This is a genomic window from Nitrospira sp. Vd2 (assembly GCF_979581665.1).
The window spans coordinates 171,742-226,332 of sequence record NZ_CEFZSK010000033.1 but is presented as its reverse complement, the minus strand read 5'-3'; the positions used below and the strand labels follow the sequence as shown (position 1 = coordinate 226,332).

General features: G+C 61.0%; 53 protein-coding genes and 4 pseudogenes (1 of these 57 only partly in view). 37 read left to right on the top strand and 20 right to left on the bottom strand.

Annotated features, from left to right (window positions below; all coding sequences use genetic code 11):
* The coding region (locus AC1U7K_RS13280; protein ID WP_480251885.1) for a DUF4410 domain-containing protein at nt 1-397 on the top strand (397 nt) is incomplete at its 5' end.
* Between the two features lie 18 nt (nt 398-415).
* Here the strand turns inward: AC1U7K_RS13280 and AC1U7K_RS13275 are convergent.
* Entirely contained in the window at nt 416-1,018 is a 603-nt protein-coding gene (locus tag AC1U7K_RS13275; protein WP_480251884.1) for a lipid-binding SYLF domain-containing protein, read from the bottom strand.
* A 179-nt stretch (nt 1,019-1,197) separates the two neighbouring features.
* Here AC1U7K_RS13275 and AC1U7K_RS13270 point away from each other — a divergent pair.
* From AC1U7K_RS13270 to AC1U7K_RS13225, 10 genes and pseudogenes are all read left to right on the top strand, one after another.
* Nucleotides 1,198-2,073: pseudogene (locus tag AC1U7K_RS13270) on the top strand (phosphohexomutase domain-containing protein); the annotation flags it as partial.
* A gap of 44 nt (nt 2,074-2,117) precedes the next feature.
* Nucleotides 2,118-3,179 carry a class I fructose-bisphosphate aldolase gene (locus AC1U7K_RS13265; protein ID WP_480251882.1) on the top strand — a complete coding sequence of 354 codons (1,062 nt, stop codon included), beginning with the start codon at nt 2,118-2,120 and terminating at the stop codon, nt 3,177-3,179.
* 110 nt (nt 3,180-3,289) lie between these two features.
* On the top strand, nt 3,290-4,642 hold the full coding sequence (locus AC1U7K_RS13260) for a cytochrome ubiquinol oxidase subunit I (protein WP_480251881.1): 1,353 nt from the start codon (nt 3,290-3,292) through the stop codon (nt 4,640-4,642).
* A gap of 261 nt (nt 4,643-4,903) precedes the next feature.
* Nucleotides 4,904-5,862 (top strand): annotated as a pseudogene (gene cydB, locus AC1U7K_RS13255) (cytochrome d ubiquinol oxidase subunit II).
* A complete protein-coding gene (gnd, locus tag AC1U7K_RS13250) occupies nt 5,822-6,925 on the top strand; it encodes a phosphogluconate dehydrogenase (NAD(+)-dependent, decarboxylating) (RefSeq protein ID WP_480251880.1) in 1,104 nt (367 codons plus the stop codon). Before cydB ends, gnd begins: the two are co-directional and overlap by 41 nt.
* Before the next feature lie 9 nt (nt 6,926-6,934).
* Nucleotides 6,935-8,308: a glucose-6-phosphate dehydrogenase gene (gene zwf, locus AC1U7K_RS13245; RefSeq protein WP_480251879.1), complete on the top strand. Its 1,374-nt coding sequence runs from the start codon at nt 6,935-6,937 to the stop codon at nt 8,306-8,308.
* A gap of 177 nt (nt 8,309-8,485) precedes the next feature.
* Nucleotides 8,486-9,790, top strand: a complete 1,305-nt coding sequence (locus tag AC1U7K_RS13240) for a carbohydrate porin (protein ID WP_480251878.1) — start codon at nt 8,486-8,488, stop codon at nt 9,788-9,790.
* 203 nt (nt 9,791-9,993) lie between these two features.
* A complete protein-coding gene (locus tag AC1U7K_RS13235) occupies nt 9,994-10,503 on the top strand; it encodes a hypothetical protein (protein ID WP_480251877.1) in 510 nt (169 codons plus the stop codon).
* Between the two features lie 133 nt (nt 10,504-10,636).
* Nucleotides 10,637-10,903 (top strand): hypothetical protein, encoded by a 267-nt coding sequence (locus AC1U7K_RS13230; RefSeq protein ID WP_480251875.1) that lies wholly within the window; start codon nt 10,637-10,639, stop codon nt 10,901-10,903.
* Between the two features lie 600 nt (nt 10,904-11,503).
* Nucleotides 11,504-12,211, top strand: a complete 708-nt coding sequence (locus AC1U7K_RS13225) for an acyloxyacyl hydrolase (RefSeq protein ID WP_480251874.1) — start codon at nt 11,504-11,506, stop codon at nt 12,209-12,211.
* Between the two features lie 171 nt (nt 12,212-12,382).
* On the opposite strand, the gene AC1U7K_RS13220 is transcribed toward AC1U7K_RS13225, so the two are convergent.
* Nucleotides 12,383-12,889, bottom strand: coding sequence for a hypothetical protein (locus AC1U7K_RS13220; RefSeq protein WP_480251873.1), 507 nt, complete (start codon nt 12,887-12,889; stop codon nt 12,383-12,385).
* A gap of 469 nt (nt 12,890-13,358) precedes the next feature.
* Between AC1U7K_RS13220 and AC1U7K_RS13215 the strand changes: the two genes are divergently transcribed.
* Both AC1U7K_RS13215 and AC1U7K_RS13210 read left to right on the top strand, forming a co-directional pair.
* Nucleotides 13,359-14,141, top strand: a complete 783-nt coding sequence (locus AC1U7K_RS13215) for a S16 family serine protease (RefSeq protein ID WP_480251872.1) — start codon at nt 13,359-13,361, stop codon at nt 14,139-14,141.
* A 90-nt stretch (nt 14,142-14,231) separates the two neighbouring features.
* Nucleotides 14,232-14,561: a hypothetical protein gene (locus tag AC1U7K_RS13210; protein WP_480251871.1), complete on the top strand. Its 330-nt coding sequence runs from the start codon at nt 14,232-14,234 to the stop codon at nt 14,559-14,561.
* Nucleotides 14,562-14,668: 107 nt separating this feature from the next.
* Here the strand turns inward: AC1U7K_RS13210 and AC1U7K_RS13205 are convergent, their stop codons facing one another.
* Nucleotides 14,669-14,974, bottom strand: a complete 306-nt coding sequence (locus AC1U7K_RS13205) for a tetratricopeptide repeat protein (RefSeq protein ID WP_480251870.1) — start codon at nt 14,972-14,974, stop codon at nt 14,669-14,671.
* Nucleotides 14,975-15,124: 150 nt separating this feature from the next.
* Between AC1U7K_RS13205 and AC1U7K_RS13200 the strand changes: the two genes are divergently transcribed.
* Complete coding sequence (locus AC1U7K_RS13200) at nt 15,125-16,396, top strand: NAD(P)/FAD-dependent oxidoreductase (RefSeq protein ID WP_480251869.1); 1,272 nt, start codon at nt 15,125-15,127, stop codon at nt 16,394-16,396.
* Nucleotides 16,397-16,448: 52 nt separating this feature from the next.
* Here AC1U7K_RS13200 and AC1U7K_RS13195 read toward each other — a convergent pair whose 3' ends face one another.
* A complete protein-coding gene (locus AC1U7K_RS13195; protein ID WP_480251868.1) occupies nt 16,449-16,616 on the bottom strand; it encodes a hypothetical protein in 168 nt (55 codons plus the stop codon).
* 215 nt (nt 16,617-16,831) lie between these two features.
* Between AC1U7K_RS13195 and AC1U7K_RS13190 the strand changes: the two genes are divergently transcribed.
* Both AC1U7K_RS13190 and AC1U7K_RS13185 read left to right on the top strand, forming a co-directional pair.
* Nucleotides 16,832-17,200 carry a cupredoxin domain-containing protein gene (locus AC1U7K_RS13190; protein WP_480251867.1) on the top strand — a complete coding sequence of 123 codons (369 nt, stop codon included), beginning with the start codon at nt 16,832-16,834 and terminating at the stop codon, nt 17,198-17,200.
* A 123-nt stretch (nt 17,201-17,323) separates the two neighbouring features.
* A pseudogene (locus AC1U7K_RS13185) lies at nt 17,324-18,301 on the top strand (glycosyltransferase).
* A gap of 48 nt (nt 18,302-18,349) precedes the next feature.
* Here the strand turns inward: AC1U7K_RS13185 and AC1U7K_RS13180 are convergent.
* The 12 genes from AC1U7K_RS13180 to AC1U7K_RS13125 form a co-directional block, all read right to left on the bottom strand.
* Nucleotides 18,350-18,796, bottom strand: a complete 447-nt coding sequence (locus AC1U7K_RS13180; RefSeq protein ID WP_480251866.1) for a TOBE domain-containing protein — start codon at nt 18,794-18,796, stop codon at nt 18,350-18,352.
* Nucleotides 18,797-18,926: 130 nt separating this feature from the next.
* Nucleotides 18,927-19,895, bottom strand: coding sequence for a ribokinase (locus AC1U7K_RS13175; protein ID WP_480251893.1), 969 nt, complete (start codon nt 19,893-19,895; stop codon nt 18,927-18,929).
* 370 nt (nt 19,896-20,265) lie between these two features.
* Nucleotides 20,266-21,300 carry a tetratricopeptide repeat protein gene (locus AC1U7K_RS13170; RefSeq protein WP_480251864.1) on the bottom strand — a complete coding sequence of 345 codons (1,035 nt, stop codon included), beginning with the start codon at nt 21,298-21,300 and terminating at the stop codon, nt 20,266-20,268.
* A 154-nt stretch (nt 21,301-21,454) separates the two neighbouring features.
* Complete coding sequence (locus tag AC1U7K_RS13165; protein ID WP_480251863.1) at nt 21,455-23,761, bottom strand: TonB-dependent receptor family protein; 2,307 nt, start codon at nt 23,759-23,761, stop codon at nt 21,455-21,457.
* A gap of 91 nt (nt 23,762-23,852) precedes the next feature.
* Nucleotides 23,853-24,164, bottom strand: coding sequence for a hypothetical protein (locus tag AC1U7K_RS13160; RefSeq protein WP_480251862.1), 312 nt, complete (start codon nt 24,162-24,164; stop codon nt 23,853-23,855).
* A complete protein-coding gene (locus tag AC1U7K_RS13155; RefSeq protein WP_480251861.1) occupies nt 24,161-24,703 on the bottom strand; it encodes a TlpA family protein disulfide reductase in 543 nt (180 codons plus the stop codon). Before AC1U7K_RS13155 ends, AC1U7K_RS13160 begins: the two co-directional genes overlap by 4 nt.
* Nucleotides 24,700-25,986, bottom strand: coding sequence for a sialidase family protein (locus tag AC1U7K_RS13150; RefSeq protein WP_480251859.1), 1,287 nt, complete (start codon nt 25,984-25,986; stop codon nt 24,700-24,702). The genes AC1U7K_RS13155 and AC1U7K_RS13150 overlap by 4 nt, the downstream gene beginning before the upstream one ends.
* Before the next feature lie 10 nt (nt 25,987-25,996).
* On the bottom strand, nt 25,997-27,067 hold the full coding sequence (locus AC1U7K_RS13145) for an energy transducer TonB (protein WP_480251857.1): 1,071 nt from the start codon (nt 27,065-27,067) through the stop codon (nt 25,997-25,999).
* 131 nt (nt 27,068-27,198) lie between these two features.
* Complete coding sequence (locus AC1U7K_RS13140) at nt 27,199-28,305, bottom strand: transporter family protein (protein WP_480251856.1); 1,107 nt, start codon at nt 28,303-28,305, stop codon at nt 27,199-27,201.
* Between the two features lie 104 nt (nt 28,306-28,409).
* Nucleotides 28,410-28,709 carry a hypothetical protein gene (locus tag AC1U7K_RS13135; protein WP_480251854.1) on the bottom strand — a complete coding sequence of 100 codons (300 nt, stop codon included), beginning with the start codon at nt 28,707-28,709 and terminating at the stop codon, nt 28,410-28,412.
* Between the two features lies 1 nt (nt 28,710).
* Nucleotides 28,711-29,256, bottom strand: a complete 546-nt coding sequence (locus AC1U7K_RS13130) for a peroxiredoxin family protein (protein WP_480251853.1) — start codon at nt 29,254-29,256, stop codon at nt 28,711-28,713.
* A 76-nt stretch (nt 29,257-29,332) separates the two neighbouring features.
* Nucleotides 29,333-29,638: a hypothetical protein gene (locus tag AC1U7K_RS13125; protein WP_480251852.1), complete on the bottom strand. Its 306-nt coding sequence runs from the start codon at nt 29,636-29,638 to the stop codon at nt 29,333-29,335.
* A 157-nt stretch (nt 29,639-29,795) separates the two neighbouring features.
* Between AC1U7K_RS13125 and secA the strand changes: the two genes are divergently transcribed.
* From secA to AC1U7K_RS13100, 5 genes are all read left to right on the top strand, one after another.
* Complete coding sequence (gene secA, locus AC1U7K_RS13120; RefSeq protein WP_480251850.1) at nt 29,796-32,504, top strand: preprotein translocase subunit SecA; 2,709 nt, start codon at nt 29,796-29,798, stop codon at nt 32,502-32,504.
* 143 nt (nt 32,505-32,647) lie between these two features.
* Nucleotides 32,648-33,661, top strand: a complete 1,014-nt coding sequence (locus AC1U7K_RS13115; RefSeq protein WP_480251849.1) for a methyltransferase — start codon at nt 32,648-32,650, stop codon at nt 33,659-33,661.
* Nucleotides 33,662-33,772: 111 nt separating this feature from the next.
* Nucleotides 33,773-34,642 carry an MOSC domain-containing protein gene (locus AC1U7K_RS13110; protein ID WP_480251847.1) on the top strand — a complete coding sequence of 290 codons (870 nt, stop codon included), beginning with the start codon at nt 33,773-33,775 and terminating at the stop codon, nt 34,640-34,642.
* 99 nt (nt 34,643-34,741) lie between these two features.
* A complete protein-coding gene (locus AC1U7K_RS13105) occupies nt 34,742-35,524 on the top strand; it encodes a carbon-nitrogen hydrolase family protein (protein WP_480251845.1) in 783 nt (260 codons plus the stop codon).
* An 84-nt stretch (nt 35,525-35,608) separates the two neighbouring features.
* Nucleotides 35,609-36,010, top strand: a complete 402-nt coding sequence (locus AC1U7K_RS13100; RefSeq protein ID WP_480251844.1) for a hypothetical protein — start codon at nt 35,609-35,611, stop codon at nt 36,008-36,010.
* Between the two features lie 68 nt (nt 36,011-36,078).
* Here the strand turns inward: AC1U7K_RS13100 and AC1U7K_RS13095 are convergent, their stop codons facing one another.
* Complete coding sequence (locus AC1U7K_RS13095; RefSeq protein ID WP_480251843.1) at nt 36,079-36,810, bottom strand: DUF3313 domain-containing protein; 732 nt, start codon at nt 36,808-36,810, stop codon at nt 36,079-36,081.
* A 214-nt stretch (nt 36,811-37,024) separates the two neighbouring features.
* Between AC1U7K_RS13095 and AC1U7K_RS13090 the strand changes: the two genes are divergently transcribed.
* The 5 genes from AC1U7K_RS13090 (at nt 37,025) to AC1U7K_RS13070 (ending at nt 40,648) form a co-directional block, all read left to right on the top strand.
* Nucleotides 37,025-37,510, top strand: a complete 486-nt coding sequence (locus AC1U7K_RS13090) for an ArsI/CadI family heavy metal resistance metalloenzyme (protein WP_480251842.1) — start codon at nt 37,025-37,027, stop codon at nt 37,508-37,510.
* Nucleotides 37,507-38,124 (top strand): RNA polymerase sigma factor SigZ, encoded by a 618-nt coding sequence (gene sigZ, locus AC1U7K_RS13085; RefSeq protein ID WP_480251841.1) that lies wholly within the window; start codon nt 37,507-37,509, stop codon nt 38,122-38,124. Before AC1U7K_RS13090 ends, sigZ begins: the two co-directional genes overlap by 4 nt.
* On the top strand, nt 38,115-38,954 hold the full coding sequence (locus tag AC1U7K_RS13080; protein WP_480251840.1) for an aldo/keto reductase family protein: 840 nt from the start codon (nt 38,115-38,117) through the stop codon (nt 38,952-38,954). The genes sigZ and AC1U7K_RS13080 overlap by 10 nt, the downstream gene beginning before the upstream one ends.
* Before the next feature lie 216 nt (nt 38,955-39,170).
* Entirely contained in the window at nt 39,171-39,797 is a 627-nt protein-coding gene (locus AC1U7K_RS13075; RefSeq protein ID WP_480251839.1) for a hypothetical protein, read from the top strand.
* 515 nt (nt 39,798-40,312) lie between these two features.
* Nucleotides 40,313-40,648 carry a PilZ domain-containing protein gene (locus AC1U7K_RS13070; RefSeq protein ID WP_480251838.1) on the top strand — a complete coding sequence of 112 codons (336 nt, stop codon included), beginning with the start codon at nt 40,313-40,315 and terminating at the stop codon, nt 40,646-40,648.
* A 225-nt stretch (nt 40,649-40,873) separates the two neighbouring features.
* Here AC1U7K_RS13070 and AC1U7K_RS13065 read toward each other — a convergent pair whose 3' ends face one another.
* Nucleotides 40,874-41,410 carry a DUF4142 domain-containing protein gene (locus AC1U7K_RS13065; RefSeq protein WP_480251836.1) on the bottom strand — a complete coding sequence of 179 codons (537 nt, stop codon included), beginning with the start codon at nt 41,408-41,410 and terminating at the stop codon, nt 40,874-40,876.
* A gap of 235 nt (nt 41,411-41,645) precedes the next feature.
* On the opposite strand from AC1U7K_RS13065, the gene AC1U7K_RS13060 reads away from it, so the two are divergent.
* On the top strand, nt 41,646-43,961 hold the full coding sequence (locus AC1U7K_RS13060) for an amylo-alpha-1,6-glucosidase (protein WP_480251835.1): 2,316 nt from the start codon (nt 41,646-41,648) through the stop codon (nt 43,959-43,961).
* A 44-nt stretch (nt 43,962-44,005) separates the two neighbouring features.
* On the opposite strand, the gene AC1U7K_RS13055 is transcribed toward AC1U7K_RS13060, so the two are convergent.
* Nucleotides 44,006-44,260, bottom strand: coding sequence for a SemiSWEET transporter (locus AC1U7K_RS13055; RefSeq protein ID WP_480251834.1), 255 nt, complete (start codon nt 44,258-44,260; stop codon nt 44,006-44,008).
* Between the two features lie 9 nt (nt 44,261-44,269).
* On the bottom strand, nt 44,270-45,322 hold the full coding sequence (locus AC1U7K_RS13050) for a glycosyltransferase family 4 protein (RefSeq protein ID WP_480251833.1): 1,053 nt from the start codon (nt 45,320-45,322) through the stop codon (nt 44,270-44,272).
* 141 nt (nt 45,323-45,463) lie between these two features.
* Between AC1U7K_RS13050 and AC1U7K_RS13045 the strand changes: the two genes are divergently transcribed.
* The 10 genes and pseudogenes from AC1U7K_RS13045 to nuoF all read left to right on the top strand — a co-directional run.
* Complete coding sequence (locus tag AC1U7K_RS13045; protein ID WP_480251831.1) at nt 45,464-46,141, top strand: CHAP domain-containing protein; 678 nt, start codon at nt 45,464-45,466, stop codon at nt 46,139-46,141.
* Between the two features lie 120 nt (nt 46,142-46,261).
* Nucleotides 46,262-46,603: a hypothetical protein gene (locus tag AC1U7K_RS13040; protein WP_480251829.1), complete on the top strand. Its 342-nt coding sequence runs from the start codon at nt 46,262-46,264 to the stop codon at nt 46,601-46,603.
* A gap of 179 nt (nt 46,604-46,782) precedes the next feature.
* Nucleotides 46,783-49,308, top strand: a complete 2,526-nt coding sequence (gene hrpB / locus AC1U7K_RS13035; RefSeq protein ID WP_480251828.1) for an ATP-dependent helicase HrpB — start codon at nt 46,783-46,785, stop codon at nt 49,306-49,308.
* 228 nt (nt 49,309-49,536) lie between these two features.
* On the top strand, nt 49,537-50,793 hold the full coding sequence (locus AC1U7K_RS13030; protein WP_480251827.1) for a class I SAM-dependent methyltransferase: 1,257 nt from the start codon (nt 49,537-49,539) through the stop codon (nt 50,791-50,793).
* A complete protein-coding gene (locus AC1U7K_RS13025; protein WP_480251825.1) occupies nt 50,783-51,154 on the top strand; it encodes an NADH-quinone oxidoreductase subunit A in 372 nt (123 codons plus the stop codon). Before AC1U7K_RS13030 ends, AC1U7K_RS13025 begins: the two co-directional genes overlap by 11 nt.
* Before the next feature lie 139 nt (nt 51,155-51,293).
* Nucleotides 51,294-51,773, top strand: a complete 480-nt coding sequence (locus tag AC1U7K_RS13020; RefSeq protein WP_480251824.1) for an NADH-quinone oxidoreductase subunit B — start codon at nt 51,294-51,296, stop codon at nt 51,771-51,773.
* An 18-nt stretch (nt 51,774-51,791) separates the two neighbouring features.
* Nucleotides 51,792-52,235: pseudogene (locus tag AC1U7K_RS13015) on the top strand (NADH-quinone oxidoreductase subunit C); the annotation flags it as partial.
* Between the two features lie 156 nt (nt 52,236-52,391).
* A complete protein-coding gene (gene nuoD / locus AC1U7K_RS13010; RefSeq protein ID WP_480251891.1) occupies nt 52,392-53,546 on the top strand; it encodes an NADH dehydrogenase (quinone) subunit D in 1,155 nt (384 codons plus the stop codon).
* Between the two features lie 119 nt (nt 53,547-53,665).
* On the top strand, nt 53,666-54,199 hold the full coding sequence (locus AC1U7K_RS13005; protein ID WP_480251823.1) for an NADH-quinone oxidoreductase subunit NuoE family protein: 534 nt from the start codon (nt 53,666-53,668) through the stop codon (nt 54,197-54,199).
* Between the two features lie 36 nt (nt 54,200-54,235).
* A protein-coding gene (nuoF, locus tag AC1U7K_RS13000) for an NADH-quinone oxidoreductase subunit NuoF (RefSeq protein WP_480251821.1) crosses the window boundary here: on the top strand, nt 54,236-54,591 show its beginning. The gene runs 958 nt beyond the window's last position; the window shows 356 of its 1,314 coding nt (coding positions 1-356); its start codon is at nt 54,236-54,238; its stop codon lies beyond the right edge, outside the window.

Below are 54,591 nucleotides of genomic sequence, written 5' to 3'. Positions count from 1 at the left end.
ACACCACCAATGCACAACTTATTCCACGTACTTCAGAGACAGGACACTAGTGTCCATTGATGAAGGCAGCGCGACCAAACGCGTCACGATCGGGTTCGGCTCGGGAGCCTCTCATTTGACGACCACGGTTGAAGGCTTTCAGGTGACGAATCAAGGGCTCCGCAAACTGGGATCGGGCACTCTTGAGTCCGGTGGAGGCAAGACGCCGGGCGGGGCCGTCGGGGTGGCGGGACTTATTATCACCGGCAATCCCGTCGGCCTGGTCGTGAGCGGCGGGATGAAAGCCTACGGGGAGCTGAGCGGGAGCGCCAAGCTCGAGGGGCGGGCCAAGGCCACGGCGAAAGAGATTGCGGACCAGATCAAACCCAAATTTCAGCAGCAGGGATGGATCCCGTGATCGAACGGACCTGGAGTGTTACCGGTCAATCTGCGTGATCTTCGACCCTTGTAGGCCCAGCCCAGCCATGAGGCCTTTCTGATTAAAGATGAACGCGTAAATTTCGTCGCGGGCGGTCGTAGTCGTGAACGTCCCGGCTTTGCCCGCATCCACGACGACAATGCTCGGGCCCACCCCGAGCTCCCACCCGTTGCTGCGCTCGAGATACGACAGGGCGGACTCACTCATGAACAGGAGCGCGTAGCCGTAGACCTGCGCGCCGGCTTGCAGGCCATAAGAGGCGGCCGTCGAGGTGTAGTAGCCGACCGTGTGCCCGTTCACGCGCAACGCCCCTTCACCGTATTGCGCTCCCACGAGGAAGCCGGCTTTGACGATGTTGGGGAACACGAGCATGGCCTTGGCATGCTGCATGAGCCACCGAGACTCCGGTGTCTTGTTCCACAGTTTACTGATCGTCTCGTCCACGTCCCGATCGATCTCCTCGGCGGACGCGCCGAACGCGATCGCGGGATGGGAATGCGGAAGCACGGTCCCGGCAACCGCGAGCGTCAAAGGAAGCAAGGCGACGGCGCAGCATCTCCGTGACAGCGATATCCAATACATTGGCTTGTTACCGTACATGAACGTTCCCCTTCTGCTCTTGAGTCCTTGTAACCGTCCTACGTTCCGTCACCATTGATGGACGATGATTGTGGAAGGCGGAACACATTCTTGACCCCCACTCGCTCAGAGCACAGCTGTCAGTTTTGACAGTTCCTATTGGAGGTAAGGAGATCTCATGATAGCGGCGTGGGTCGGCCGTCGATCCGACGTTCCGCTTCATGACGCTGGATCACGACGGCAAAATCCGCATGGATTGCTCGAGTCCCTACGCCATGGCCGGCTTGGTGACGCTGAAAGATCGGTTCGATATCGCGTTTGGGAACGATGCCGACTCGGACCGCCACGGGATCGTGACGCGATCACTGGGGTTGATGAACCCGAACCAGTACCTCGCCGTCGCGATTCGGTATCTGCTCGGACATCGCCCGGCGTGGCCCCGCACGGCCTGGGTGGGCAAAACGGTTGTGAGCAGCAGCCTGATCGATCGCGTCGTCGAGGGATTGGGTCGCCGGCTACGCGAGGTCCCCGTCGGGTTCAAGTGGTTCGCGCCCGGTCTCCTCGACGGCTCGTGCTGCTTCGGCGGTGAAGAGAGCGCGGGGGCGAGTTTCTTGCGCCGCGATGGGACGGTCTGGACGACCGACAAGGACGGCCTGCTGCTCGGGCTGCTCGCCGCGGGGATCACGGCGCGGACTGGCAAAGATCCTGGTGAACACTATCGCGAGCTTCAAGCGCAGTTCGGGACGCCGTACTACCGGCGCATTGATGCGCCGGCCACGCCGGAGCAGAAGCAAGGATTGGCGAAGCTGTCACCTGACGACGTGACCGCGACGTCGCTGGCCGGGTACCCGATCGTTAGCCGGCTGACCCACGCGAGCGGTGCCCCGATCGGTGGGCTCAAGATCGTGACGGCGAAAGGCTGGTGTGCGGCGCGACCGTCCGGCACGGAGAACATTTACAAGCTCTATGCCGAGAGCTTCCTGAGTGACTCGCACCTCGCGGCGATCATCGAGGAGGCGCAACAGATCATCAATCATGCATTACGCGAGAGTGAGTCCACGGCCCGACCAGCGTAACTCCGGTACCGTCCTGACTGAACGATGCCACCAGCGAGGAGATCATGATCGCAACTATCGAGAAGCATCTGGGCGAGAAAACCGAATATCTTTTGAATTTCAAATCGCCGAAGATCCCGCAGGAGCAGCTTCACCTTCCGGGGCCTGATTTCGTCGATCGCATCTTCACGCCGACCAATCGGAACAACCGCGTCCTGGGAAGCCTCCAGCGACTGTTCCGGCATGGCGCCCTGTGCGATACCGGTTATCTGTCGATCCTGCCGGTTGATCAAGGGATCGAACATTCCACGGGCGGGAGCTTCGCCAAAAATCCGTCGTACTTCGATCCCGAGTCCATCGTTCGACTGGCCCTCGAGGGCGGTTGCAATGCGGTCGCGTCGACGTTCGGCGTGCTCGGCATGACCTCCCGAAAGTACGCGCACAAGATTCCGTTCATCGTGAAGGTGAACCACAACGAGCTCCTGACCTATCCGAACAAGTTCGATCAAGTCCTCTTCGGTACGGTGAAACAGGCCGTCGACATGGGGGCCGCTGCGGTCGGGGCGACGATTTATTTTGGCGCGCCGGAGAGCACGCGGCAGATCACCGACATCAGCGAGATGTTCGCGCAAGCGCACGATGCCGGGCTGGCGACGGTACTTTGGTGCTATCTGCGCAATCCCGCCTTCAAAAAGGACGTGGACTACCATGTTGCCGCTGATCTCACAGGACAAGCCAATCATCTCGGTGCGACGATCGAGGCCGACATCATCAAGCAAAAGCTTCCCGAAACGAACGGCGGGTATCGCGCGCTGAACATCGGCAGCTCCGCCTACGGCAAGTTCGACGAGAGCATCTATACCGATCTCGCCTCCGAGCACCCGATCGATCTGTGTCGGTATCAAGTGGCCAACTGCTACATGGGCCGCGCGGGGCTGATCAATAGTGGCGGCGCCGCCGGCAAGAACGATTTTCACGATGCGGTCGTCACGGCGGTCATCAATAAGCGGGCGGGCGGGATGGGCCTCATTTCCGGGCGCAAGGCCTTCCAGCGTCCGATGAAAGAGGGGATCGCCCTACTGAACGCGGTGCAGGACGTCTATCTCTCGAAGGAGACGGTGGCGTGACGCTGACGACGGCGAGAAAACGCGTCTCGTGATTCAGAACCGTCGGGCGGAAAGCTCTACACGATCTGGCGCCGTTCAGTCGTAGCAGGAATCGATCTGAAACGAAAGCTATGGAAAGCGCGGTCCTGTACGATCGCCTGCAATTTGCCCTCACGGCCACGTTCCACTATCTCTTTCCCCAACTGACCATGGGCCTCGCCTTGCTGCTCCTCTACCTTCGGACACGAGCGCTCGTGACCGGCGATGCCCATTACCATGAGGTGGCGACATTCTGGACGAAGATCTTTGCGGTCAGTTTCGCGTTCGGCGTCGTGACCGGCATCCCGTTGGAATTTCAGTTCGGGACGAATTGGGCGCAATTCTCCAACTTTGCCGGCGGTGTCATCGGGCAGACGCTCGCGATGGAGGGCATCTTCGCCTTCTTCCTCGAGTCATCGTTCCTGGGCATTCTGTTGTACGGAGCGGAGCGCTTCAGCGCGTTCGTTCAGTGGACGGCCACGTTGATGCTGTTTCTCGGCTCCTGGCTGTCCGGCTATTTCATTCTGGCGACGAATGCATGGATGCAGCATCCAGTCGCCTATTCCGTGGCCGAAGACGGTCGCCTGTTCGTGAACAGTTTGGACGGCCTGCTGACGAATCCGTGGCTGGTCTGGCAATACACGCATACCATGACTGCGGCGATCGTCACCGCATCATGCGTCATGGCCGCGCTCGGCGCCTTCTATTTGCTGTCCGGCCAGTGGACGGCTCATGCCAAGACCTTTCTCCGGACCGGAGTCGTAGCCGGGGCGATCGGCTGCATGCTCCTCATTTTTCCGACGGGCGACGGCAACGCCAAGCAAGTGTTCGAGTATCAGCCGGTGAAGGGCGCCGCCTTTGAAGGATTGTTCCGCACGGAACGGAGAGCGGGCCTCTTGCTCATCGGGCAGCCGAACATGGAAACGATGACCATTGATAACCCGTTGGTGCTGCCCGGCATCCTCAGTCTTCTGGTGTATGAAGAACTGTACGCACAGGTGAAAGGCCTTGATGCCTTCCCGCGCGAGAGCTGGCCGGACAACGTTCCGTTGCTCTACTACGCTTACCATGTCATGGCCGGGCTGGGAACGATGTTGGCGGCCGTGACGGGCCTGTCCCTCGTGCTGCTCTGGCGCGGTCGGCTGTTCACGATGCCCTGGATGCTGTGGACCATCATGCTGAGCGCTCCCTTCCCGTATATTGCGACGACGGCGGGGTGGATGACGGCGGAGCTTGGACGCCAACCCTGGCTGGTCTACGGCTTGATGCGTACCACGGAAGGCGCATCGCCGCTCGTGCACTCCGGCAACGCGCTGTTCACTCTGCTTGGCTTTCTTTCGCTGTATCTGTTGCTCGGGGTGTTGTTCGTGTTCCTGGTCTTCCAAACAATCGCGCACGGCCCGAGGCCGACCGACCACCGGGCGGCATTCCGGCTGGCCGCCTAGGCAGGATGTTGAAAAAGGCCGCCAGCTTCGTTCTCGCGTCACTCGGAGGCTCAACGTACAGAAAGAGTACGCTTCGCCTCCTCCTTTGCTGCGGCCTTGCTGGACGGCCTTTTTGAACATCCTGCATGGTTGTCTCTACTCATGTTGCATCTTGAAGCATTGTTGCCTCTGAACTCCTGGAAATCGTTTTTCAAAATCCTGGTAGTCCATTAAGAGAAAGCCGTTGCCGTGGAGACTTTCTGGTACACCGTGGTCACCGTGATGCTGGCGACCTACGTAGTACTCGATGGCTTCGACTTCGGTGTCGGCATCATCTATCCGTTCGTGGCGCGAACCGAGCAGGAACGACGAGCCGTGTTAGCCGCGATCGGTCCCCTTGGAACGGCAATGAAGTCTGGCTGCTGGCGAGCGGCGGGGTCCTGTTCTTTGCGTTTCCCAAAGCCTATGCGGCGGGGTTCAGTGGGTTCTACCTGCCGCTGATGATCGTGCTGTGGCTCTTGATGTTCCGAGGGCTCGCGTTGGAGCTTCGAGCTCATGTGGAACATCATCTCTGGCGGCAGTGGTGGGACGCGGCCTTTTTCGGCGCAAGTCTCGTGCTGGCCATTGTCTTCGGTGCCGCACTGGGGAATCTGATCCGCGGCGTGCCGCTGAATCCCTCCGGCTATTTTTTCGTTCCACTGTGGACGGACTTTTCAACCGGCCCGATCCCGGGCGTCCTCGATTGGTACACGATCGTGACAGGCGTCGCGAGCGCGGCGATCTTGGCCTTACATGGCGCAAACTATCTCGCCGTGAAAACGGACGGCAAACTCTACGAGCGGGCCGTCGTCGCCGCGAAACGAGCGGGGTGGCTCGCGCTTGACACCGCCGTGTTCGTCAGGCTTGGGATCACGGTGGTCCAACCCAGCTTTCGGCTCAATTACCTGGCGCATCCCGTCGGCTATGTCCTTCCCGTCGGCGGAGCCATCGCCCTCGCCGCGACCTTGGTGCTTCGTCGGCGGGCACGCGACGGTGGAGCGTTGGTGGCGTCCGTTTTCTTCATCATCGCCATGCTGGGCAGCATCACCAACCCGGCGAATAGTCTCACGATCTTTAATGCCACCGCGGGCGAGTATGGCCTGCGCGTCGGGCTCGTGTGGTTTTTGATCGGGTTCCCGCTCGTCCTCGCCTATCAGGTGTATGCGCATCGCGCCTTTTGGGGAAAGGTGCCGATGCACTGACCGACGCCGCACATCAGGGCACTCACATCGCGAAGAAAGGGACAGTATGCAACTGGGAATGATTGGACTCGGCCGAATGGGCGCGAACATGGCCCGGCGTCTGCTGAGGGCCGGCCACGAGTGTGTCGTCTACGACAGGTCGCCGAAGGCCGTGGAGGATCTCGCCGAAGAGAAGGCGGCGGGCAGCTCATCGATCGGTGATCTTATAAAGCAGCTGAAGAAGCCGAGAGCGGTCTGGCTCATGGTGCCGGCGGCTGTTGTGGACCGTACCATCGCCGACCTGCTGCCCCACCTCGAGGCGGGCGATATCGTGATCGACGGCGGCAACTCCTACTACGTGGATGACATCCGACGGGCCGCAGACCTTAGGCAGAAGGGCGTTCACTACGTGGACGTGGGCACGAGCGGAGGCGTCTGGGGGCTCGAGAGGGGCTACTGCCTGATGATTGGAGGGGGCGCGCAAATCGTCACGCATCTCGATCCCATTTTTGCGGCGCTCGCGCCGGGGAGGGAGGCGGCACCCCGCCTGCCGGGACGGGAGACGGTGAACAGTACCGCGGAGCAGGGCTACCTGCACTGTGGGCCAAGCGGTGCCGGGCACTTCGTCAAGATGATCCACAACGGGATCGAATACGGTGTGATGGCGGCGTACGCCGAAGGATTGGGCGTGTTGCGGGCTGCCAACATCGGCAAGGACGACCACGCCAGCGATGCCGAAACGACTCCGTTGCGCGATCCGGAGCACTATCGGTATGACTTCAATTTGCCGGACATTGCCGAGGTCTGGCGGCGCGGAAGTGTGATCGCGTCGTGGCTGCTGGATTTGACCGCGTCGGCCTTGCTCAAGGACCCGGGCCTCTCCCAGTTTGCGGGCCGCGTCTCCGATTCGGGCGAAGGGCGGTGGACGATCAAGGCCGCAATCGACGAGGCTGTGCCGGTGCCGGTCCTCACGACGGCGCTCTATGAACGATTCAGTTCGCGTGGCGAGGCCGACTTTCAGGACAAGCTGCTGTCGGCCATGCGCTATGAATTCGGCGGCCATCTGGAACGAGGGGCGACATGAGGAGCGACAATGAACCTTCCCCGTTCGGACGCCCTGGTCTTCTTCGGCGCGACGGGCGATCTCGCCTACAAGAAAATCTTTCCGTCGCTGCACGCGATGGTCAGACGCGGCCATCTCGATGTGCCGGTCATCGGGGTCGCCAAGGCCGGCTGGACGCTCGATCAGCTTCGAGTGCGGGCACGTGAGAGCGTTCAACAACACGGTGGCGCCACAGACGCATTCGACAAGCTGTCGGGATTGCTTCGCTACGTCGATGGCGACTATCGAGATCCCTCGACCTATCCATTGATCCGCACCGCGCTCGGCTCCGCGGAGCGGCCAGCGTACTATCTCGCCATCCCACCCATGCTGTTCGGTGTGGTGGTGGAGCACCTAGCCGGCTCCGGCTGCACCGACGGCGCACGCGTCATCGTCGAAAAGCCGTTCGGGATGGATCTCGCCTCCGCGCAAGCGCTCAATCGAATCTTATACGGCGCCTTTCAGGAGTCGGCGATCTTCCGCATCGACCATTACCTTGGGAAGCGGCCGGTTCACAACATGCTCTTCTTCCGCTTCACCAACTCCCTGCTGGAGTCCTTTTGGAACCGGACGCACGTCGAGAGCGTGCAAATCACCATGGCGGAACGCTTCGGAGTCCAGGGGCGAGGCGCGTTTTACGATCAAACGGGGACCGTTCGGGACGTGATTCAGAATCACCTCTTCCAGGTCCTGAGCAATCTCGCCATGGAGCCCCCCGTCCAGACGGACAGCGAATCAATCCGTGATGAAAAGGTGAAGGTGTTGAAGGCCATTCCGGCACTCGAGGAGGGGAACGTGATCCGAGGGCAGTTCCGAGGCTACCGCCAAGAAAAAGGTGTGGCGCCGAATTCACAGATAGAGACGTTTGCAGCAGTGCGGCTCGAGGTGAACTCGTGGCGATGGCAAGGGGTTCCGTTCTATATCCGAGCCGGAAAGTCGCTGCCTGTCACGTGCACGGAGATCGTGGTCCGGTTGCTCCGGCCGCCGACCGTCTTCCCGACGTGCTGCCCAACGTCCAACTATTTCCGATTCCGCATCAGTCCGGATGTCACCGGCGCCTTTGGCCTGACGGTCATGGACCCGGAGGACAACATGATCGGTCAGCAGGTGGAACTGCTGGCGAGCCGCCATCCCGGCGCGGATGAAATGGATGCCTACGAGCGGGTGCTCGGCGATGCGATCGCCGGCGACCGTACCCTGTTCGCCCGGGAGGACTATGTGGAAGAGGCGTGGCGAATCGTCGATCCGGTGTTGAAGAAGGCGACGGCGCTCTACGAATACGAACCCCATACATGGGGGCCGCGCGAAGTGGATCAGGCGGTCTCTCCCGCCGGAGGCTGGCAGAACCCCATCGTGACCGCCTAGGTCCCGCAACACAGCGTGTCACGGTCCGCCCGTACGCTGATGACGCCCGCTTTGAATGCTCGTACGCGGCTGTGACCTTCCGCTCTCGAGTCAGTACCCGGAAGCACCCTGGCTTTGAGCATGCGTTCCTACGCTCGGTGTATGTTCACGCCGAAGAGCACTGGCAGTCGTGGTCGCGTGATCGTGAAACGCGTCGCCGCTCTCATCGTCACGGAACTGTGTGTCTGTCTGGTGCTGTTCGCGTGGGCGTTGGCCGATGACGAGATAGATCCCGGCAAGTGGTCGCTCTCCACACTGAACACTGACTGGGAAGGCGTGCGCAACTCATTGGCCGGCAACGGTGTGACGATCGATCTCAGAATGACCCAGATCGGACAGGCCGTGGTGAGCGGTGGCAAGGACACCGGCTCGGCATACGCCGGTCATGCGCTGGGCATTCTCACCGTCGATACCGGCATGCTGGGATGGTGGCGCGGTGGGAGCTTGGTGATAGAAGTTGAGGGGAACTGGGGCAATAGTGTCAATCGCAAGACGGGCTCGCTGATGCCGGTGAACAGCAATCGGCTCTATCCCGTGCCGGACCGAAATGCTGTTGCCATTCCGGCGCTCAACTACACGCAGTCGCTGTCTCCCTATATCGCTCTGTCAGTCGGCAAAATCGACACGACGCTTGGTGATGCGAATGAGTTTGCGTACGGCAACGGCAAAGGAGAAATTCAGTTTTTCAACCTGGCTTTCAACGCCAACCCCGTCACGATCTTGACGACTCCCTACTCCACACTCGGGGCCGGCATTACCGTGATGCCCACTAAGGATCCCCGAGCGGCGGTGTTCTCTCTGACCGCCTACGACCCGGCGGGGAAGGCCAACAGTACCAATTTTGATACGGTGTTCAAGGGCAACACGGCCTATAACTTCGAGGGGCGGGTCAGGACGGACTTGTTCGGCCTCACGGGCCATCAACTCTTGGGCGCCATCTATTCGACACAGGAATTTACATCGCTCAGTCAGAACGTTCGCCTCGTGATCCAGACGCAGTCCATCGAGCGCAAGGATAATTCCTGGAGCTTCTATTACAACTTCGATCAATATCTCTACGAACCCAGGAAGGGATCGGGGCAAGGTGTCGGAGTGTTCGCACGCTATGGCCTCTCCGATGGAAACCCCAACCCGGTGCACAGCTTCTATAGTGGAGGAATCGGAGGCAACGGAATCATTCCAGGCCGGCCACGAGACAGCTTCGGCATTGGCTATTACTTTGTGAACATCAGTCCCCCCAAGTTGACGGGACCGTCCGGTACCAGGGAGTTGGGAAGGAACGAGCAGGGCGTCGAGCTGTTCTACAACCTCGCCCTCGCGCCCGGGATCCGCCTTGCGCCGGATGTCCAAGTGATCTGGCCCGGCCAGAAGCAGGTCGTGACGACAGGGAAAGACATCACGACCGTGACGTTCATCGGAGTTCGCCTCCAGTGTACATTTTGATGGCGTCCGGCCACGATGGCTTGAGGCCATGCCAAAAAGCATTGAATCTCCGAACCGGCACCCGTGCTGAATCTTTTCTTCGATGCCTGTCACTTTTGACAGTGGCTCACTTGCCCGTCTTCCCATAAGTAAGGATTGCCCTGCATCGTCGGTGGCCGGGGGGCGCGCTAAATTCACAGGAACGAAGTGAAAGGAGATGCGCTATGAGCATCGTCATGACCGTTGTGCTCGGATCGCTGTTGTTTGTGACACAAGCCATGGCACAGGAGATGGGCGGGAACGCTACTGCGGCGACCGAGGGAACGGTCGACACGAACATGGAAATTGTCCTGCAAAAGGTCAAGGCCGACAAGAAGCTGCTCGTCGCGAGCAACATGGACTTGAGCGATGCCGAAGGCAAGAAGTTCTGGCCGCTCTACGACGCGTATCAGAAGGAATTGGAGCAGATCAATCGCCGGCTCGGCAGGGGAATCAAAGAATACGCAGACGCGTTCAATCAGGGAAACGGCAATATCTCCAATGATACCGCCAAGAAGCTGGTGAGCGAGGTGTTATCCCTGGAAGAAGCGGAAGTAAAACTCAAGCGAGCCTATGCCGACAAGATTGGGAAAGTCCTGCCGGCGACCAAGACGGCGCGCTATATCCAGATCGAGAATAAGATTCGCGCCTTTCTCAAGGCCGAGCTGGCTCAGGAAATCCCGTTGATCCAGTAAGGGAGAATCCATGCCTTCGGACAGATGACAGCCCGGTCGTTACGCTTGCCCCGGAACCGTACGAGAGCCTTTCTGTGGCGATGATCTTCTACTGCTCGCACAACCAAAGGATCAGTGCCAAGGAGAGAAGGTCATGAGCGCGACCCGCGCGATCCTCGGAATGTTGTGTGGAACGATTGTGGTGATGACCGGATGCACCAGCTACTACGAGGTCAAGGATCCGGCAGGCGCGAAGGTGTACTACACGACCCATATCGATAAGACCAAGGCTGGCGCGATCACGTTTGAAGACGAGAAGACCGACAGCGTGGTGACGCTGCAGTCATCGGAGATTAAGGAGATTTCTGAAGAGGAGTTCAACACAGCGGTGCGCGCGCCCGACAGCGGAGCGAGCCAGTAACCATGCCTGATGCTGGCACGCCACATCGGCCTTCGGGACGTCGGCTCTCGAGTCGCGATGGCGAGGACCGCTTTGCCGGCCGTACGGAATCACCGCTGCGCCAGTCAAGGAGGAGGTGCCGCCAGTACTTCGTTCGCTTCCCGGTCAGTGAGATTCTTCGACTCAGCGCAAGCGTGACAGAGAAAGGGACCGAGTGGCGAGGGCGAAAAGAGTTCGATCTCCTCCGTCCCGCATTCGCTGCAGGTCACGATGCAGTGGATCAGTCCGCGGTAAGATCGGGCGACACGACACGTCATGGTCAGCCTTCCTTTGTGAGGGCGATCCATCAAGGAACGCTCGTGGGATGTTCGGGACTGACACGGAACCGATAACGCGCGCCTGTACCTGGCCATCGAGACATCGCCGAATTGTCTCTGTTCGATCTCGTCCCCCAACTGCCACGGCGATTATTGCCGCAATCCTTGTACGTCAAACATGACAAGAACGGCCGACACCGCATCATCAGCGACATGAAGCTGGAACCCACCGCGGCTTTCAGCATATCCTTACTCTTTTGCAAAGAAGAACTGTCAGAAATGACAGTCCCCAGAGCAGAGTCGCGTGGTGTTCATTACGGGTTACTCTCACGATCTGGATCGGATGCCGTCTCTGTCCAAACCATATCGCAGCAATTACCAGGAGATTGTCGAATATCGGCCGCGGAGATTCCTCGTGATCCTCGGCATCGCGGCGGTGACGGCCTTGAGCCTACCGAATCAGGCAGCCTCCGAGCCCGATGCGTACCGAGTTTCAAAAGGAACCATTGAAATCGGCGTCATGACTGGATTCTGGCAGGCCACGACAGTCGTGGGAGACGCGCCGTCGGCAAACCGCAGTGCGATCTTTGTCCTTCCCCGCGTAGGTCTGATCGTGACCGATACGGTGGGTACGAACTGGTGGCGCGGGAATCTCGAATTGATGCTCGAGCCGGTGTATGCGCGCTTCACTCAGCCGTTCACGGCGGACTTGGCCGGGGCCTCCCTGCTCGCCAAATACAACTTTCTCGTGTCTCGAAGATGGATGCCGTTCGTCGATGCTGGCGGAGGCCTCGTCTGGACCGATCTCGCGCCTCGAATCCCGGAGGAGAGCATTCAGATGGAGTTTCTCTTGCAAGCGGGACTCGGCGTGCACTATTTCGCGACGGATACCGTGACGCTGACTGCCGGCGTTCGCTTTTCTCACATCTCGAACGCCGGTCTGGGGGAACGAAACACAGGCCTCAATGCCGTCATGCCGTATGTCGGGTTGTCATTCTTTTTGTGGCGCTGAATCTGTTTATGGCAAGCTTGCGGCCATCTCTCGCATGCCGGCGGGCTCACCCGAAATGACGCCGTGGATCGGCTTTACAATCGGCTTCATTGATACACGCCGCGATGCGACGCGGCCGGCGTGAGGCTGTTGCCTCGCGATCGGCAATTTCCTCTCATCGGCGGCTCTTCATCAACGGGACGTCCTGATCTCAAGCAGCTTCTCGCCGTTGGAGGGTACGGCACTACGGCTGATGGCGTTCATGAGCTTGCCTCGAATCTGCTGCACGTGTCGGAGTCCCTCTCGATAAACCGTTTCCTCGACATTCAACAGTTGGGCGAGCGGACCATCTTCGCTTTGCAACGCAGCCCGCACTTCTGTCACATCATGCGTCGTGTCTCTGACCTGTTCGCCAAGTTTTTGCAAAAGCTCATGTTGTTGCACCAAACGACGTTGGAACTCAGACAGGTGCGACGCCGTTTCTTCTTGCAGGGTCACAAGCCTCTTTATTTGCGACGCGTATTGTTCGTCGTCTCGTTTCTTAACCTGCTCCAATTGCTGAATGCGGCTTTCAAGGGCATGTCTGGTCGCCAGCAGCGACGTGTTCATCGTGGCCTTGGCGGCCTCCAGTTCTTTACTGGTGGCGCAGGCCGTGAGCGATGCCAGAGCAAGAGGCAGCATCATGGACGCGATCCTCATAGCACCCCTCCTTTCTCGGGCGGTGAAAAGCGTCTTTGGTGTGGGGCTGATTGAAGGGAACGGGCGTCATCGGCCGGAGTAACAGCCCAGACAGATGGAGGACCGGCATGAGCGGATTGCAATGGCCTTAAAGGCAACCGCGGTTCCTTCATGCGTTCCCCCGGTGTGCCGGTATTTGGCCTCACATGTGACAGGTTGTGAACTGCCATTTCTAACAGCTCCACGACTCGGCCTTGCCGGCCGTTGATCGAATTTCCTGCTTCGACGAGACCAGCCGATGGTAAGCGAGGCCTGAGGCCGCACTTTCACGATCTAACATCGGGCGTTTCTCATTCGGCTGCTATACTTTCTTCGTCCCATGCAGAAACTACCGGCTCATTCTCTACGCGGCCTCGCGCTCCTCTGTGGTCTATGTGTATTGGCAAGCGAAGACGCGTGGCGCGTCAAAGCAACGATGGCGGGGACGTGGGTGTGTTCGCGTCCAGGGCAGAGCGATCTCTATACCGACCGCGGCGGGCCGGGATGTCGAGAATTGGGCGACGTCGAGAACTATTCGTCGCTCCAGGTGTCCCCGAATCCGGTCGCGACCCCACCGGCCGCTGCTACGTCTCGGCCCGTTCCTCCGAGCACCCCTGCCGAGGAGTTCCGACCTCGCTCCACCATCGCCCCATCGTTTGCGGAGGTGTCGCTCTCCTTTCCCGTGCTGGCGGTGACACAGCCGACTCCCGGCGTGATCACCGGATCCTGGAACGGCCATCTGGCGTATCTCACGGTCGGATACCTCACTCAAGGGAACGGACCGGAAATTCTCACAGATGGAAACCTCAGGCGCGTAGCACTCGCCTCGCTCCACACGGCTGTGGCCGCAGCAGCGAGAGCTGTCGGGTACGATGCCAGATACCTTCGGGTGCGTTTGTTGATTCCGACACCGGTTGATGGACCGAGTGCCGGCTCCATGTATGCCGTGGCGATCGCGTCCGCTCTGCTCGGCGATCCGATTCGTCCCGACGTCTGCATGTCGGGGACGATCGAACCGACGTTGGAGATCAAGCCCGTGGGGCGACTGGCCGATAAGATGAACGCGTGTCGTACGCTCAAGAAAACCGTGATGATCGTGCCGGACGGGTTGGATAACAGCCATTTGAGCTTCAACGGGGCCGAGCGTGGAATCCACGTCGTGGAAGTCCATACGCTGGCTGAGGCCTATGCGGCCGCGACCGGTCACGTACTGCGGCAGATGCCGTCATTCTAAACGAGGAGGAAGATGATCATGCGCAACGACTCGGAGCGTAGGCGGAGCAGGACGGTCGGCAGGCAGATTCGATGGGCAGGCCTCGTTGTGATGACTGTGATTCTCCTAGGCGGTCTTTCGTGGGCGACGGACGCGCTGAAGATTCAGTCGCTGGTGGAGAATCCCGAATCGTACAAGATGAAGCTTGTGCGAGTCGAAGGTACGGTGGTCGGCCACCAGATGAATCATTTCATCGGCAGCGTGACCAAGCTCGAAAAGTGTACGCAACGTTTTTTGGTGAAGGATGAAACGGGGATGATTCCGGCCGTGTACACGACGTTGTGCCCCACGGGAGCCATCATCCTTCACAATGGGGATCACGTGGCGATCGAGGCCCATTTTAACGGCGTGCTCGAGGTTCGGTCATTGAGCAAAGAGTAGAATGACCGAGCAAGCTGCGTTCCGTGACCTCGGGGTTTCCTTACTGCTCGACGCACCGTGAGAAGCAAGAGACCCAGTAGAGGCTCAGCTCCCTCCTAGCCGCACTCCTACAGCAAGCGCCGCATGTCGGGAACAAGGTCGGCTCCGCCGTTCGATCGGCCGGACGTCGCCGCGTCGATCCCGGCCCGCAGCACCGGTTTCGCTTCTTCTCTTCTGCCGAGGGTGAGTAGGGCGCGACCAAGTGCGAGGTGAGAGGCCACGTGGACCGGATCGAGTTGAATCGCGACTCGCAGGTGCTCGACGGCTTCCTCCAGGTTTCCTCCCTCCTGCAGCAGTTTGTTCCCCAGTCCGTAACGTCCAAGAAAACCCTTGGGGTTCTTGGCGACCATCTGCCGAAACGCCTCCACATCCATAGCTCCTCCATTCATCCAGGCGCCGCATCTTAGCATGGTGCGCCTGACGACGGCGCCCCTGCGACTCCGCGGCTCGCGCGAGGACTCCTGTTAGAATGAGCCCCGTCTTCCGGAGGGTTGGTCGGCTTGTCTACAATCGGAGAGAAAAAGATGAATCAACGGCGGGTGGTGATCATCGGCGGTGGATTCGGCGGACTGACCGCGGCGCAGGCGCTCGCCGGGGCCAAGGCCGACGTCGTGTTGGTGGACCGGACCAATCATCATGTCTTCCAGCCCTTGCTCTACCAGGTCGCAACGGCGGCATTGGCGCCGACCGACATCGCGACCCCGCTTCGCACCATTCTCCGTCGCCGTGTCCGCGTGCTGCTCAATGAAGCCATCGCGGTCGATCGTGCGAGCCGAACCGTTCGCCTCCAGGAGGGCGCGCTCCCTTTTGATTGTCTGGTCCTCGCCCCTGGATCACGTCACTCCTATTTCGGCCATGACGAGTGGGAGCGCGTGGCGCCGGGGCTCAAGACCTTGGCCGACGCCGTGCGGATTCGCGAACGCACCTTGCTGGCGTTCGAGCATGCCGAGCGCGTACCGAAGGTCGCCGCTAGGCGCTACCTGACGTTCGTGATCGTCGGCGGAGGCCCGACGGGGGTCGAAGTCGCCGGCGCCATTGCCGAGATTGCGCGCCGCTCGATTCTGCCGGATTTTCCCTTGATCGAGTCCAGCGATATTCGTGTCGTGCTGCTGGAGGCAGGAGATCGAATTTTGCCGGCATTCGAGCCACGCCTGTCGGCCGATGCCAAGCAGGTGCTGGAGGAGCTGGGCGTGGAGGTCCGGCTCCGAACGCGAGTGACCGAGGTGGCGGACTGGGGCGTCTCGATCGGGAGCGAGCGGATCGAGAGCGCCAATGTCATTTGGGCCGCCGGCAATGAAGCGTCGCCGCTCCTTCGCTCCCTTGGCGTCCCCATGGACAAGCAAGGGCGGGTCGAGGTCGGCCCCGATCTCTCGATCCCTGGCGATCCATGGATATTCGTCATCGGCGATGGCGCGCGTGCGGGGGGTCCCAACGGTGAGCCACTCCCGGCCCTCGCGCCCGTCGCCATGCAGCAGGGCCGGTATGTGGCCAGGCTGATACGAGAGGGAGCCGCTACCCAGTCACGCCGGCCGTTCGTCTATCATGATCGCGGAATGCTGGCGACAATCGGCAAGGCGCACGCCGTCGCGCAAATCGGCCCCATCCGCACCGTCGGGGTCCTTGCGTGGCTGCTGTGGTCGGTCGTCCATATTTTCTTCTTGATCGGGTTTCGCAATCGCGTTCGCGTCATGTTCGAATGGGCGTGGTACTACCTCACGCGCCATCCGGCCGCGCGACTGATCGTCGGCCCGCGGACGGGTAGCGACCCGCACGCGACGCACGCGGATGAATGCTGAAGTAGGCCCGACTCGTCCTCCGCCATGACGGACCCGCCCGTGGACGATCCGATCAGGCGCTTTTCCGCGGATCGTATGTGCGCATGTGAGATGCCACGAGCGCGTGACGTTGTTGCGGCAGGTGGAAGCGCCGGCGGAGCTTCGTGGACAGCAGTAAGCCGACGGCGATGGCTAAGCAGCCGATCCCCAAGACGACGTGGATGTCAAAGGTCACTGTCACCCTCTCTTCTTCGTGATCCGATGACCGGGCTCGCTCAAGCGTTGTAGGCAATCATCCTACTCGCCGCACGAGAAAAGTGAAGTCGGACAACTATGGGAGTAGAACAACGTACATCGCGCGGGCGCTGAGACAACCGTGCGCTCACGCAACTGAGAACGAGCACACACGAGGGAAGGTTTCTGATGTGGCGTCACGGAACGAGATGGAGCTGTGTGATGATTGTCCTCTCGCTCGGCCTCGGCTCTGCCTTCTTTACCGGCTGTGATCGGTCCCCGCGAACGGTCTCCGTGACGGTGGAGGACTACCGATTTACACCAGACCGGATTCACGTGAAGGCCACAACGCCTCTGCTCCTCTCGGTCTACAACGCCGGCCGGGAGGAACATGAGTTTGCCAGTCCCATTCTCGGTTATGGGGTCAATCGGTCCATCAACGCCTCCGATGGCGGTTCACGTTCCCTGCCTATCAGCCTACGGCCGGGCCAGTCACTCACGGTTCTCGTTGCTCCGCCACCCGGCACCTACCTCTATGTTTGTCCCCGGAAGGGCCATCACGGGATGAGCGGCATGATCATCGTCGAATAACGCTTCCGTCCGCCTTGATGGTTCGGCTTGCCGTCGCGTCTGGCAACCGGTATCCAACGCGCTGGCGCGTTGCTTCTGGCAGCGCCACTCGTTCCACGTGGTTGTCCATAGTGAAATGAAGCCATGGCACTGGTCGGCGTCAGCGTCATCATGCCAATTTTCAATGCTGAGCGATTTCTCGCGGAGACGATCGACAGCGCCTTGTCGCAGACGTACCGAAGCGTGGAGGTGATTGCCGTCGATGATGGATCGACGGACGGGTCACCGCGCGTGCTTGCAGACTACCACGCTCAAATCCGCATCATTTGACAGTCCAACGCCGGGCAGAGCGCGGCGCGAAACGCCGGCGCGCAGATTGCGAGAGGGCGTTATCTGGCCTTTCTCGATAGTGATGATCTGTGGTATCCCGACAAGCTGCGGCGAGAGATGGCGATCTTCGAGCGGCGACCGCAAGCCGTGCTGGTCCATTCGGACGCCGATTGGATGGACGAAGCCGGAAGGGTCTATCGACGAGGGATGACGCAGCGGCAGCGCGCGAACGACCGCTCGCGCCTGACGCATCTCACGGGTCAGGACGTGTCGTTCATTCTGCCGTCCGCCATGGTCGTGCGTCGGGAGGCGTTCGAGCTGATCGGCGGCTTTGATCCGGCCCTGCATAGCGCGGAGGATCTGGACTTGCCGATGCGATTGCGAGCGCTCGGCGAGATCGTGTTCCTACGGGAGGCCGGTCTTGCCTATCGTGTCCATGATAAAAGTCTCACGCGAAATGGCGGGCGAACGCGTTTCGTCAGCGGAGAGCGCTTGTGTCGGAAGCTCGCCGCGAGATTTGCGAACGATCCGGCAAAGGCCCTGGAGGTGGAACGCGTCTTCGCGGAGCACTATCGAATCTGGGCGCGCGATTACTTCAGCCAGGGGCGGCTACGCGAAGCAGTTCCGCTGTGGCTGCGGGCGGCCGCGCATGAACTGAAAAGGTTGCGTCGCTTCACCGTGGTGGCCCGCCCGCAGATTCGCACCCGTCAGGGTGACGATGCGCGAGCGCCGGCGGCACGGTCCATTCCCGCGACGCCGTTTGAGGAGCAAGACGCACACACGCTCCTCTAACGGCTTGCCCACCCGTGCCGGGTCTGCGATGGCTTCGACCGGCCCAGGCTATCCCTTCTGCAGGATGACTTCCGTCGCCTTGATGCACGCCACCACCCGGTCTCCGGTATTAAGGTGAAGATCGTCTGCCGCCGCGCGGGTGATCGCGGACGTCAATTGAAAGGGTCCGGCATCGATGTTGACGGCGGCCATCGCGTTTCCCTTCTTGATGCTCGTGACCTGGCCGGTAATTTGATTGCGGGTGCTCAGCTTTGCGTCCAACGTCCCTTTAGCAAGGACGAGTTCCGTCGATTTGATGCACGCGACGACCGAATCACCGACCTTCAGGGCGAGTTCGCTGACCGATTGCGCCGTAATCGCCGCCATGAGGCGATGACCGTCGCCCTCGATGCTCACCACGCTCATCGCGTCGCCCATTTGGATGCCCGTCACTCGACCCTTGATCTGGTTCCTGGCGCTGATGTCCTGATTGGCTCTCGTCATAACAGTCGCCATCGCTCACCTCCACAGCTGAATCTTTCTTCCGCAGTCGACCCTAACAAAGGAGAACTTGATTGAGCGTCAGCCGCAGGCTGCCTTCTGTGGAGTAGGCCGGCCGAGGGCGGGAACGAATGATCTTCAAGCGCTATTGGATGAGATGGGCCTTCCCGATCTCTTTCAGAAGTGTGAACACCTGTTGGCGGGTGGGGAGCGCCGGTTCGGCCCCGAGTTGCATTGTAGTAAGGGCCGCGGCCGCATTGGCAAACCAGCCCGCTTCCGTCCACGACCGACCCTCGAGATAGCCAACGGCGAGTGCGGCGATGAAGGCATCGCCGGCGCCCGTTTTATCAACCGTTCGAATGGGGACGAGAGGAAGCACCTCTTCACCGTCCGGCCACATCAACAGATTGCCGTGCGCGCTGGCCTCGATCGCCACGACCCGGACGCCGCGCGCAATGAGAATGGCTGCGGCCTGCCGTGCCGTGGTGAGGTCGTCGACCTTCACGCCCGTCAGGTGGCGGGCTTCCTTGGCGTTCATGCGGGCGAGATGAATCCTCTGCCAGATCTTCTCGTCAACGGGCTCGGCCGGTGCGCCGTCGAGAAAGACCGGTCGTCCAAACTCATGGGCCACATCGATCGCGTGCAAGACGGTAGGAATGGAAGGTTCAAATTGGATGACGAGAAGCCGTGCGCGCTCGAACAGCTCGCATGCATGATCAACATCGGCGGCACTCAAGCGAGCCACGGCCCCTGGCACGGTCAGCGTCTGTTTCGTGCCGTGCCGGTCGATCATTAGTAGAATCGCGCTCGTCTGCTCGTCGGAATCGCGAATGCAAAACTGCGTCTCGACCCCCTGGCGTTCCAGATGCGCGATCATCACATCGCCGCGACGATCCTTTCCCACGCGCGTGATCAGCGCGACGGAACCACCGAGCCGGGCCACCGCCACGGCTTGGTTCGCGCCTTTCCCGCCGCATAGTTCGAGAAACTGCTCGCCGCTGAGCTCGTCTCCGGGTCCCGGGAGGCGCGTCCCGGAGCCGACGAAGTCAGTACTCGCGCCTCCGATGACGAGGACATCCGAAGTTCCGCTCGGTCGGTGGGAGGGCCGGCGCATCAATTAAAGAATATCGTCGAGCGCCGAAGACTCCTATCGGCGTAGGGATGAGCGAGCTGTCGAACCGGCAGGCGATCTTGCCTTGGGATGCTCGCCGGCTTGATTTTCGATCCGCTGGAAGTCAATAGAGGAAAAGCGAGGTGTAGAGGAAGAAGTCAAGCTTCGTCGGGATCGATGATGTGTCGCCCCCTCGCCGAAGGCCGTCCCTTAACCCGCATGATTCATGAACAGTTCTGCTGCAATCGCGGAACCGCTGCTTTCGGTCAGTCAACATACCGCAGTGAAGATGCTTCCTTCCCTCGCGGCTGTGCTTGCCCATCTCGCGACGCGGCTCCATGATTTTGCGACGAACCATCATGAATAATGCGGGTTACCGTCGCGTTTGATTCACGATGCGCTCGACGCGCTCGTCCTTCCCGCCAAGCTCGAGGTATTTGCGGTAGTGGAGCAGGGCCTTGATCGAGTCTTTTCGATGGAGCTCATAGAAGACGCCGGCGTTGTAGTGCGCTTCGACGAGGGCAGGTTTCAAGACAATCGCCTGCTCATACGCCTGCTCGGCTTCATCGAAGAAGCCGAGCGCGGTATAGCTCATGCCTAGGTTCATGTACGCCTCGGCATACTCCGGACGATAGCGAATCACTTCCAGAAACTCCTTGACCGCCGCGCCCTGCTTGCCTGCGCTCCGATAGAGAAACCCCAAATTGTAGTGGGCGTCGACGAGATCGGGTTTGGCGAGGATCGCGCGGCGATACGCGTCGCTCGCTTCGTCGATGTTATTCTCCCGTTCCGCCATCCGGCCGAGGAGGTACCAGGCATCGGCGTTCATCGGATCGACGCGCGTGAGCTGCTGGAGCGTGTGACGTGCCAGTCGCAGGTCGCCTTGTTTCTCGTAAAGGCGGCTCAGATTGTAGAGCGCTTCAGGATTGCCCGGCCTGATCGCCAGTGCCGCGAGGTACGCTTGCACCGCCTTGCCACCGGCATTGTCATGATCGTACAGCTTCGCCAACGCGAGATGCGCCTCTTCAAATTGCGGCGCGAGGTCGATTGCGCGTGAAAACGCTTGCTCGGCTTCAGCCGTCTTGTCGAGACTTTGATAAATCCGGCCGAGGTCGTAATACGCGTGCGGAAAGTTGGGATTGACGGTGAGTGCTTTTTTGATCTCGAGCACGGCCTCCGTGGGCTGCTTGCGCCCCTGAAAGTAAACGAGTCCGAGCAGGTGGTGCGCCTCCGCATATTGCGGTTGGACGGCCAGCGCCTTCTTCAGCGCCTCTGCCGCCGCATCGTAATGGCCTTGCTTGTAGGAGGTCAGCGCTTGCTGATAGTGCCGCTGCGCGGCCTCCGGCTGCGCCGCCGGCGGTGAGGGGAGGGACCAGATGAACGACAGCAGGCCGGCCGCAATTATCATGCTCACTTTCCACGGCTGACGGCGTGTCGTTCGCACGTCGTAATCGTCCTCCTGGTGTTCCTGCGGAGTTTCCAGCCGCGACTATAGACGTGATACCAGGTCAGCGCAAGCGGGGCAGCGTGGTTCCGATCACCGTGGCGTCGCCCTAGCGTCTTCAAAACAACCCCAGCGTGACGCCGCCGTAAATGGCGCGGCCGTAGCCGGCAAAGAAGAGCGTCTTCTGCGCATCCGGCACGCTGTCTGCGACCACATTGCCGGATGCGACGTAGCGCTTGTCGGCGATATTGTCCAGTTCCGCATAAACAGTCGCGAAGCGGACGTACCGGTTCTTGAAGTCCACCCGCTTGTGAATGTTCACGTTGCCGATGAAATAGGAGGGCGCGCCTACGGTATTGGCGTTGTTCAAGAAATAACTGTTCCAGTAAATCCCCTCGATCCAGGCACCCCATCCCGACGGATGTTCATACTCCCCCTTCAGATCGAGCACGTCCCGCGGCACGTTCGGGACCATCTTTCCGTCCTGGACGACCTGGGTGACCGGTCCGAGCCCGTTCACCCGGAACTGATCGGTGAAATTGATGTAGCGCGCATCGATGTGAGTGTATGCCCCTGAGAAGCGCAGCCCGTCCAGCGGCCGCCAATCGAAGCCCGCCTCGATGCCTCGGTATTCGGACGAGTCGGCATTCACCGCGAAGGACAGCCCGGTGACGGGATTCAGCTGCGAGATGATTTCGTCTCGAAAGAAGACCCAGAAGCCGACCAGATGGACGGAGAAGGTCTTGGAGAGCTTCGTATCCCCGCCGATCTCCACGTTCACGTTCTTTTGCGGCTTGAGGGCCAGGTTGGTTCCGGCGAGACCGCTCAGATCGGTGGTGAGATTGCTGAGCTGCGGAATGCCGTATCCCGTTGACCCCCGGACCCAATACTTCGACATGTCGCTCGGCTTGTAAGTCACCGACAGTTCCGGCGCCCAGTTGTACCAGGTGCGGCTCACATTGACCCGCGAGCTGACGGCGCCCGCCGGTGTGTAGTTGATGACTTGTCCGCCGATGATCGATTGCTCGAAGCCCAGCCCGGTGGCGAGGACCCACTTGGGCGCAAATTCCAACTCCTCCCGAAACCGTCCGCCGATATTGCGAATGGTGAAGCGGTTGTTCTGCGCCAGCGTCCCGCGCGTGCCGTTGAAGTCACCCAGATTGTTGAACGTCTGGCCCTCCTGCTCCATGTTGTTGACGAAGAAGCCGACGTAGCTGCGGAGCGGCATTTCCCCGAGGCGTCCATCGTGGCGAAGGTCGGTGTAGTGCTTGTAGTTGGGATTCACGTTGTCCGTGATCTGCGTGAACGTCTGATTGATATCCTTCACGTCGTAGTCGGCCTCGATCGTCAGCACGGTGTTCGCGGTGAGTTGGTGCTCGTACAAGCCGCCGATGATCGTGCGGCGGTCCAGTCGCCCTTGGTTCAGTCGCAACGCATCGTTGGTGGGATTCGTACCGCCCGCCTGACGAGAATCGGCATTGAACTGCGCGATCGTGAGTCGCGTCGGGACTTGTGTCCTGAGCCAGTTGGTCAGCGCCTTGAAGTAAAAGGTCTGTTTATCGCTCACGCGAAAGCGGAAATTAAAATTCAGCGTCTGAGTATTGTAGCCGCTGTGCCGGATGAATCCGTCCTCGAGCTGATCGCTCGCGAACATGGCGATGTCGAGATTGCTGTATTCCTGACCGACGGCGAAAGCGTATTTTTGATAGCCGAACGAGCCGCCGCTGAGAAAAGACTCCACGCCGTTGATGTCCGAGCCGCGCCGGGTGCGGAAATGAACCATGCCGCCGAGCGCGTAATTGTCGAACATGGAGGAAGAGGCACCCGGTATGACCTCGACGCTTTTCATGAACCACGGATCATGAATGTCGAGCCGCGAGAGGCCGTCGGATTGGGTCTGACCAATCCCGTCTTCGTACAACTTGATGTCGCGGATGGCGAAGGTCGTCTTCACGCCAGAGCCGCGTAGCGAGATGCTGAAATCGCGCGGGCCGTTGGCTTGGCGAATGACGACGCCGGGCAGGGATTCCAATGACTCGCGCAGGGTCCGCGTCGGCTGGTTCTCATACTCGGCCGGCACCGTGGACATGATCGTGACGCCCTCGGGCCGTTTCAAGAGCCGGCGGCTGATGATGCTCATGTCCTCCAGCGCGATCTCGGGTGGCGGTCCGGGCTCGACCGCTTCTTCCGCTGTAACCGCCGTCGTTGCTTCGTCCGGCGCCGTCGTCGCTTCCTCTTCCTCCTGCTTCAATTGATCCAATTCATCGAGGATCGTCCGGAGCTGTTGCTGCAGTTGCTGCTTGCGTTGCGACTTGTCCACCGGCCGCTCCCCGCCACCCTGCGCGGCAATCGTCGCCGGCTCGACGAGGAACAGAAGGGCAGAGCTGAGAAGAGCAAATAAATAACTAAGCAATAAAACCATCATGGTCGTGCAAACCTTTCCACTCATCGGCACGTCGTTCAGAGCGACGGGCGCGGACTCGAAGCAGGAAACGCCTAGAAGGTTGAGGCGAATGTCAGAGGAGCCGAGCGGGAGGGGCGCGAGCGGGATGATACAGAGGGGAGACCGACGAGTCTCCGTGAGCGCCGAGACTCAGTGCAAATTCGGCCGGGGCCTCAAGCACGAGGCTCAGCGGTGCGTCGATCGCGGCCGTGTTCGTTTGCGCGTGACAGGCCCATGCGCAGGCGATGGTATGGCCCGCCTGGTGTCCGTGATGGTGGGTGCGGTCGAGGCGATCCGAAGAGGCGGGGCACGCCGCGGACGCGAAGCCCAAGAGCACATACAGCACGATGGCACAGAGAGCGACGTGCCGGGCGACGATCGTCATCGGTCCGCCTCCAGCAGACCTTCGATGAACCGGATCGCCTCGGGACCGTCCCAGGCGCGGGGGCCGACCGCTCGCCCGAGAATGTGGCCGCGCTTACCGACAAGGATCGTCGTGGGCAGACCGCGGACGAGGAAAGCCAGCGAGACGTCGCGTTGTTCGTCGAGCAGCACGGGTAAGGTCGATCCGACTTGTTGCATGAACCGCCGGATCGTCGCGTCGTCGTGATCGGTCGTGATGGTCAGAATCGCAACGTCGCGTGGGTCAAATCGACGGCTGAGCCGGTCGAGCGCCGGCATTTCGTCTTTGCACGGCCCGCACCAGGTGGCCCAAAAATTCAGCACGGCGATCTTTCCCGCCAGTTGGGCCGAACTGATCGGTGCTCCGGAGAGACTTGGGAGCGTAAACGATGGGATCGGTGTGCCGGCACCCACCCGGCTGACCTTGATCTCCCCGTCATCGGCGCCGAAGCCTTGGCTCGGCAGCCAGATCAACATAGCGATGAGGCTGACAATCAGGCGCCGACGAATCCCTGCCTTCACGGCGTTCGCTCCGCTCGCCCGCTATCCGAGCCGTCGGTGAACGATAGCGGCTGCACCACGAGGCGGTGGGCCGGCATCACGTGCTCCTTCCAGGCCAGTACGAAGTGTCCAGTTGTGTTGACCGATACAGCCGGGCTTTCACCTTTTCGTTCGTTCAACTTCACCGGCCGGCTGAATGTCGTGCCGCGATCGAGCGAATAAGTCATGACGACTTCACGGCGAACGGGCGACAGTTCCTCCCACACCGCGACGATCCGGCCTTTTGCATCGACCGCAAGTTGCGGGTGATCGGGGAAGGTGCCCTTCGACACGTTCAACATGCGCTTCGGTGAAAACGTCCGGCCGCGATCATCGGAATACGCGAGATAGACAGCCGGTGTCTCGTCCTCTCCCTCGGTGTACCAGACGACGTAGACTCGGCCGGCCTCGTCCACACCGAGCGAAGCCGGGCGGTGTGGGCAACTGGGATAGATCCAATGGTCGTTTCCAACCACGACGGCCGGTGTGAAGCTCTTCCCTCCGTCATCCGATCTAGCGACGACGGTTTCCCTGATCTCCCCCAAGACTTTTCGCCACGCAACGTAGACCGCGCCGTCGGAGCCGACGGCCACTGACGTTCGGCAGCAGACGCAGGTGTCGCCGTCGATCTTGCGGTTCGCCTCGAACGTCTGTCCGTGATCACCTGATCGACTGATATACGTCGCCGAGTCCTTCTGGCCGTCGCGCCCGTCGATCCATGCGACGTGAATGACGCCATCGTGGTCGACATGGAGCGAATCAAAACTGTGATTCAACGGTTGGCCGTCGTCGTTGATCACCGTGGAAGGCAAAAACGTTCTGCCTCCATCCACCGACCGGCTGAGCCGCAACTCGTTGGCAAAGGGTTTGTCCGATGGTGCCGGAAGTACCGACTTCGCCCATGTGATGTAGACCTGTTCGCCCCATACATCGAGGGCGGGCGCTTCTTGTCGCCAGTATGGCGCCTCGTCCGCCCCGTTCACGGTCACGGCGGGGCGAAAGTGCTGATCGGTCGACGCCGCGGACGTGTAACGGATCTCCCGTCCCTGCTGGTGCTCTTCGACCCAGACGAGATGGATTCGCTCTCGATCGTCTATCACGATGGAAGGGCCGACGACCGCTTTTGCCGAGATCTCGATGGCCGACCGTGGCGCCAATGCCGCCTCCCTCGGCCTCGCGCCGGATTGCTGTTCGAGCTCAGCCGAGAGCGGGGGGGCAACCGACAGGATCAGGGCACAGGTTAGCGGCAACGGTGGCCGTATCATGGCATTCCTCCTAGTCGAGCTTATAGTCAATCGGGATCATCACGACGATGTCCGGGCGCCCCAGCTCGTACTTCAGCGGAATCGGGCAGATCCGCCGGACGACTTCCATGGCGGCTTCATCCAACACGCGATGTCCCGAGCTCTGCTTGACCATGAGATCGGCCAGGTGACCATCCGAGCGAATGACGGCGCGGAGGACGACTTTGCCCTCCCAATGGTTGAGCCGTGCCTGGGCAGGATAGTGCTTCAACTCCATGATCCGTCGCGTTACCGCGTCGCGAATCCAGCCGTAGTCGCGCCGAACGGGAGACCGTCCATCGGGCGGCTTTGAGGCCAGCGGTGGTGAAGAGGGCTGCTCCGCCGCCGTCGGCTCTCCAGCAGTCGCGGGTTCGGGCTCATGGGCGGTCTGTGGTGATGGTTCGGTATCAGACTTCGCCGTTACCGGCCGGGACTCCGCTGCCTCGCCGGCGAATCGATCCGATACAGCGGGGGCCGCGGGCCTCTCCTCCGACGGCCGGCTCACCTCTTCCTTTGCTTCAGCGTGACGGACGGGCAGACGACTCCGGTTGAATGGCTTCGGGAAGCGCTGGTCGTTCCATGGACGCATGTCGGCTGACTGCTCATCGGTTGGCGTCATGGTCGTTGCGCGGCTATGCGGCTCTTTCACAGGCGATGGGGCAACGGGTGCCGGCGGTTCGAGAGCCTGGTCCATGGCGGTCTGCGAGTGTGGCTCGATCGTCCGCTCCAACACCGGTTCAGGTGGGGCGGGTGCCGGCGGAGGGTCAGGCCGTTGTACGGCGGCCTCAACGCGTCTTGTTTCACGATGCGGCACGGCCGGTGAACGGCTTTGCTCCACCTGTCGGGATGCGGAAGCAGCGTGAGATGGCTTCACCTCAGGTGTCGGAGCAACAGGCGGGGCACTGGGAGGGACCGAGGCATCGACAGGGGTCTCGGACGGCGTCGCCGGTGTAACGAGTGCGACGTTCCAGCGAAACGGTTCGGATGGCGGCGAGAACGTGATGCGGGCGCCGATGGAGAGCGCGAGCATGACGATGACCCCATGGACGACGAGAGAACACATCCAGCCATGTATGTGTTGCCGATTGACTCCCATTGTGATTGCGGACCGTCCGTTCTCCCAGACACGCTCCATCTGCCCGTTCCCTCCTCTCTTCAAGCAGGCTCCTTCAGTGAGACCTTCATCACGAGCTGTCAGTTGAAGAGACTCGGCTCTTGAAAGTATTGCGTCAGCCCGAACACGAAGCTCGTGCTCTGCGCCAGGTTGTTGTTGAAATCTCGGACGACGGGAATCTGGGCAAAGAAGTAAAACTGCGTCGTCGGGCCGAGGCTCAGCAGAAAACCCGGCGAGTAGGCGAGGAAGGTCGAGCCCGTCGTCGGGACCGCGCGATTCGTAATGTTGGGATCGAGGATCACGGGCTCGGCGGGGAAATCGGCATCGCTCGGGTCTGCCGACCGTGCCAACGAGCCACTGAACGAGTCGTGAACCATGTACCGGTAATTAAACTGGTTGGTGATCGTGAACCATGGGACGGTGACGAGATTGAAGCCGGCGTTCAGATCGTACTGGTCCCCGAATTGATAGCCGAAGTTGTTCCGGAACGTATGGCGATAGGTCGCGGATGCAAACTGCCCGAGACGATGCGGGATGAGCTCGTACGTTTGGAAGATCGAGGCCTGCAAGCCGACCTGACCGCGGCCGATCTGCGCCGTCGGTTCCATCGTTTCGGCGTCCCCGCCGGCGCCGGCGGTTTTCTGTCTCCAGTCGCCGGTGGGAAGATAGACCCCGAAGGCGGTCACGACCATGCTGCGCAGCGTTGGGAGCAGGTTGTATTTCAGATTGATGAAGACGTCGCCGATGCCGTTATCCGAGAAGCTCGTCTGCTGCCCGTCGCCGCCGTTGACCTCGCCCAGCCCGTCGATGTGCTGGTGCCTCCGTCGGACATACGGGATCAGTACCTCGACGCCGATCCTGTCCGTCAAGCCATAGTTGAAATCCAGACTGTAGGTCTGGGTCAGCGTTCGAAGTTCCCGGTGGTGGTTGAGGATGAGCTGACGGTTGTCGGGATCGACGGCGGGGATGATGCCGGTCGTGCCCGGCAGCAGCGTTCCCTGGCGGGTGTAATTGTAAATGGCGTTGACGGTGAGCAGGCCCGCGGGAGAGACCTGCTGCTGCGAGCCGATCACGACAAAGCAGGTGACGGAGCCACATGACGCCGGCGCGACCAACGGCCAGGCAGCGGCATGGAGCGCGACGAACGCAAGTGCGGCAAGCCGCCGCACGGTTGTGAACGCAGTCATGGTGATTTCCTTTATCCGAGTCGATGCACGAGCAGAGCCGGCCTTCTACGTAGCCTGACGCTGTCCCGGGCGACGGGCGCTCTGGAAATTACGATGGAAGATGGTCAGGAGAAGGGTGGGCCACGCGGTGGGAAGACCGGCGCAGGCCGAAGGCTCTCGGGTGTGACGAGGTGAAGCGGAAATGACGGCGTCGGATGAAACGTGACGGCGTATGGAGCTTGAAACGGCTCAATCGCATGCCCGGCCGCGCAGAGCCAGCCGCAAAGCGCGGGGCTGTGCATGGCTCCGTGGTGGTGCGCATGATGCGCGGCATGCCCGACGGTCTGCGGATAGGCGACGGCGCCGAATGCGAGGAGATACGCCGCAAGAACGCCGGCCAGCAGATGGCGAGGGAGCCCACTCATGTCAGCGCAACGACGCCGCCCGGGTCGAGCTCTGAGCGAGCCGCTCCACCACGTCGTCAATCTTCTGTTCGGTCAGCAAGCCGCCCTTGATGTACTCCTGGACCACGCCCTGCTCGTCGATGAAGACGCTGACGGGCAGCCCGAAGACCCCGTACTGATTGGCGACCTTGTTGTCGCGGTCGAGCAGCACCGGGAAGGTGTGTCGGTAGGTTCGAATGTGCTCGCGGACCTTCTCGGTCTCTTCCAGTTCGTTGATCGCTAGGACGACCAGCTTGTCCTTCATCTTGTCGTAACAGGTTTGCATGGCCGGCATTTCGGTCGTGCAGGGTTTGCACCAGGTCGCCCAAAAATTCAGCAGAACGATTTTCCCCCGATACTCGCTCAATCGCCGAGGGTGGCCGTCGAGGTCGGGCAGACTGAAATCGGCCGCGGGACTGCCGACAACGGGCGCCCGCTGTCCCATGCTCCAGACATCCGATGAAGGCCCGGTGGTCAGGGTTAATACAAAGATGGCGGCCAAGATGAATCGATGATCGCTGACACGCATGGCTTCCCCCACACCAACTGCAGAGTGGTTTTCGGTGATGCCCAGGGGTGGGCATCGAGTCGACGGTCGACCGTGGTTAGCGAGCGAGCGGGGGAGCGCGGGTCAGTGTGGAAGAGATGAAGGTCGTGAGCGGCTGAATCGGTGGAGCAGGATCGACGATGGCGCGGAGATTGATGACCCCCGATAGGTCCACAGCCGCAGCGTCGACCGCGTGACCTGCAGCGCACATCCAACTGCACAGGGCGGTCTTATGCCCGGCAGCCTGATGATGGGTGTCATGGTGTGCAGCATGAGCGACCGTTTGCGGGTAGAGAAAGGCCGCGACGAGGACGAGGCCCACGGCCAAGAAGGCGGCAATGACACGGATGGCGGATCGTCGCATAGCGGGGATAGTAGGCAAAGGCGGTTTCTGGTGTCAAGACAATCACAGAGCAACGGTTGTTCGACGACCGGGCGGTCATTAGTTGTGTTATATAGGATTCGGCGGGCGATTACGGTATACTGACGGGTAACCGCAGCCCAGCCTGCTGTCGATCTTCATGCTGACCCAGATACTCAACCTCATATTCGGCAGTAAGAACGATCGGGAGATCAAGCAATTGCGGCCGATCGTCGCGCAGATCAATGCGCTCGAGCCGACGGTCGCTCCCCTGTCCAATACCGAACTGATCGACCGGTCGGCGGGCCTCCGCAAGCGTCACGAGAACGGCGAGGACTTGGACGCGCTGCTCCCCGAAGCATTCGCGCTCTGTCGCGAGGTGTCGAAGCGCGTGCTCAACATGCGACACTTCGACGTGCAGCTCATGGGCGGCATGATCTTGCACAAGGGGCGAATCGCCGAGATGAAGACCGGCGAAGGGAAGACGCTGGTCGCGACGCTCCCCCTGTACCTGAACGCGCTCGCCGGCAAGGGCGCGCATCTCGTGACCGTCAACGACTATCTCGCCAAGCGCGACGCGCAATGGATGGGCCCGCTCTATCATGCGCTCGGCATGTCGGTCGGTGTGATCCAACACGACGCGTCGTTCCTGTTCGATCCCTATTATGAGGCGAGCGACAAGCGCCTCCAGCATTTGCGTCCTTGCACCCGTCAGGAAGCCTATCGCGCCGACATCACCTACGGGACCAACAACGAGTTCGGCTTCGATTATCTGCGCGACAATCTGATCGTGACGAATCTGAGCCAGTGTGTGCAGCGCGACCTGAACTACGCGATCGTGGATGAGGTCGACAGCATCCTGATCGACGAAGCACGGACGCCTCTGATCATCTCGGGCCCGACGGAAGATTCGACCGATCTCTATTACCGAATCAACGCGATCATCCCGCAGCTCAAGGTCGAACGCGACTACACGATCGAAGAGAAGACCAAGACCGTCGCGCTGACGGAAGAGGGCAATGCCCGCGTCGAGAAGCTCCTCGGCGTGGACAACCTCTACGACATGGCCCATATCAGCCTCGTTCACCACGTCGTGAAGGCGCTTCAGGCCCATGCGATCTACAAGCGCGATGTCGACTACGTCGTCAAGGACGGCGAGGTCATCATCGTCGACGAGTTCACGGGCCGGTTGATGCCGGGGCGGCGATGGAGCGACGGACTGCATCAGGCCGTCGAGGCGAAGGAAGGCGTCAAGATCGCGAACGAGAACCAGACGCTCGCGTCCGTGACGTTCCAGAACTACTTCCGCATGTACAAGAAGCTCGCCGGCATGACGGGCACCGCCGATACCGAGGCCGGAGAGTTTGCGAAGATCTACAACCTCGACGTCAACGTGATTCCGCCGAATCGGCCGATGATCCGCAAGGACTATGCGGACGTCATCTACCGGACCGAGAAGGAAAAGTTCGACGCGATCGTCGAGGAGATCAAGGAATGTTACGAGCGCGGCCAGCCGGTCCTGGTCGGCACCATTTCCATTGAAAAGTCCGAGCGGCTGTCGGCGCTGCTCAAGCGGCATGGCATCAAGCACAACGTGCTGAACGCCAAGTACCACGAGAAGGAAGCCGAGGTCATCGCGCAAGCGGGCCGCAAAGGGGCCGTCACGATCGCGACCAACATGGCCGGCCGCGGCACGGACATCCTGTTGGGCGGCAATCCCGACTTCTTGTTCAAGCAGGTGCTCTATCGCGACGAGAATCTGACCGAGGAGCAGAAGAAAAAAATCTACGAGGAGATCAAGGCCGACTGCGAGGCGGATAAACAGCAGGTGATCGCGCTCGGCGGCCTCCATATCATCGGCACGGAGCGCCATGAGAGCCGCCGCATCGACAACCAGTTGCGGGGCCGCGCGGGCCGGCAGGGCGATCCGGGATCGTCTCGGTTCTATTTGTCCCTCCAAGACGACTTGCTCCGCATCTTCGCCTCCGAGCGCATCAGCAACCTGATGCTCAAGCTCGGCATGGAAGAAGGCGTGCCGATCGAGCATCGGATGGTGACCCGCGCCATCGAGAACGCGCAGAAGAAAGTCGAGGCGCACAACTTCGACATCCGCAAACAGCTCCTCGAATACGACGACGTGATGAACAAGCAGCGCGAGGTGATCTACCAGCACCGGCGCGCGATCCTGACCGGCGACGATCTCAGCGAAGAAGTCCGTGACATGATCGTGGAAGTCGTCGACTCGATGATCGACGTGTTCTGCCCGGAAAATCAGTATCCCGAGGAATGGGACCTGAACGGCTTGATCGAAGCGGTGTACGGGCAATTCGGGCTTAACCTCAACCACGTCGAGGGCATGGGCCCGGAGCACTTGAAGGAGCTGGGTCGCGAAGCGCTCAAAGAGGAGTTGCGCGCGCACGCGTTTCGAGTCTACGAGGAGAAGGAAAAGGAACTTGGCTCGGAGCTGATGCGCTACGTCGAGAAGGAGACCCTCCTTCGCGTGATCGATCACCACTGGAAGGATCACCTGCTTGCGATGGATCAACTCCGCGACGGCATCGGCTTGCGCGGGTACGGACAGAAAGATCCGCTGATTGAGTACAAGCGCGAAGGCTTCGACATGTTCGCCGCCATGATGGGACGCATCAAGGGCGATAGCCTCGACCGGCTGTTTCACGTCCAGGTCGTTCGCGGCGAAGCGCCGCCACCTCCGCCTCAACCCGTTGCGCCCACGCCGCGTCTCACGCTGAATCGGGGAGAAGAGCCGGTCGCCGCGAAGACGGTCCATCGCGAGCAGGACAAAGTCGGCCGCAACGATCCCTGCCCTTGCGGCAGCGGCAAGAAATACAAGAAGTGCCACGGGAAGTAGGCTGACTCGCTCTTCCGCCGCCCACTGCTGATCTTCTCATCCTGGCGATCACTTGGACCCTGCTCGCAACTCCTCTTCCAGTTGACGAAGCCCGAATCGCCCCGTATCCTCCTGCCATTTCTCTTCCTCAAAAAGGAGACATCATGGCGACCCGCCGATCGACTCCCGACGCGATCATGCAGCTTGGCTTCGGATTTGCGGGCTCGAAGGTTCTCTTGAGCGCGATCGAATTGGGCGTCTTTACCGAATTGGCGAAAAAACCGCTCGATGCGGAAACGCTGAGAACCCGGCTCGGCCTGCATCCACGGAGCGCGAGAGATTTTTTCGACGCGCTCGTCGCGCTCGGCATGCTGAAGCGAACCGGGACGCGCTACGCCAATACGCCGGAGACGGCGCTCTTTCTCGATCGCAACAAACCGTCCTACGTCGGCGGCATGCTGGAGATGGCAAATGCGCGCCTCTATCGCTTCTGGGGCTCGCTGACCGAGGCGCTCCGGACAGGCAAACCGCAGAACGAGGACAAGACCGGAGATGATTTTTTCGGCACGCTCTACGCGGACCCGCACCGGCTCGAAGGTTTCTTGAAGGCCATGACGGGGCTCAGCCTCGGCGCGGCCCGGGTAATCGCTCGCAAGTTTCCCTGGCGCACATACCGGTCGTTCATCGATGTCGGCTGCGCGCAGGGCGGCGTGGCGGCGGAGATCGCGCTGGCGCACAAACATCTCACCGGCGGCGGGATGGACCTACCGGTCGTGCGGCCGATCTTCGAGGCGTATGTGAAAGCCAAAGGTCTGGATCGTCGCCTCACGTTTCATCCCGGAGATTTTTTCAAGGACCCGCTGCCGACTGCGGACGTGTTGATCATGGGGCACATCCTGCACGACTGGAATCTAGACGAGAAGATGATGCTCTTGCGGAAGGCCTACGACGCGCTTCCATCAGGCGGTGCCTTGATCGTGCACGAGGCGATCATCGACGACGGACGAACGCGAAATGCGTTCGGGCTCCTGATGAGTCTCAACATGCTCATCGAGACGCACGGCGGTTTCGACTTCACCGGCGCCGACTGCAAACAATGGATGAAGGAGGTCGGCTTCAAACGGACGAAGGTTGAACCACTAGCCGGGCCCGATTCGATGGTGGTGGGGATCAAATGAAGAGCGGATACCATGCGCGTCCTGACCACCATATTGGCTTGATGAGGGCGGAACAGGAGCGTATGGTCGGCTGAGTGTGGCCCAGACCCATGTCCTAAGGGAGGGTGAACCATGTCACGCTCGGTGGAACCCATAAAGGGAGCCGTCACCGATCTGTGGCGATACTCGGTGAAGTCGATGCTCGGAGAGCCATTGACGACGGCGCAGGTGACGGAGCGCGGCGTGGTAGGCGATCGCGCTTACGCGTTGATCGATACGGAGGACGGTAAGGTCGCGTCGGCAAAGAACCCGGGTAAATGGCCGACGCTGTTCGCCTGCCGTGCAACGTATCTCGAACCCCCGCGGAGTGAGAGCCCGTTGCCGCCGGTCCGCATCAGGCTTCACGACGGAACGGCGGTCACCAGCACACAAGGCGATTGCAATGGGACCCTGTCCAAGGTATTAGGGCGCCAGGTGACGCTCGCTGCCACAGCATACGGACAACTGAGCGGGATCCCATCCTCGCTTTCCGCCTCATGGTCGGCCAAGGCGGAAGAGTATTGGCCAGACGTGGAAGGGCTGGACTATCGGAATGCGGTCACCGACTTCGCGCTGCCGCCTGGTACCTTCTTCGACAGCGCCACGATTCATTTGGTGACAACCGCGACGCTCTCTCGGCTGCATGACCTCTACCCGCAAGGGCGATTTGAAGTCCCGCGCTTTCGGCCGAACATCGTGCTCGACGCATCGGAAGCTGAGCAGGCGTTTCCGGAAGAGGCGTGGATCGGTCACACGATTGCAGTTGGGGAGCAGGTTCGCCTCCATATCACGATGGCCTGCGGCCGATGCGTCATGACGACGCTGGCGCAAGGAGACCTGCCAAAGGATACCGGCATCCTCCGCACCGCCGTGCAGCACAACCACGGCCATGTGGGCGTCTACGCCTCGGTGGTGCGAGGAGGCACAATGAAGCGAGGAGACGCGGTACGATTCGCGGACTGATTCTTGGTGATCAACGGCATCTCCGCCGCTTCACGTCGGTGGACTGCTGCAGGCGGACGCTGTTCTTAGGCGAAGCTCCGCCTTCTTGATCGCTGCTCCATGCCGACCCGCACGTTCCGCATCGCCCTGCTGCACCTCGCTCCCGTTCCCGGTGACCTCATCCATAATCGGCGGCTCATCGAAAGCTCGGTGACGATGGCGGCGCGGCTTGGGGCGTCCTGGATCGTCACGCCGGAACTCGTCATCCCCGGCTATTCATTCGCCGAGCTTATCGGCACGGAATGGATTCTCACGCAGCCCGACGCCTGGATGACGGCGTTGTGCCGAATGGTTCGACAACTTGGCGTGACCGTCTTTCTCTCTCATCCTGAAAAAGATCGGGAATCCTCTGCGCTGCATAATAGTCTGTTCGTCATCACCGCCGATGGCAGAATTGTTGGTCGTCACCGCAAGATCAACACGCTGAGAGTCGGCGCGGAGTCGTGGTCGAGTCCCAGCGACTGCGCCATTCCTCTTGCCGTGCCACCATTCGCGGGCGTCGGTCTGATGATTTGCGCCGACGCCTACTCGACTGGCATCGCGCGAAGCCTATGCGCCCAGGGCGCGATGCTTCTGGTGTCCGCCGCCGCGTGGGCACCCGGGCTTCATGGTCCGGACGGCGAGTGGGAACGATGCACAGAGGCGACCGGCCTGCCGCTGTTCGTATGCAATCGCACCGGCATCGACGGCGCTCTCAATTTCATGAGGGCGGAGACCGTGATTGTCAAGGACGGGAAGCGGCTGTTGTCCTATTCCTCGGAGCGCTCGAGCATCGTTCTCATCGACTGGGATCTGGACACACAGGATCTGGCCACCGCCACATACCAGTCGGTGCGGTTGTGACCATCCCGCAAGCCACTCGTGTGGCTGCTAGTTGTGCCGTGAACAACGTGCCGCTAGAATGGGCGCGCTTGGGTCTTGGTGCCGATGAGCCCTCATAAGACTTCTCTCCATGATCAATTCGTCGCCGCGCTGCAGCATGAGCCCGTGCCGTGCGGAAAGCCGGGCTGTGCCGGTCCCGTCGAGACGTTGGATCTGTCGCAGAGCTACGACCGCGTGAAGACGTTTCAATGTCGCTGCCAGTCATGCGGATGGAGTGCGCGGCTTCAAGGCCGAGGGCCGCAAGAGCCGCCGTGGGATGAGGGATCGCTGATCGCCATGGCGGAGGCCCACATGCTCCACCAGCAGGCGTTCTGCCCGTTCGATGACACGCCGATCGTGTTCACGTCGCTCCCGAATCCTCGCCGCCGGGCCCGCTATCGTCTCTCCTGCTTTTTTTGCGGCCGGCAAACCGATATGGACTGGCCCCCGCCGGAAGCCAAACGCTGAGCTGATCCTGTTCTCGTTTCAGTCAAGTGATTGCAACAGTGCCGAGCACCGGGATGGAACATGTTCGCCTAGGCGCGCGGTTTGGGGCAATCGGTGCGGTCGCCGCGTGCCTTGCACAACTGATAGCGGCCGTTTTCCGCCCAATACCGCAACGATTCATAGACATCCGACCAAGAATTGAACGAGGCGGCTTCAAGTTTCTTCTTTCCCACCCGGCGGTCAACTGCCGCGCGTAGCACCTCGCCAGTCTGCGCATCAGTCACTTTCGCTTCGATGACCGCCTCGCCCGTAAAGGCCGGCTTGCCGGTCGCGATCGTCTTGAGCAGCGATCCCGCCGCCAGGACGTTCATCGGTGCCGGGATCGACGAGACCACATCCAACATGGGCCAGCTCTTTTCCAAATGCGTGATCGCCACTTGCGCGCGAAGCGTGTTGGGCCCCGGCTTATCCACCATCTCGTAGTCTTTCGACAGTTCCTGGTAGATGAGCGCGTAGAACGTGTCGGCCATGAGCTGCGCTTGCTCCTGCGGGATGCCCGCCATCTTCGATTCCGGCCCACGAAAGATCAGGACGGGATCGAGCATGATTTTCGTATAGGTTCCGTGCGGGATGAGAGCCGCCCTCGGATTTTTATAGACCAGGAGGGACTCACCGGCATTCTCGTCGCCGGCGGTCATTGCCGGGTAGAGATCCTTAAGAAACCCCAAGCGATCGACGGTGCGGGCCTGCTTCGTCGCCGCACATCCCCAGGCCACCAACAGCAACGTAGTAAGAAGCACGGATGTATGTAAAGGACTCACGATGGCCTCCTTGGTGAGCAGCGAACGTGGGGGAGAGCACTATGGGTCGCAGATCGATGAATGTCAACGTTCAATAGCCTTACTTCTCTGCCAATTGACCGGTGGAATGCCTGCACTGATGAACTCGGATCTGCTGCGTCCTTTAGCCAGTCCGTCCGTCTCTAGATGTAGCGGATGACCCAAGGCCCTCCGGTCCACGAGAAAGGAGAGTGTCATGAGAATGCATATCTCGCTCAACGTTCGGGATGTCGCCGTGTCGGTTGCGTTCTATCTCAAGGTCTTTGGCGTGCCGCCGCAGAAGCAGACCGTCAACTATGCCAAGTTCGACGTGTGCGTCCCGGCTCTGAACTTCTCGCTCGTCTCGTCCTCGAAGCACGTTAGTTCAGTGAACCATCTCGGCATTGAAGTGGAGTCGATGAAGCAGTTGGCCGGGTGGAAACAGCGGCTCGAAGAGCACGGCCTCCTTCAGGCCGTCGAAGAGAATGTGGCGTGTTGCTTCGCCCGGCAAGCTAAACTGTGGTTCACCGATCCGGACGGCAACCCGTGGGAGATCTTCGTGGTCCATGAACAATTAAAGGTGACGGGACCGCTCAGGACGACGGGCTGTTGCGAGTCGAGAGACAACGCTCTATCGTCCTCCACCACTTGCACGTCGCGAAGACAGAGCGGTACCGTATCCTCCACGGAGGCCTCGGCATGAGCGAGCCCACAAGCGAATTTTGGCAAGACATCCGAGACTCGCTACGCCTCTTTATTCTGAAGCGGGTGTCCGATGAGGCGGAGGCCGATGATATTTTGCAAGAAGTCCTGTTGCGGGTGCAGCGTGGAATCGGCCATCTCAAGGATTCTGCACGAATGACATCCTGGCTGTATCAGATCACCAGGCACGCCATTGCCGATCATTACCGACATCCTGCTCGTCGCCGGGAAATACCCGTCGGACTCGCCTCCGAGGTGGAGAGCGGCGGAGGGGTGCGAGGAACGCGTATTGATCAGACCGGGGCACCTGGTGAGCTTCGAGCGCAACTGGCCGGCTGTCTGGGTCCAATGATCGATTCGTTGGCTCCGGCCTATCGCGAGGCCCTCGTGCTCGTCGATCTCAACGGTTTGACTCAACAGGCGGCGGCTAAGCGACTGGGGCTCTCACTATCCGGTGTGAAGTCGCGTGTGCAGCGCGGACGCCGCCAGCTCAGGTGCCGGCTCGAAGCGTGCTGTGTCGTCGAGTTCGATCGCCGCGGCGGCATTGTGGACTATGTGGTGCGGGGTGAAAGCGCATCTCCCTGCGAAATATCTGAGGCTTCGGGATGCCCCTGAAAGCCTACAACGGGGTGCCGATGCCGTCGTTCATGTACGGGACGGCGTGGAAAAAGGAGGCGACCGGCCGTCTCGTCGAACTGGCCGTGACGACCGGCTTTCGTGCCATCGATACGGCGAATCAGATTATTCATTACCAGGAAGCGCTCGTCGGGGAGGCGCTGCAGGCGCTCGTGAAGAGGGGGATTCAGCGGGAAGACCTGTTTCTTCAAACCAAGTTCACCCCGATCAATGGGCAGGATCATCGGTTGCCCTATGATCCGAGGGCCGATCTTGCCACACAGGTTCGACAGTCGTTTGAGAGTTCTCTGGCTCACCTGCACACCGACTATGTGGATTCATACGTGCTCCACGGCCCGTATTCGCGGTACGGCTTGAGCACCGCCGACTGGGAGGTCTGGGCGGCGATCGAAGGACTGTATGAATCGGGTCGAACGAAGATGATTGGCATCAGCAACGTGTCGGCCGGGCAACTCAGCGAACTCTGCGAACGCGCCAAGCACAAACCGATGGTCGTGCAGAACCGCTGTTACGCGGCGCTCGGCTGGGACAGCGACGTCCGAGATATCTGCCGGGCTCACAACATCATTTACCAGGCCTTTTCTTTATTGACTGCCAACCGTGAGATCTGGGGCGATCCCGAGATTCGAAACATCGCGGCTCGCCTCGCGACAGGGATTGCCCAAGTGATCTTCCGCTTCGCCATGGAGATCGGGATGTTGCCGCTCACAGGCACGACCAATCCTCAGCACATGCAAGACGACCTCGAAGCGGAACGACTCGCGCTCACTCCCGAAGAGATCCGATACATCGAAACGATAGGCAGATAACGCAAGCATCCCGCGATCAAGGACCATGGCGTACGAGCCCGTGTCGCCTTCGCAACCTGAGTCGACCTATTGCAGGCGAGGGGTTCTGCGTACAACTTTTCCCGTGATGCGCACTCACCGGCTCTGCACAGCAAAGGCCAGTGCGGCTGACCGCGCGCAACACTCCCGCCGAGGTTCAATGGATAGAGCAACGCGAACCGACGCAAGGAGGTATCTATGATGACCAAACACATGCTAGCAGTTGTTGGTGCGATGACTCTCGTCGGAAGTGGCATAGCGTTGAGCGCTCAAGGTGATCAGTCCGCGCAGCAGCGCCTCGAACAGCAGATGGGGTCCGAGGGGAATGCGATGGGCGTCCCCGTGCCCGGATCAGTCTCCGACATGGAGAAGACGGAAAAACAGCCGGACATGTCGAAGATCCAGTCATCGAAGTCGATTCCTCGTCTGCCCTACACGGTCGAAGGGGAAATTTTGAAGATCGACGGCGAAAACTTCGACATCCGCAGTGGTCAGGGCGAGCGGGTGAGTTTGATCGTGAATCGAGATACGAACCTGGATTGCGCGGCCGCTCCGAGCGGCGGTGAGAGCGGGAGGGGTAAGCAATCCGAGACCATCACGACGGATCGCTTGTCGCGCAAAGACCAAGCGCCGAAGGCCAGCGAGCAGCAGCTGACGCAGGGCCAACGGCAGGATGAGACGGCCCGAGGCGCCGGATTCCGAATCGGGACGTGTGACTTCAAGACGGGCGATCGTGTGAGGGCCCAAATTGACGATAATGGCAACGTGACGACCCTGAAATATCTGGCCAAAGGATCAGACCAAGGCTCATCGATGACGAGATAAGTGAACGGCCGCCCGCCTGACGGCGGGCGGCTATCTCCTTCCGCGCCAGGGCGGCCAAGCGACCGCACCGACGACAAGATGTAGGCGTGTTGCCTACTTCATTTCACTCCAACGGTGTCATTGCTATTCACAGCATCTTCCAATGCACCACCGACCAGCCGGACCGATCCGTGGAATGCCCCTCCGCCAACGCTTGACCAAGATATTGTGGTGTTTCAAGCCACACCACAATGCTGAAATCATAGGCAACGCGCTCGAATGCACATCAGTGGCGGCCGGCAAAAATTGCAAGTCCCGGTTATCCACAATTGCTCCACAGAAGACGTGAATAACGGCGCGAATGATATTGACCTACAGAGCCACGGCGTGACGCCGGGTGAACAAAATTGCGAGCGGGGTGTTGGACACTCGCAATAGTGATTGTGCTGGCCGGAGAGTTGAGTTAGCATCGGCTTCACGCCCAACGGCCTTCCCATCAATCGTCCGTTCCAACCGTTCATCCACGGAGGGCGACCATGGAACTCCGCCGTGCCCCACGTTTCGCCGTTCAGGTTCCGGTGAGCTTTTCGAGCCATGATGGGGTCGGATCAGGCCTCATCTCCGAACTTTCTCATTCGGGGTGCAGTGTGATCAGTGAGGATTCTGTTCGGGCGGGTGGCACGCTTGTGCTGCACATCCACTTGCCGGATCACGCTGTGCCAGTGAAGGTTGATGCCATAGTTCCATGGGCCGACGGAATGCTGTTCGGCCTGGAATTTCGGCGCTTCAATCTGCAGGACAAAGAGCGCTGGGCTTGCTTCGTCAATGCGGTGGAACGGGCGGCGAACGACAGCGTTCGGCGCGCGTCCTAGAACCTATCTCAAAATCGCTTGCGCCGCGAGCAGCCTGGGACCGGGGCAGCGGCTCCGCTTGAAGGACAGAGCGGCGTGGACCGCTCGGACGCGTCACGCGGCGCGCCGCTGAAACTTGCGGCTTCCGAGCTTCGCTGAACGCCGCTTCGAACAGTCAGCCGTGTCCTCGCCGCGCTTTCACTGAGGAAGGCCGGCAGTCCTGGACAGGACCGCTGGCCCTTTTCCTTATCGCATGTCGATGCCGAGATCTTCAGCGATGTTCCGCGCGGTCTTCAAATGGCCCTTGAGAATTGGGAGCGTTTTGGACGCCCAGTCCTTGACGTCTCGATCCTGGATTTCGCTCGCGCTCTGCTCGAATTCACGGACATCCTTCGTGTGTTCCCGGAGCATGTAGCCGATGTACGCACGGTCGAAATCGTTGCCAGACAATTGCTGGAACCGCTGCGCGCGCTCGCGCTGCGCCGTTGGTAGCTCGACATCCTTCGGCAGCGCGACGCCTTCCTGCGACGCGAGTTGCTTCAGTTCCTCGTTGGCCTTGGCATGGTCGTCGATCATCTGACGGCCGAACTCTTTGACCTTGTCGTTTGCGGCGCGTTCCGTCGCGATTTGACCCAACGCAATCTCAGCCCGTTGGCCCCGGGAAGCGTGGAGCAGGAACTGCCGTTCCTTCGCCGTCGTGGGCTCATCGACCGCGAAGCCCGCGCCGGCGAGGCCAACCAGTGCCGCGACAAGAGCACCAGCGACAGTCATAGTTTTGGTCATGGCGCACCTCCTTCCAAATTCGATCCTAGGCGGCCCGGGCAGCAGAAACGATCGGGACGACAGTAGAAGTGCTGTGCGAGCGCGCGAATTTACGTGTCCAGCGATCGGTGCACCTCTGGCGCCGACTTCGTTCCGCTAGCTGAGCGTTTGTAGGTGACACGCCGATGCGCCAGCACTGCCGCACCAAGTAAAGATACGCTGACGCGATGCCCAGGTAATGTGGTAGCGTCCTGTCATGCCCGACGAACTGGACCCTTTTCAAATTCGTCTCTCACGCCGAGCGTTCCTGGCTTTCCCGCTGATCGCTCTGCCGCCTCTAGCCGTGCCCGATCTGGTCCGGCCGCGCATCGCGAGCGGCCCGCTCGCACCCTCAGGACGGCCGTACAGGGCCACGCACAGAGGGCCGACGCCGAGCGGCGGGCTTGCTGAGGCGATCGTCATCAAGGACGGCGAATTGTTCTTTCTGGCCGACGCTGCCGGCAGCGTCCCGTTTCAAGAGGGGCACGCGTTCGGGCTGTACTTTCATGACTGCCGCTATCTCAATGGGTATGAGATGCGGCTCGCCGGTACGCCGCTCGTGGCGTTGGCGGCGACGGGCGGGCGCGGCTTCATGGCGAAGTTCGAGTTGGCGAATCTCAAGATGAAGATGCCGAACGGCGGCGTCATTCAGCGGGAGGAGATCGAAGTTCAATGGCATCGGATCATCGATAGTGAGGCGCAGGCCCTTGATGAACTGTTGACGATTCAAAACTTCGCGCACCAGCCCGTCGAATGCCCGTTTTCCATGAGCTTCCGAGCCGAGTTCGAGGATATCTACGCGGTCCGTGAATTCTTGTCGCTGAAGTTCGGGATGCTGCGCACGCCTCAGTGGAAGAACGGCGCGTTGTTCTTTTGGTACGACGGCAGGGACGGGGTCCATCGCCGCCTGTCGGTGCATTTTTCGCCGACACCCGACCGCGTTGAAGGAACGGCCGCGCATTTTGATGTGAAACTCGCGCCTCGCGAAGTGAAGCAACTCCGTGTGTCGCTGATCATCAACGAGTCGACGGAGGCCAGTGCCGCGGAGCCGAGCAACGTCTTCGTGGAGCCCGACGTGTTTCAACTCGAGGCGAAGTTGCAAGGCGCGTCCGAAAAATGGCTCGACTCGGTGACCGATGTGTTCAGCGACAGCATGGTGCTGGAAGAGACGATCGATCGGTCATTTCGGGATCTGCAAGTCCTGCGGATGAAGATGGGGCAGGAGTGGTTTTTCGCCGCCGGCACGCCCTGGTTCGCCACGCTGTTCGGTCGGGATAGCCTGATCACGGCCCTCCAAATCCTGGCCTACGATCCGACCGTGAGCGAGCAGACGTTGAGGTTGCTCGCGAAGTACCAGGGGCAACGCATCAACGAATGGCGAGACGAGCAGCCCGGAAAAATTTTGCACGAGCTGCGCGTCGGGGAGGCGGCGCGGCTCGGGGTGATTCCGCACACGCCCTATTACGGCTCGGTGGATGCCACGCCGCTCTTTCTGATCCTCCTCGCTCGTCATGCGCAGTGGACGGGCAGTCTCGCGTTGTTTCAGGAACTCCGACCGCAGATCGAGCTGGCCCTCGAATGGATGGCAAAGTACGGCGAGCGCCAGGGCTATCTGACGTACGTGACGATGTCTGAGAAGGGACTGGAGAACCAAGGGTGGAAGGATTCGGGCGACGGCATCATCAATGCTGACGGGACTGTTGCGGCGCCGCCCATCGCGGTGGTCGAAGCGCAGGGCTACGCGTACGACGCGAAGGTCGGGCTGGCGGACCTCTACGAGCGGGCCGGTGAGTCGATGCGAGCCAAGCAGCTGCGGCGGGAGGCGGCCGAGCTTCAGGTGCGCTTCAATCGCGACTTCTGGTTACGTCGGAAGAATTGTTACGCGCTGGCGCTCCAGAAGAACGGTCAGCCGGCGGCGGTCGTCGCCTCGAACCCGGGGCATCTCCTGTGGAGTGGGATTGCGGATCCCGACAAGGCCAAGCAAACGGTGGAGCGTCTCATGCGGGACGATATGTTCAGCGGGTGGGGCATCCGGACGCTGTCGCAAAAGGAGCAGGGCTACAATCCGCTGGGCTACCATCTGGGCAGCGTCTGGCCGCATGATACGGCCTTGATCTGCGCGGGATTCCGACGCTATGGCTTCGATGATGACGCGTCTCGGTTGTTCGAAGGCCTGGTCAAGGCCGCGACGCACTTCAAGGGCTACCAGTTGCCCGAATTGTTTGCGGGCTTCAGCCAGGACGAGTATGACTTGCCCGTGCCCTATCCGGCCGCCAATCACCCGCAGGCTTGGGCCGCCGGGAGCGTGCCCTATATGCTGCAGGCGATGCTCGGCCTGATTCCCGAAGGCTTCGCGCGTCGTCTCAACGTCGTGAGGCCGATGCTCCCCGACTTCATCGACCAGGTGGAGCTGCACCGGCTGCGGGTGGCCGATGCACAGGTCGACCTCCGCTTTCAGCGGACGCCAGACGGGTCCTTCGCGGTGAAGGTCCTCAGGACGACGGGACCGCTGGACATCGTCGTCAAATCGTAGCGGGTGAGGCCGTGCGCGAGAATCGCGGTCGAAGCCGTCGCGGGTTAGCCGTATTTGATTTTGAGCACGAGGATCGCGCTGGCCAGAATCAGCGTGACGACGTTGGCGACGATCACCGGCAAGGCGTGGATCAGCAGGCCGTAGATCAGCCACAGCAACACGCCCGTGCAGAAGATCGCGAACATGCCGAAGGAAATATCTTCAGCCGACTTCGTCTTCCAGGTTTTCGTGAGTTGCGGCACGAACGCGATGGTCGTCAGCGTCCCAGCCAACAGCCCGAGCAGTGTGATCGGATCCATCTCGTGGAATTAGGGTAACGACGGCTGATCCAGCGGCGCACGGCCCGCCATGGCAAGTTCGTCGTACATGTCAAGGTACCCAGCCGCCATCCGCGCGGCCGTGAACCGCGTTTCGAATGCGACTCGACATTGATGCCGATCCAGACGCGAGACCAGCGGCATCACCTCGACCATATCCTCCGCCGACCCGCATAGGAACCCCGTCATGCCGTTCTCGATGATTTCGGGGAACGACCCGTGCCGGTAGGCGATGACCGGTGTGCCGCATGCCAGTGCCTCGATCAGCACGAGCCCGAAGGACTCCGGGCGAAACGGACAGAGCAGCCCCAGCGCGTGCCCCAGGAACTCGTTTTTTTCGGCGTCGGTAATCTCCCCCAAGTATTCGATCGAGCCGTGGCTGAGCAGTGGTTTGATGATCGCCCGAAAATATTCCTCGTCGGCAGGGTCGACTTTCGCGGCAATCTTCAATGGAATGCCCGCCCGTTTCGCAATTTCGATCGCTTCTTCCGGGCCCTTCTCGGGGGACACGCGACCGAGGAAGGCCAGGTATTGGCCTGGTCCCTCATTGAAGTGATACAGGTCTTCGGGAAGTCCGTGGTGAACCGTCGCTTTCCAATTGGCCCACGGGCATGGCTTTCGCTGAGCATCGGAGATCGAGACCAAGGGGATCTCGGAGAATTCTTTGTACACCTGTTTCAGTTCCGGCAATCGGATATGGCCGTGGACGGTTGTGACGACCGGTGTAGGGCACCGACGGATGAGCGGGAACGCCCAGAAATCGAGATGGGAATGAATGATATCGAAGTCATCCGCTCCCCGGAAGACCCGTTCGAGCAGCACGGTCAATCGCGCACTCCGGCCAAATTCGTCGGCGATGCGCAAGGCCTCCGGATAGACAGCCTCCAAGCGCGCGGTGGTTCGGCTGTCCCCGCTTGCGAAGAGGGTGACGTCGTGTCCTAACCGGACGAGTTCGTCGGTCAGGTAGGCCACGATCCGCTCCGCGCCCCCGTATCGCTTGGGAGGAACGCTTTCCGTGAGATGGGAGACCTGCGCGATGCGCACACTTCACCCTCAGGGCTCACACTAAAGGAGATTCAGTTGCACACCTATCGGGTTCGGTCCTACAAGTTCCGGATTCGGAACGGTGAAAAAGGAGGGAGTGAGCCCCATCGACCCTCGTGGGGTTTCGCTATACTAGGCAGTATGCGACGATGGCGTCCGACTTCGGTTCAAACGATCCTGCTCCTGCCGTTCATGGCCTTGGTGGTTGGGTGTGCGTCCGGTCCATCTCCGCATCCGACCCTCTCCCCCGTGAGTCGGTGTTGCGAGAAAGGGCAGCCGACGCTCACGCGCTATCAGGCGGTGCAAGTGGCCGCTCAGCTCGTGGGGCGCACCGAACTGGAAAGCCACGGCCGCGAGCTGACGACCGATTGCGCCGGGGTTACGCGCGCCATCTTTCTCCAGCAAGGCATCGATCTGTATGCCGTCCCCGCAGCCGGCCGAGATATGAACGGCGTTCGCCTGATCTATGCGCATGCGAAACGGTACGGGACGGTGCATCGGGGTCCGGTCGTCCATCCCGGCGATCTGGTCTTCTTCCACAACACATGGGATATGAACGGGGACGGCCGCGCCAATGATCCCTTGACCCATGTCGGGATCGTTGAGGACGTGCGCCCGGATGGGACGGTGACGTTCATCAGCCGCGTAGCCAAAGCCATCGAGCGCTATCGCATGAACCTGCGGTTCCCCACGGTCCATCGTTTGCCGGACGGGACCGTCGTGAATGACTATCTTCGCCGGAAACGAGCGGATGATTCCGATCATGTCCGCTACTTGGCCGCTCAACTCTTCGCTGGGTTCGCCACGGTGACTCGATAACGTTTCGATTCGCCGGGCGCCAGCCCCTGCTCTTCGCCAGCCGACTTCCGACACCCCGACTGCATCCCGGCCGATGATCGCCGCAACGACTGCAATGCTAGCGTGAAGCCACGGAGGAGAATGATGAGCACCGAGCGATCAGATCGACAAGGCCGTGGCCGCACAGGCCAGCGTATCGAGCAGCCAATCGAGGAGCGAAGCCCGAACAATCAGTCATCGGGTGGAAAGGATTTCGAGGACTATCCGGGTGGTGGGCCGGTGCCCGTCGGCGAGGCGCCTGTCCACCAGATGCAGAACGCAGGTGGCGGGATGCCGATGGGCGTGGATGTCGCTCAGGACATGACCGGCAATCCCGGCGTGGTCCCGAATGCAAACACCGGCGGACCCAGCTCGACCAAGAACATCGGTGAGCAGGTGGCAGAGGAGACCGTGGAACGCGAAACCCGCAAACAACGCCGCTGAGAGCCTTGTCATTCAGTATCGAGATTTGACTCCGTCTTCCCACCGCGCTAACAGTCGTCATGACTGCGGCTTTCGTTTGTCCGTGGCGGCCGATGTCCTTTTGCGTCGAGCATCGCCCCAGGATCGCTAGCTCGGACATCAGACAGCTTTGTTGGGTCGGATGTCCCTCGCGCTGATCAATGCCGACACTTCCCATCGATGCCGTTCGTTCCCTCGTACGCCAACATCTTCTCACCGGCCACCAGCTTGTGCTGACTGCCCCGCCAGGTGCGGGGAAGACGACGCAGATCCCTCTTGCGCTGATGGACCAACCGTGGGTGAACGGACGCAAGCTTGTGATGCTCGAGCCGCGGCGTTTGGCCGCGCGAGCGGCAGCCTATTGGATGGCGTTACGACGCGGGGAGCCGGTCGGCGAGACGGTCGGCTACCGGACTCGCTTCGAGACACGGGTCAGCGAGAAGACCCGGATTGAAGTCGTCACGGAAGACATTCTCACGCGTCTGCTGCAACACGATCCCTCGCTGGCGGACTACGGCGCCGTCATCTTCGATGAGTTTCACGAGCGAAGCCTTCAGGCCGATCTTGGTCTTGCCCTCACGCTCGACGCACAGCGGCTGTTCCGCCCGGATCTTCGCATCATCGTCATGTCGGCGACCTTGGATGTCTCGGCCGTCGCCGGCGTGCTTGGGGGCGCCCCGGTCGTCGGTTGCGAGGGGCGGCTCTTTCCGGTTGAGACCCACTATGCTGATCGGCCACTCTCAACGCCGATCGACCAGGCCGTGGCCGAGACGATCAAACACGTGGTGACGAAGGAGACGGGAAGCATGCTGGTCTTCCTGCCCGGCATGGCGGAGATTCGGCGCGTCGAGCGGCGCCTGCAAGCGATGCCCTTGCCGGCCAACGTGGACGTCCTGCCCCTTCACGGCGACTTGCCGATCGTCGAGCAAGAGCGGGCGATCGAGCCGACATCGCCGGGTCGGCGAAAACTCGTGTTGTCCACCGCGATCGCCGAGACGAGCCTGACGATCGAAGGCGTGCGGGTGGTGATCGACGCGGGCCTCATGCGCGTCGCGCGGTACGACCCGAGTGTGGGCCTCAACCGGCTGGTGACGATCCGGATCACGCAGGATGCGGCCGAGCAACGGCGTGGGCGGGCCGGCCGGGTCGAACCGGGCGCGTGCTATCGCTTGTGGACGCCAGCGGAGCAGACGATGCTGCTGCGACGGCGGTCGCCGGAAATTCTGGAGAGCGACCTCGCGTCACTGGTCCTCGATCTTGCCGCGTGGGGACGGACGGACCCAGCCGAGTTGACGTGGCTCGATCCACCGCCATCGGCCTCGGTCTCACACGCGTGCGACCTCTTGCGCTCGCTCGGCGCGCTCGACGAGCGGGGAGCGCTGACGCCGCACGGGCGAGCCATGGCGGACCTGCCGCTCCACCCTCGCCTCGCTCACATGCTGCTTTGCGCCGTCGAGCTTAAGGCAGGGCGAATTGGCTGCGAGCTGGCTGCTCTCCTTGGTGAGCGCGATATTCTGCGACCGGCTGCCGGCCGCCCCACGGCCGATCTACGCGTGCGAGTCGACCTGGTACGGGGTCATGCCGATCCTGACGACACCCTTATGGTCGATCGGCACATGTTCCATCGCATCCGTCGCGTCGCGGATGAGTACGAGCGACGCTTTCGCCTGAAGACAGGCGCTGGGCCGGCTCTGCCCAGAGGCCGTGAGAGCGAGGAGATCGGGTTGCTCTTGGCCTCGGCATATCCCGACCGCATCGCTCAGCGGCAGGTGGGGCCGGAGGGGCGCTATGTCTTGTCGAATGGCCGGGGTGCCCGCCTTCCTCCGCATGACCCGCTGGTCACTCATCCGTATCTGGTGGTGGCGGAGCTGACGGGCGGAGACGCGTGGGCCGAGATCCGGTTGGCGGCGTCCATCACGGTGGCTCAACTGAACCGCTGCTGCGCCGAGCAGATGCGGGAGGTGCAATTCATTGAATGGGATGATCGCGCCAAAGCGGTGCGGGCCAGGAGGCAACGGCGGCTGGGTGCGTTGGTTCTCGATGATCAACCGCTGCCGAACCCGGATCCGGAACGCGTGAAGGCGCGGCTGATCGAAGGGCTCCGCAAGGAGGGCCTGCGCTGCCTTGCATGGACAGACCAGCTTCTGGAGTGGCGGGCCCGCGTGCAGTTCTTGCGTCGGCTCGATGGGCCGGCTTCCGAGTGGCCGGATCTCTCGGACGAGGCGTTGGTGTCACGGTTGGAGGACTGGCTGGGACCTTCGCTTACCGGATTCACGCGCTTGGACCAACTGCAACGGCTCGACCTGGCCGAACCGCTCTACAACCTCCTGACCTGGCGACAACGACAGGAACTCGACCGGCAGGCTCCGACACACATGATCGTGCCGAGCGGCTCACGCGTCAGGGTCCAGTATGAAGGACAGGAAGTGCCGGTGCTGGCGGTGCGCCTGCAGGAGATGTTCGGGTGTGAAACGACGCCGCGCATCGCCGGGGGGCGCGTCACAGTCATGCTGCATCTGTTGTCCCCCGCCGGTCGGCCCGTCCAGGTGACCCAAGACCTCGCCGGCTTTTGGCGATCGAGCTATCAGGACGTCCGCAAGGATCTGCGCGGCCGCTATCCCAGGCACCGGTGGCCGGAAGACCCGCTTGCCGCGGCGCCGACCAAGCGCGCGAAGACACGGCCATAGAGTCGATGTGAGCTGCGATGGAGCGGCATCGCTTCAATGAGTATCGACCTCGCTTCCAGGGCAAGACCTCCTTGCGGTGTTCACCATCGACTGTCCTGCCCCAGTTTCATCTCGATCCGCCAAATCACATAAGTCACGCTTTTTCCTCGTTTTTCCTTAGATCACCGGCTTGACTTGGTCTTGCCGGGGAAGCTAATGTAGGTCTCTTTTTTACGTTCAGGACGACGAGTGATTTCGACACGACCCCAACCGCGCCGCGCGCCCCGTGTCCCGGATGTCGGCCTTCCTGGCTTGGTTGCCGCCATTGCGGCCGAGATCAGGGAGACCGGTCCGATCTCGTTCGAGCGGTTCATGGAGCTCGCGCTGTATCATCCGACGCTCGGGTATTACACCCGTCTTGTTGCGAAGCCGGACGCCGAAGTGGGCGCGGCCGCGACGCTGGTCGAGGACCGCATTGGCTGGTCCGGCGATTACTACACCAGCAGCGACGTTTCGCCGGGATGGGCCCAAGCCGTCTTGAAGCAGGTCGAGCAGATGGACCGGCATCTCGGGCGCCCGGACCCCTTTACGTTCGTCGAAATGGGTGCAGGGAAGGGTAGGTTCGCTCGCGATCTTCTCGAAGCCTGCCGGGAGACGGCGCCGGAACTGTTTCAGCGCCTTCGCTATGTCATCATCGAGCGCAGCGCGGCCATGCAGCACGCCCAGCGCGGGCAGCTAGCGGCGGTGGTCGACCAGGTGCACCGCGTGACCTGGTTGACGTCGGTTGGTGAGTTGGGGACGGACAGCGTCGTCGGGTCGTTCTTCTCGAATGAGCTCGTGGATGCGTTTCCCGTGCATCGGATTCGCGTGGTCGGTGCCGACATCAGAGAAGTCTTCGTCGATGAAGTTGACGGAAGATTTGTCGAACGGCTTCAGCGCGCGTCACCGGCGGTGCAAGCGCACCTCGCCCATCTGGCGCGGCTCGGCATTCGCTTCGGCGAGGGAACCTGTGCCGAATTGAATCTTCGGGCTGTCGAGTGGATGAAAGAGCTTGCTCGCTCGCTCCAGCGTGGGTTCGTGATCACGGTCGACTATGGCCATCCGGCCGCCGATCTCTACGGATCGGCTCGCCGCACCGGCACGCTGCTTTGCTACTACCATCAAATGATCTCCGAAGACCCCTACACCCGTGTCGGCTTGCAAGATATGACGGCGCACGTGGATTTCACGACGCTCGCTCGTGTTGGCGAAGCCGAGGGGCTTCGGACGACCGGCTTCACGAATCAACTGAGCTTTTTGATGGGATTGGGGGTGGAGCGCATCGTAGAGCGCTTGGAGCCGGGATCGGCCGAATTTCAGTCCGTCCTCCAACTGCTGCGTCCCGACGGGATGGGAACCACGTTCAAGGTCTTGATCCAGCACAAGGGCGTCCAGACATGCGATGTGGACGGCCTGCGATACAAGCCGTTTAGGGAGGGTGTGCTGCACGCCGACCATGTCGACTGAACCGACACCCCTGAACTATATCCCGATCCTGATCTTCATTGCGATCGCGATCGGGTTCGGCGCGGTGTCGCTGTTGGCCGGGTCGATCGTGCGCCCGAGCAAGCCGTATCGCGCCAAGCTCCGGCCCTATGAGAGCGGGAGCCCGCTGTTCTCTGACGCTCGCGTGCAGTTTCCGATGCGGTACTACATCATCGCGATGCTGTTCGTGATCTTCGACATCGAGTTTGTGTTCCTGTTCCCGTGGGCCGTGGACTTCAAGCGACTGGGGCTCGTCGGGTTGGTCGAGATGGCCGTGTTCATCGCGATTTTGCTGGTGGGGTTTTGGTACGCATGGAAAAAGGGAGCGCTGGAGTGGGACTGAGCGGGTCCTGTCATCGCCCAGCCCGGCCGTCCTCACTCCACCCATCCCCCAGTGGGTCCCTTACGTTGCGGGCGGCCGGGCGCCCAGGGCAATGCCACCCGCTCAGTCCCACTCGTGTGTTGGGAGAAATAGAGAGGATATGAGTTTCCTTGACCGGCAGCTTGAGGCGAACGTCATTACGACGAATCTGGACGCGCTGGTGAATTGGGCGCGGAAGTCGGCGTTGTGGCCCATGACGTTTGGGTTGGCGTGCTGTGCGATCGAGATGATCGCCACGGTGTCGTCCCGGTATGACATCGATCGGTTCGGGGCCGGCGTCTTTCGTGCGTCGCCGCGCCAGTCGGATCTCATGATCGTGGCCGGTACGGTGACCCGCAAGATGGCCGAGGTCATCCGGCGGATTTACGATCAGATGCCGGAGCCGCGCTATGTGATCTCGATGGGCTCGTGCGCGACGTCGGGCAATCACTACAACAGCTACAGCGTCGTGCAGGGTGTCGATCAAATCGTGCCGGTCGACGTCTATATCCCCGGTTGTCCGCCTCGGCCGGAAGCGCTGCTCGACGGCATCTTGAAATTACAAGAACGGATTCAGCGGGATAAAGTGTTCGTGAAGTAAAGAGGACCGGCCCACCAGATGCATCCACTTCTTGAAACCTTGCAGTCGCGGTTCCCTCAAGCAGTTCTCGCGGTCCACGAAGACACGGAGCGCAACGAATTGGCCGTTCAGGTCGACGCCGCTCGCTTGCTCGACGTGGCGGCCTTTCTTCACGACGATCCGGTGATGGCCTTCGATCACATCACGGATATTTGCTCGGCCGATTACCCGGACGACGCGAAGCGGTTCGAGGTCATCTACCACTTTCTCTCGCTCGCGCACGGTCGACGGATTCGAGTGAAGGCCCGCGTGCCGGAAGACGAGCCGACCATCGCGTCGGTGACCGGCATTTGGAAGGGCGCCGAGTTCATGGAGCGGGAAGTCTATGACCTGATGGGCATCAAGTTTTCCGGCCATCCCGATCTCAGGCGGATTTTGATGCCGGAGAACTATGACGAAGGCTACCCGCTGCGGAAGGATTTCCCGGCCGAGGGGAAGGGCTGGCGAAGCCGCTTCGATTTTATTCCGGATCTCACCGAGCCGCCGATGGAAGAGACCGATGCCGAGATCCCGGCGGAGAAGCAAGCCCCGTTCGTCTCCAAAAATGGCGACGGCAAAGGAAGGCATCGGACCGAAGAGTTGCTGCTGAACATGGGGCCGCAGCACCCGAGCACGCACGGCGTCCTGCGGGTCGTGCTCGAGCTCGACGGCGAGCGGATTACGAAGGCGACGCCGGACCTCGGCTATCTCCATCGCGGTGTGGAAAAGCTCTGCGAAGGCCTGGCCTATATGCAGATCATCCCGCACACCGATCGGCTCGATTACGTGTGCTCGATGACGAACAACTATGCCTACGTGAGGACGGTCGAGAAGCTGCTCGAGATCAAGGTGCCCGAGCGCGCGGAATACGTGCGCACAATCGTCGCCGAGATGCAACGGATCATCGGCCATCTGTTCTGGCTCGGCACGCAGGCGCTCGATATCGGCGCCATGACGGTCTTCTTTTGGACGTTCCGCGAGCGCGAGGTCCTGCTCGATCTGTTCGAAAAGCTCTGCGGCGCGCGGCTGACGCTCAATTACTACCGCATCGGCGGCGTCGACAGCGATGTGACGCCGGACATCATCGCTTCACTCAAAGCCTTTCTCGACACGTTTCCGGGGCACATCGACGAGTACAACGAATTGCTCATGACCAATCGGATCTGGCTCTCACGTACAAGGAACGTGGCGGTCATCTCGGCCGAGGATGCGATCAGCTTCGGGTTGACTGGACCGGTGTTGCGCGGGTCGGGCGTCGCATACGACGTACGGAAGCTAGAGCCCTACGGCGCCTACGACAAGGTGGACTGGGAGGTGCCGGTCGGGAAAAACGGCGATACCTACGACCGCTACTGGATTCGCATCGAGGAGATGCGGCAGAGCGCCAGGATCATCAAGCAGTGCCTGGATCAATTGCCGAGCGGCCCGATCATCGCCGACGTCCCGCAAGTGATTCCGCCGCCGAAAGCCAAAGTCATGCGGGACATGGAGAGCTTGATCCACCACTTCATCATTTTCACGCAGGGGTTCAAGCCGCCGAAGGGCGAGACCTACTGCGCGACCGAGGCCCCGAAGGGGGAACTCGGGTTCTTCATCATCAGCGACGGGAGTCCGCGCCCTTATCGCCTCAAGATCCGCGCGCCGTCGTTCATCCACATGGGAGCCTTCGATCATATGGCGCGAGGCTATCTCATCTCCGACATCATCACGATCTTCGGCACGTACGACATCGTGATGGGCGAGTGTGATAGATGAGGCTGACCAGGGTAGTCTCGTGCTCGCAGAGGGCGCACAATCGGAACGTGCTCCCTCGATGCGCGCAGGTAGGACTACCCTGGTCAGCCTCATCGGGGAAGTGAGGAAACAGGGAGAAAATGTTAAGGGAGAAGTATAAAGACGAAATCGTGGATATTCTCTCCCGCTATCCGGTGAAGCGGTCGGCGCTGTTGCCGCTCTTGTATCTGGCGCAGAAGGAAGACGGGTATGTGAGCGAGGCGGCGATGAAGGAGATCGCGCGGATTCTCGGGCTCACGCCGCCGCAGGTCTATGAGGTCGTCACGTTCTATACGATGTTTCAGCTCAAGCCGATCGGGAAGTTTCACATTCAGGTCTGCAAGTCCTTGATGTGCGCGCTGGTCGGGTCAGATGATCTCTTGAGATGGCTCAAGGTCCGATTGGGAATCGGCCCGGGCGAGACGACGGCCGACAAGCTGTTTACGATCAGCACCGTAGAGTGCCTCGCGTCCTGCGGCACCGGACCGATGATGCAGGTCAACGACGATTACTACGAGCGCCTGACGGAGGCCAGGCTCGATCGAATTCTCGCCGATCTGAAACGGGACGGAACGTCTCAACTCAAAAGCGGGCCGTTTATCTTGCCGGAGCCGACCGGCGCGGAGGCCTCGTGACAGAGTTCGCAATGGTCCAAGTCTTTTAACAGCTCCATGCCGACGTACGAGCCGATCCTGACCAAGAATATGTTGCAGCCCGGCTATGCCGGGTCGCTGGCGGACTATGAGCGGACGGGCGGGTATCAGGCGCTGCGAAAGGTGCTTGGAAAAATCGCGCCGGCCGACATCATCGAGACGGTGAAGAAATCAGGGCTGCGGGGTCGGGGAGGGGCCGGATTCCCGACCGGGGTGAAGTGGAGCTTTATCCCCAAAGACCATCCCGGTCCTCGATATCTCTGCTGCAACGCCGACGAGAGCGAGCCGGGGACTTTCAAGGATCGCCAATTGATCGAGCGCGATCCGCATCAATTGCTCGAAGGCATCGTGCTGGCGTCCTATGCGATCGGGGT

Excerpts from the sequence above, each read along its gene's own strand:
- AC1U7K_RS13150 (WP_480251859.1), bottom strand. The coding sequence starts at position 25,986 with ATGATACGGCCACCGTTGCCGCTAACCTGTGCCCTGATCCTGTCGGTT.
- AC1U7K_RS13165 (WP_480251863.1), bottom strand. The coding sequence starts at position 23,761 with ATGATGGTTTTATTGCTTAGTTATTTATTTGCTCTTCTCAGCTCTGCC.
- AC1U7K_RS13170 (WP_480251864.1), bottom strand. The coding sequence starts at position 21,300 with ATGATAATTGCGGCCGGCCTGCTGTCGTTCATCTGGTCCCTCCCCTCA.
- AC1U7K_RS13180 (WP_480251866.1), bottom strand. The coding sequence starts at position 18,796 with ATGGCGACTGTTATGACGAGAGCCAATCAGGACATCAGCGCCAGGAAC.
- AC1U7K_RS13115 (WP_480251849.1), top strand. The coding sequence starts at position 32,648 with ATGGCGACCCGCCGATCGACTCCCGACGCGATCATGCAGCTTGGCTTC.
- AC1U7K_RS13105 (WP_480251845.1), top strand. The coding sequence starts at position 34,742 with ATGCCGACCCGCACGTTCCGCATCGCCCTGCTGCACCTCGCTCCCGTT.
- AC1U7K_RS13135 (WP_480251854.1), bottom strand. The coding sequence starts at position 28,709 with ATGAGTGGGCTCCCTCGCCATCTGCTGGCCGGCGTTCTTGCGGCGTAT.
- AC1U7K_RS13260 (WP_480251881.1), top strand. The coding sequence starts at position 3,290 with ATGGAAAGCGCGGTCCTGTACGATCGCCTGCAATTTGCCCTCACGGCC.
- AC1U7K_RS13070 (WP_480251838.1), top strand. The coding sequence starts at position 40,313 with ATGGAACTCCGCCGTGCCCCACGTTTCGCCGTTCAGGTTCCGGTGAGC.
- AC1U7K_RS13025 (WP_480251825.1), top strand. The coding sequence starts at position 50,783 with ATGTCGACTGAACCGACACCCCTGAACTATATCCCGATCCTGATCTTC.
- AC1U7K_RS13020 (WP_480251824.1), top strand. The coding sequence starts at position 51,294 with ATGAGTTTCCTTGACCGGCAGCTTGAGGCGAACGTCATTACGACGAAT.
- sigZ (WP_480251841.1), top strand. The coding sequence starts at position 37,507 with ATGAGCGAGCCCACAAGCGAATTTTGGCAAGACATCCGAGACTCGCTA.
- AC1U7K_RS13235 (WP_480251877.1), top strand. The coding sequence starts at position 9,994 with ATGAGCATCGTCATGACCGTTGTGCTCGGATCGCTGTTGTTTGTGACA.
- AC1U7K_RS13080 (WP_480251840.1), top strand. The coding sequence starts at position 38,115 with ATGCCCCTGAAAGCCTACAACGGGGTGCCGATGCCGTCGTTCATGTAC.
- AC1U7K_RS13205 (WP_480251870.1), bottom strand. The coding sequence starts at position 14,974 with ATGGATGTGGAGGCGTTTCGGCAGATGGTCGCCAAGAACCCCAAGGGT.
- AC1U7K_RS13190 (WP_480251867.1), top strand. The coding sequence starts at position 16,832 with ATGATTGTCCTCTCGCTCGGCCTCGGCTCTGCCTTCTTTACCGGCTGT.
- gnd (WP_480251880.1), top strand. The coding sequence starts at position 5,822 with ATGCGCATCGCGCCTTTTGGGGAAAGGTGCCGATGCACTGACCGACGC.
- AC1U7K_RS13230 (WP_480251875.1), top strand. The coding sequence starts at position 10,637 with ATGAGCGCGACCCGCGCGATCCTCGGAATGTTGTGTGGAACGATTGTG.
- AC1U7K_RS13160 (WP_480251862.1), bottom strand. The coding sequence starts at position 24,164 with ATGACGATCGTCGCCCGGCACGTCGCTCTCTGTGCCATCGTGCTGTAT.
- AC1U7K_RS13045 (WP_480251831.1), top strand. The coding sequence starts at position 45,464 with ATGCGACGATGGCGTCCGACTTCGGTTCAAACGATCCTGCTCCTGCCG.
- AC1U7K_RS13055 (WP_480251834.1), bottom strand. The coding sequence starts at position 44,260 with ATGGATCCGATCACACTGCTCGGGCTGTTGGCTGGGACGCTGACGACC.
- AC1U7K_RS13275 (WP_480251884.1), bottom strand. The coding sequence starts at position 1,018 with ATGTACGGTAACAAGCCAATGTATTGGATATCGCTGTCACGGAGATGC.
- zwf (WP_480251879.1), top strand. The coding sequence starts at position 6,935 with ATGAACCTTCCCCGTTCGGACGCCCTGGTCTTCTTCGGCGCGACGGGC.
- AC1U7K_RS13145 (WP_480251857.1), bottom strand. The coding sequence starts at position 27,067 with ATGTGTTCTCTCGTCGTCCATGGGGTCATCGTCATGCTCGCGCTCTCC.
- AC1U7K_RS13100 (WP_480251844.1), top strand. The coding sequence starts at position 35,609 with ATGAGCCCTCATAAGACTTCTCTCCATGATCAATTCGTCGCCGCGCTG.
- AC1U7K_RS13140 (WP_480251856.1), bottom strand. The coding sequence starts at position 28,305 with ATGACTGCGTTCACAACCGTGCGGCGGCTTGCCGCACTTGCGTTCGTC.
- AC1U7K_RS13075 (WP_480251839.1), top strand. The coding sequence starts at position 39,171 with ATGATGACCAAACACATGCTAGCAGTTGTTGGTGCGATGACTCTCGTC.
- AC1U7K_RS13110 (WP_480251847.1), top strand. The coding sequence starts at position 33,773 with ATGTCACGCTCGGTGGAACCCATAAAGGGAGCCGTCACCGATCTGTGG.
- AC1U7K_RS13065 (WP_480251836.1), bottom strand. The coding sequence starts at position 41,410 with ATGACCAAAACTATGACTGTCGCTGGTGCTCTTGTCGCGGCACTGGTT.
- hrpB (WP_480251828.1), top strand. The coding sequence starts at position 46,783 with ATGCCGACACTTCCCATCGATGCCGTTCGTTCCCTCGTACGCCAACAT.
- AC1U7K_RS13125 (WP_480251852.1), bottom strand. The coding sequence starts at position 29,638 with ATGCGACGATCCGCCATCCGTGTCATTGCCGCCTTCTTGGCCGTGGGC.
- AC1U7K_RS13090 (WP_480251842.1), top strand. The coding sequence starts at position 37,025 with ATGAGAATGCATATCTCGCTCAACGTTCGGGATGTCGCCGTGTCGGTT.
- AC1U7K_RS13210 (WP_480251871.1), top strand. The coding sequence starts at position 14,232 with ATGACTGTGATTCTCCTAGGCGGTCTTTCGTGGGCGACGGACGCGCTG.
- AC1U7K_RS13175 (WP_480251893.1), bottom strand. The coding sequence starts at position 19,895 with ATGCGCCGGCCCTCCCACCGACCGAGCGGAACTTCGGATGTCCTCGTC.
- AC1U7K_RS13265 (WP_480251882.1), top strand. The coding sequence starts at position 2,118 with ATGATCGCAACTATCGAGAAGCATCTGGGCGAGAAAACCGAATATCTT.
- AC1U7K_RS13200 (WP_480251869.1), top strand. The coding sequence starts at position 15,125 with ATGAATCAACGGCGGGTGGTGATCATCGGCGGTGGATTCGGCGGACTG.
- AC1U7K_RS13220 (WP_480251873.1), bottom strand. The coding sequence starts at position 12,889 with ATGAGGATCGCGTCCATGATGCTGCCTCTTGCTCTGGCATCGCTCACG.
- AC1U7K_RS13130 (WP_480251853.1), bottom strand. The coding sequence starts at position 29,256 with ATGCGTGTCAGCGATCATCGATTCATCTTGGCCGCCATCTTTGTATTA.
- AC1U7K_RS13060 (WP_480251835.1), top strand. The coding sequence starts at position 41,646 with ATGCCCGACGAACTGGACCCTTTTCAAATTCGTCTCTCACGCCGAGCG.
- AC1U7K_RS13040 (WP_480251829.1), top strand. The coding sequence starts at position 46,262 with ATGATGAGCACCGAGCGATCAGATCGACAAGGCCGTGGCCGCACAGGC.
- AC1U7K_RS13005 (WP_480251823.1), top strand. The coding sequence starts at position 53,666 with ATGTTAAGGGAGAAGTATAAAGACGAAATCGTGGATATTCTCTCCCGC.
- secA (WP_480251850.1), top strand. The coding sequence starts at position 29,796 with ATGCTGACCCAGATACTCAACCTCATATTCGGCAGTAAGAACGATCGG.